Source organism: Asanoa siamensis (assembly GCF_016862555.1).
Classification (GTDB): Bacteria; Actinomycetota; Actinomycetes; order Mycobacteriales; family Micromonosporaceae; genus Asanoa; species Asanoa siamensis.
This window is the reverse complement of the sequence record NZ_BONE01000041.1, coordinates 1-56,922: the sequence shown is the minus strand read 5'-3', so window position 1 is coordinate 56,922 and position 56,922 is coordinate 1. Positions and strand designations below refer to the sequence as shown.

General features: G+C 69.4%; 52 protein-coding genes and 1 pseudogene (1 of these 53 only partly in view). 26 read left to right on the top strand and 27 right to left on the bottom strand.

Features of this window, described 5'->3' with window-relative positions; translation table 11 throughout:
• The 4 genes from Asi02nite_RS24090 to Asi02nite_RS24075 form a co-directional block, all read right to left on the bottom strand.
• Positions 1-366, bottom strand: the 5' portion of a protein-coding gene (locus Asi02nite_RS24090; RefSeq protein WP_239127006.1) for a hypothetical protein. It extends 45 nt beyond the left edge of the window; 366 of the gene's 411 nt are visible here — the first part of the coding sequence; it begins with the start codon at positions 364-366; the stop codon falls past the left edge of the window.
• Positions 367-498: 132 nt separating this feature from the next.
• Positions 499-1,227: a GntR family transcriptional regulator gene (locus Asi02nite_RS24085; RefSeq protein WP_203716172.1), complete on the bottom strand. Its 729-nt coding sequence runs from the start codon at positions 1,225-1,227 to the stop codon at positions 499-501.
• Positions 1,227-1,511, bottom strand: a complete 285-nt coding sequence (locus tag Asi02nite_RS24080) for a hypothetical protein (RefSeq protein ID WP_203716171.1) — start codon at positions 1,509-1,511, stop codon at positions 1,227-1,229. The genes Asi02nite_RS24085 and Asi02nite_RS24080 overlap by 1 nt, the downstream gene beginning before the upstream one ends.
• Positions 1,508-1,783 carry a hypothetical protein gene (locus Asi02nite_RS24075; RefSeq protein ID WP_203716170.1) on the bottom strand — a complete coding sequence of 92 codons (276 nt, stop codon included), beginning with the start codon at positions 1,781-1,783 and terminating at the stop codon, positions 1,508-1,510. The genes Asi02nite_RS24080 and Asi02nite_RS24075 overlap by 4 nt, the downstream gene beginning before the upstream one ends.
• 262 nt (positions 1,784-2,045) lie before the next feature.
• Here Asi02nite_RS24075 and Asi02nite_RS24070 point away from each other — a divergent pair, with 262 nt between their 5' ends.
• Positions 2,046-2,906 (top strand): winged helix-turn-helix domain-containing protein, encoded by an 861-nt coding sequence (locus Asi02nite_RS24070; protein ID WP_203716169.1) that lies wholly within the window; start codon positions 2,046-2,048, stop codon positions 2,904-2,906.
• Positions 2,903-3,580, top strand: a complete 678-nt coding sequence (locus Asi02nite_RS24065; RefSeq protein ID WP_203716168.1) for an HAD family hydrolase — start codon at positions 2,903-2,905, stop codon at positions 3,578-3,580. The genes Asi02nite_RS24070 and Asi02nite_RS24065 overlap by 4 nt, the downstream gene beginning before the upstream one ends.
• 567 nt (positions 3,581-4,147) lie before the next feature.
• Here Asi02nite_RS24065 and Asi02nite_RS24060 read toward each other — a convergent pair.
• The 3 genes from Asi02nite_RS24060 to Asi02nite_RS24050 form a co-directional block, all read right to left on the bottom strand.
• Positions 4,148-5,062 carry a hypothetical protein gene (locus Asi02nite_RS24060; RefSeq protein WP_203716167.1) on the bottom strand — a complete coding sequence of 305 codons (915 nt, stop codon included), beginning with the start codon at positions 5,060-5,062 and terminating at the stop codon, positions 4,148-4,150.
• Positions 5,063-7,065: 2,003 nt separating this feature from the next.
• Positions 7,066-8,178: a TIR domain-containing protein gene (locus Asi02nite_RS24055; protein WP_203716166.1), complete on the bottom strand. Its 1,113-nt coding sequence runs from the start codon at positions 8,176-8,178 to the stop codon at positions 7,066-7,068.
• A 363-nt stretch (positions 8,179-8,541) separates the two neighbouring features.
• Positions 8,542-8,910: an ArsR/SmtB family transcription factor gene (locus tag Asi02nite_RS24050; RefSeq protein ID WP_203716165.1), complete on the bottom strand. Its 369-nt coding sequence runs from the start codon at positions 8,908-8,910 to the stop codon at positions 8,542-8,544.
• A gap of 74 nt (positions 8,911-8,984) precedes the next feature.
• Between Asi02nite_RS24050 and arsM the strand changes: the two genes are divergently transcribed.
• The gene (gene arsM / locus Asi02nite_RS24045; RefSeq protein WP_239127004.1) at positions 8,985-9,773 is read left to right on the top strand and encodes an arsenite methyltransferase; all 789 of its coding nucleotides are present in this window, start codon (positions 8,985-8,987) and stop codon (positions 9,771-9,773) included.
• Positions 9,774-9,882: 109 nt separating this feature from the next.
• On the opposite strand, the gene Asi02nite_RS24040 is transcribed toward arsM, so the two are convergent.
• Entirely contained in the window at positions 9,883-10,080 is a 198-nt protein-coding gene (locus Asi02nite_RS24040) for a low molecular weight phosphatase family protein (RefSeq protein ID WP_203716163.1), read from the bottom strand.
• 798 nt (positions 10,081-10,878) lie between these two features.
• Here Asi02nite_RS24040 and Asi02nite_RS24035 point away from each other — a divergent pair.
• Together Asi02nite_RS24035 and Asi02nite_RS24030 are read left to right on the top strand one after the other, a co-directional pair.
• Complete coding sequence (locus Asi02nite_RS24035; protein WP_203716162.1) at positions 10,879-11,385, top strand: sigma-70 family RNA polymerase sigma factor; 507 nt, start codon at positions 10,879-10,881, stop codon at positions 11,383-11,385.
• A complete protein-coding gene (locus Asi02nite_RS24030) occupies positions 11,378-12,613 on the top strand; it encodes a sialidase family protein (protein WP_203716161.1) in 1,236 nt (411 codons plus the stop codon). Before Asi02nite_RS24035 ends, Asi02nite_RS24030 begins: the two co-directional genes overlap by 8 nt.
• Before the next feature lie 1,256 nt (positions 12,614-13,869).
• Here the strand turns inward: Asi02nite_RS24030 and Asi02nite_RS24025 are convergent.
• From Asi02nite_RS24025 to Asi02nite_RS24010, 5 genes and pseudogenes are all read right to left on the bottom strand, one after another.
• Entirely contained in the window at positions 13,870-17,229 is a 3,360-nt protein-coding gene (locus Asi02nite_RS24025) for a S8 family peptidase (protein WP_203716160.1), read from the bottom strand.
• A gap of 17 nt (positions 17,230-17,246) precedes the next feature.
• Complete coding sequence (locus Asi02nite_RS24020; RefSeq protein WP_203716159.1) at positions 17,247-18,386, bottom strand: CU044_5270 family protein; 1,140 nt, start codon at positions 18,384-18,386, stop codon at positions 17,247-17,249.
• Positions 18,383-18,946 carry an RNA polymerase sigma factor gene (locus Asi02nite_RS24015; RefSeq protein ID WP_203716158.1) on the bottom strand — a complete coding sequence of 188 codons (564 nt, stop codon included), beginning with the start codon at positions 18,944-18,946 and terminating at the stop codon, positions 18,383-18,385. The genes Asi02nite_RS24020 and Asi02nite_RS24015 overlap by 4 nt, the downstream gene beginning before the upstream one ends.
• A gap of 198 nt (positions 18,947-19,144) precedes the next feature.
• Positions 19,145-19,699: pseudogene (locus tag Asi02nite_RS42995) on the bottom strand (aquaporin); the annotation flags it as partial.
• A gap of 1,159 nt (positions 19,700-20,858) precedes the next feature.
• Complete coding sequence (locus Asi02nite_RS24010; RefSeq protein WP_203716157.1) at positions 20,859-21,599, bottom strand: DUF899 family protein; 741 nt, start codon at positions 21,597-21,599, stop codon at positions 20,859-20,861.
• An 87-nt stretch (positions 21,600-21,686) separates the two neighbouring features.
• On the opposite strand from Asi02nite_RS24010, the gene Asi02nite_RS24005 reads away from it, so the two are divergent.
• Positions 21,687-22,289 carry a GyrI-like domain-containing protein gene (locus Asi02nite_RS24005; protein ID WP_373312321.1) on the top strand — a complete coding sequence of 201 codons (603 nt, stop codon included), beginning with the start codon at positions 21,687-21,689 and terminating at the stop codon, positions 22,287-22,289.
• On the opposite strand, the gene Asi02nite_RS24000 is transcribed toward Asi02nite_RS24005, so the two are convergent.
• Positions 22,286-23,467, bottom strand: coding sequence for an epoxide hydrolase family protein (locus Asi02nite_RS24000; protein WP_373312320.1), 1,182 nt, complete (start codon positions 23,465-23,467; stop codon positions 22,286-22,288). The genes Asi02nite_RS24005 and Asi02nite_RS24000 overlap by 4 nt on opposite strands.
• Before the next feature lie 149 nt (positions 23,468-23,616).
• Between Asi02nite_RS24000 and Asi02nite_RS23995 the strand changes: the two genes are divergently transcribed.
• The 3 genes from Asi02nite_RS23995 (at position 23,617) to Asi02nite_RS23985 (ending at position 25,594) form a co-directional block, all read left to right on the top strand.
• Positions 23,617-23,835 carry a putative signal transducing protein gene (locus Asi02nite_RS23995; RefSeq protein ID WP_203716154.1) on the top strand — a complete coding sequence of 73 codons (219 nt, stop codon included), beginning with the start codon at positions 23,617-23,619 and terminating at the stop codon, positions 23,833-23,835.
• A 74-nt stretch (positions 23,836-23,909) separates the two neighbouring features.
• Entirely contained in the window at positions 23,910-24,854 is a 945-nt protein-coding gene (locus tag Asi02nite_RS23990; protein WP_203716153.1) for an ATP-binding cassette domain-containing protein, read from the top strand.
• On the top strand, positions 24,854-25,594 hold the full coding sequence (locus Asi02nite_RS23985; protein WP_203716152.1) for an ABC transporter permease: 741 nt from the start codon (positions 24,854-24,856) through the stop codon (positions 25,592-25,594). The genes Asi02nite_RS23990 and Asi02nite_RS23985 overlap by 1 nt, the downstream gene beginning before the upstream one ends.
• Positions 25,595-25,596: 2 nt before the next feature.
• Here Asi02nite_RS23985 and Asi02nite_RS23980 read toward each other — a convergent pair whose 3' ends face one another.
• From Asi02nite_RS23980 to fxsT (Asi02nite_RS23955), 6 genes are all read right to left on the bottom strand, one after another.
• Entirely contained in the window at positions 25,597-28,713 is a 3,117-nt protein-coding gene (locus Asi02nite_RS23980) for an ATP-binding protein (RefSeq protein WP_203716151.1), read from the bottom strand.
• Positions 28,714-28,762: 49 nt separating this feature from the next.
• On the bottom strand, positions 28,763-29,278 hold the full coding sequence (locus Asi02nite_RS23975) for a hypothetical protein (RefSeq protein ID WP_203716150.1): 516 nt from the start codon (positions 29,276-29,278) through the stop codon (positions 28,763-28,765).
• A 64-nt stretch (positions 29,279-29,342) separates the two neighbouring features.
• Positions 29,343-29,579 (bottom strand): hypothetical protein, encoded by a 237-nt coding sequence (locus tag Asi02nite_RS23970; RefSeq protein WP_203716149.1) that lies wholly within the window; start codon positions 29,577-29,579, stop codon positions 29,343-29,345.
• Positions 29,580-29,597: 18 nt separating this feature from the next.
• Positions 29,598-30,905 (bottom strand): HEXXH motif domain-containing protein, encoded by a 1,308-nt coding sequence (locus tag Asi02nite_RS23965; protein WP_203716148.1) that lies wholly within the window; start codon positions 30,903-30,905, stop codon positions 29,598-29,600.
• Positions 30,902-32,143 carry an FxsB family cyclophane-forming radical SAM/SPASM peptide maturase gene (locus Asi02nite_RS23960; RefSeq protein ID WP_239127002.1) on the bottom strand — a complete coding sequence of 414 codons (1,242 nt, stop codon included), beginning with the start codon at positions 32,141-32,143 and terminating at the stop codon, positions 30,902-30,904. The genes Asi02nite_RS23965 and Asi02nite_RS23960 overlap by 4 nt, the downstream gene beginning before the upstream one ends.
• 74 nt (positions 32,144-32,217) lie before the next feature.
• Positions 32,218-35,076 (bottom strand): FxSxx-COOH system tetratricopeptide repeat protein, encoded by a 2,859-nt coding sequence (fxsT, locus tag Asi02nite_RS23955; RefSeq protein WP_203716147.1) that lies wholly within the window; start codon positions 35,074-35,076, stop codon positions 32,218-32,220.
• A 423-nt stretch (positions 35,077-35,499) separates the two neighbouring features.
• Between fxsT (Asi02nite_RS23955) and fxsA the strand changes: the two genes are divergently transcribed.
• Complete coding sequence (gene fxsA / locus Asi02nite_RS23950) at positions 35,500-35,685, top strand: FxSxx-COOH cyclophane-containing RiPP peptide (protein WP_203716146.1); 186 nt, start codon at positions 35,500-35,502, stop codon at positions 35,683-35,685.
• Positions 35,686-35,704: 19 nt separating this feature from the next.
• Here the strand turns inward: fxsA and fxsT (Asi02nite_RS23945) are convergent, their stop codons facing one another.
• The gene (gene fxsT, locus Asi02nite_RS23945) at positions 35,705-38,260 is read right to left on the bottom strand and encodes an FxSxx-COOH system tetratricopeptide repeat protein (RefSeq protein ID WP_203716145.1); all 2,556 of its coding nucleotides are present in this window, start codon (positions 38,258-38,260) and stop codon (positions 35,705-35,707) included.
• A gap of 521 nt (positions 38,261-38,781) precedes the next feature.
• On the bottom strand, positions 38,782-39,270 hold the full coding sequence (locus tag Asi02nite_RS23940; protein WP_203716144.1) for a hypothetical protein: 489 nt from the start codon (positions 39,268-39,270) through the stop codon (positions 38,782-38,784).
• A gap of 129 nt (positions 39,271-39,399) precedes the next feature.
• On the opposite strand from Asi02nite_RS23940, the gene Asi02nite_RS23935 reads away from it, so the two are divergent.
• Positions 39,400-40,041: a biliverdin-producing heme oxygenase gene (locus Asi02nite_RS23935; protein WP_203716143.1), complete on the top strand. Its 642-nt coding sequence runs from the start codon at positions 39,400-39,402 to the stop codon at positions 40,039-40,041.
• Entirely contained in the window at positions 40,038-40,343 is a 306-nt protein-coding gene (locus Asi02nite_RS23930; protein WP_239127001.1) for a DUF2470 domain-containing protein, read from the top strand. Before Asi02nite_RS23935 ends, Asi02nite_RS23930 begins: the two co-directional genes overlap by 4 nt.
• Here Asi02nite_RS23930 and Asi02nite_RS23925 read toward each other — a convergent pair.
• Positions 40,340-40,957: a class I SAM-dependent methyltransferase gene (locus Asi02nite_RS23925; RefSeq protein WP_203716142.1), complete on the bottom strand. Its 618-nt coding sequence runs from the start codon at positions 40,955-40,957 to the stop codon at positions 40,340-40,342. The two genes, Asi02nite_RS23930 and Asi02nite_RS23925, sit on opposite strands and share 4 nt — an antisense overlap.
• A 104-nt stretch (positions 40,958-41,061) precedes the next feature.
• Here Asi02nite_RS23925 and Asi02nite_RS23920 point away from each other — a divergent pair, with 104 nt between their 5' ends.
• From Asi02nite_RS23920 to Asi02nite_RS23910, 3 genes are all read left to right on the top strand, one after another.
• Positions 41,062-41,400: a hypothetical protein gene (locus tag Asi02nite_RS23920; RefSeq protein WP_203716141.1), complete on the top strand. Its 339-nt coding sequence runs from the start codon at positions 41,062-41,064 to the stop codon at positions 41,398-41,400.
• A gap of 5 nt (positions 41,401-41,405) precedes the next feature.
• The gene (locus Asi02nite_RS23915; protein ID WP_203716140.1) at positions 41,406-41,858 is read left to right on the top strand and encodes a MerR family transcriptional regulator; all 453 of its coding nucleotides are present in this window, start codon (positions 41,406-41,408) and stop codon (positions 41,856-41,858) included.
• Between the two features lie 75 nt (positions 41,859-41,933).
• Positions 41,934-42,887 (top strand): arsenic resistance protein, encoded by a 954-nt coding sequence (locus Asi02nite_RS23910; RefSeq protein ID WP_239127000.1) that lies wholly within the window; start codon positions 41,934-41,936, stop codon positions 42,885-42,887.
• Here Asi02nite_RS23910 and Asi02nite_RS23905 read toward each other — a convergent pair whose 3' ends face one another.
• On the bottom strand, positions 42,888-43,460 hold the full coding sequence (locus Asi02nite_RS23905; protein ID WP_239126999.1) for a DUF1349 domain-containing protein: 573 nt from the start codon (positions 43,458-43,460) through the stop codon (positions 42,888-42,890).
• A gap of 105 nt (positions 43,461-43,565) precedes the next feature.
• Between Asi02nite_RS23905 and Asi02nite_RS23900 the strand changes: the two genes are divergently transcribed.
• The 5 genes from Asi02nite_RS23900 (at position 43,566) to Asi02nite_RS23880 (ending at position 48,758) form a co-directional block, all read left to right on the top strand.
• Positions 43,566-44,444, top strand: coding sequence for an ABC transporter ATP-binding protein (locus Asi02nite_RS23900; protein ID WP_239126998.1), 879 nt, complete (start codon positions 43,566-43,568; stop codon positions 44,442-44,444).
• Between the two features lie 88 nt (positions 44,445-44,532).
• The gene (locus Asi02nite_RS23895; protein WP_203716139.1) at positions 44,533-45,306 is read left to right on the top strand and encodes an ABC transporter permease; all 774 of its coding nucleotides are present in this window, start codon (positions 44,533-44,535) and stop codon (positions 45,304-45,306) included.
• Positions 45,306-46,091, top strand: coding sequence for an ABC transporter permease (locus Asi02nite_RS23890; RefSeq protein ID WP_203716138.1), 786 nt, complete (start codon positions 45,306-45,308; stop codon positions 46,089-46,091). The genes Asi02nite_RS23895 and Asi02nite_RS23890 overlap by 1 nt, the downstream gene beginning before the upstream one ends.
• Positions 46,092-46,233: 142 nt before the next feature.
• Positions 46,234-47,814, top strand: coding sequence for a glucuronyl esterase domain-containing protein (locus tag Asi02nite_RS41785; RefSeq protein ID WP_239126996.1), 1,581 nt, complete (start codon positions 46,234-46,236; stop codon positions 47,812-47,814).
• Between the two features lie 587 nt (positions 47,815-48,401).
• A complete protein-coding gene (locus tag Asi02nite_RS23880; RefSeq protein ID WP_203716137.1) occupies positions 48,402-48,758 on the top strand; it encodes a hypothetical protein in 357 nt (118 codons plus the stop codon).
• A 6-nt stretch (positions 48,759-48,764) separates the two neighbouring features.
• On the opposite strand, the gene Asi02nite_RS23875 is transcribed toward Asi02nite_RS23880, so the two are convergent.
• Both Asi02nite_RS23875 and Asi02nite_RS23870 read right to left on the bottom strand, forming a co-directional pair.
• Positions 48,765-49,250: a hypothetical protein gene (locus Asi02nite_RS23875; RefSeq protein WP_203716136.1), complete on the bottom strand. Its 486-nt coding sequence runs from the start codon at positions 49,248-49,250 to the stop codon at positions 48,765-48,767.
• Positions 49,243-50,514 (bottom strand): molybdopterin-dependent oxidoreductase, encoded by a 1,272-nt coding sequence (locus Asi02nite_RS23870; RefSeq protein ID WP_203716135.1) that lies wholly within the window; start codon positions 50,512-50,514, stop codon positions 49,243-49,245. Before Asi02nite_RS23870 ends, Asi02nite_RS23875 begins: the two co-directional genes overlap by 8 nt.
• Positions 50,515-50,655: 141 nt before the next feature.
• On the opposite strand from Asi02nite_RS23870, the gene Asi02nite_RS23865 reads away from it, so the two are divergent.
• Entirely contained in the window at positions 50,656-51,732 is a 1,077-nt protein-coding gene (locus Asi02nite_RS23865; RefSeq protein WP_203716134.1) for an NAD-dependent epimerase/dehydratase family protein, read from the top strand.
• Here Asi02nite_RS23865 and Asi02nite_RS23860 read toward each other — a convergent pair.
• Positions 51,704-53,035 (bottom strand): hypothetical protein, encoded by a 1,332-nt coding sequence (locus Asi02nite_RS23860; protein ID WP_239126994.1) that lies wholly within the window; start codon positions 53,033-53,035, stop codon positions 51,704-51,706. The genes Asi02nite_RS23865 and Asi02nite_RS23860 overlap by 29 nt on opposite strands.
• A 145-nt stretch (positions 53,036-53,180) precedes the next feature.
• Here Asi02nite_RS23860 and Asi02nite_RS23855 point away from each other — a divergent pair, with 145 nt between their 5' ends.
• From Asi02nite_RS23855 to Asi02nite_RS23835, 5 genes are all read left to right on the top strand, one after another.
• Positions 53,181-53,876 (top strand): glycosyltransferase, encoded by a 696-nt coding sequence (locus Asi02nite_RS23855; RefSeq protein ID WP_203716133.1) that lies wholly within the window; start codon positions 53,181-53,183, stop codon positions 53,874-53,876.
• Positions 53,873-54,514 carry a TIGR04282 family arsenosugar biosynthesis glycosyltransferase gene (locus tag Asi02nite_RS23850; protein ID WP_203716132.1) on the top strand — a complete coding sequence of 214 codons (642 nt, stop codon included), beginning with the start codon at positions 53,873-53,875 and terminating at the stop codon, positions 54,512-54,514. The genes Asi02nite_RS23855 and Asi02nite_RS23850 overlap by 4 nt, the downstream gene beginning before the upstream one ends.
• Positions 54,511-55,146, top strand: a complete 636-nt coding sequence (locus Asi02nite_RS23845; RefSeq protein WP_203716131.1) for a class I SAM-dependent methyltransferase — start codon at positions 54,511-54,513, stop codon at positions 55,144-55,146. Before Asi02nite_RS23850 ends, Asi02nite_RS23845 begins: the two co-directional genes overlap by 4 nt.
• Before the next feature lie 70 nt (positions 55,147-55,216).
• Positions 55,217-55,912 carry a response regulator transcription factor gene (locus Asi02nite_RS23840; protein WP_203716130.1) on the top strand — a complete coding sequence of 232 codons (696 nt, stop codon included), beginning with the start codon at positions 55,217-55,219 and terminating at the stop codon, positions 55,910-55,912.
• Positions 55,905-56,918, top strand: a complete 1,014-nt coding sequence (locus Asi02nite_RS23835) for a sensor histidine kinase (RefSeq protein WP_203716129.1) — start codon at positions 55,905-55,907, stop codon at positions 56,916-56,918. The genes Asi02nite_RS23840 and Asi02nite_RS23835 overlap by 8 nt, the downstream gene beginning before the upstream one ends.
• Positions 56,919-56,922 lie beyond the last annotated feature (4 nt).

Sequence of the window (56,922 nt, the reverse complement as noted above, 5' to 3'; positions counted from 1 at the left end):
CCCGCTCGCCCTGATCGACCAGGCCAGCCGCGCCCGGCAGCGGTGCGCTCCCTTGTCGGAGCCCTTGCACCGCTGCGAGTCCACATAGGGCGTCAGCACCAGGTCGCTGAACTCGACCCGAGGCGGATAGCCCGGGACCGGCGACTCGGGCAGCACCGGCTGCACCGGCGCCGCAATCTTGACCTTGACCTCGGTCGACCGGCCGAACGAGCCCGCCTCGGGGTCGAGGTCCATCACGACGACCTGCCATAGCCGCTCACCGGTCGCCTTGTCGCGCGCCTGGTCGTCGCCCTGGCCGCGCTTGTCGAAGTCCGTGACCGCCTCGACCCGCAGACCGAGAACGCCGTGCGCGAACACATAGTCCATCGGAACTGGGACCTGTAGCGCGTTCGGAACCGACATCTTCGTGGTCTCCCTCCACTTGACTACTTGACTGGTCATGTCAGCCAAGTATGTCGATGGCCAACATGGCTAGTCAAGTGAGGGATTCAAGATTGTTTATGGAAGACGGTGCCCGAACTCCACAATGGTGCGATCCGCCGGCTGCACCGCGTCGACCGCCACCAAGGGCCGTCCGTCGGTGTCGAGGACGACGACGGTGGACGCGATCAGGCACCGACCTCGGTGCACGCCGAGCAGGGATGCCTCACGAGCCGTCGCGGGCCGGGCCATCAGCCGCTCGGTCACGCGCCGCGGACCGAGCCCGGTGCGGGTCAGCCGTGAGAGCAGGTCTTCGCGGATCGGCGCGTTCATGACCAGCACCGCCCGCCGGGCGATGTCGTCGGGAAGGTGAACGACCGCGAAGGCGGGCGGCATGACGCCCGTGTCGGCGAGCATCCGCCGTCTGGCGACGACGCGGGCCGGGGTGCTCAGGCCGAGGATGTCAGCGACCCGGTCGGTGGCTGGGACCGGCGCCGCGCGCACGAGGGTGACGGTGGTCGAGTCCTCGCCGTCGAAGAGCCGCAGTACCCGGGCCGGCGCCGAGGCCCGCTCGGCGTGAGGGCGGCCGAGCACGATGCGGCCCTTGCCCTGCTGGGCTTGCAGCCACCCCTCCAGCCGCAGGAACTCCAGAGCGCGCACAACGGTGGCGCGTGCGGTCCCGAACTCGCGCACGAGATCCGCCTCGCTCGGAAGCAGGGAGCCAGCCGGGTAGCGGCCGGAGATGATCCGGTCCTGCATGGCACCCGCGATGACCGCGTACTTCGGTGGCGTCGACTCGACCGGCATCAGACCACACCCCGCACGGCCGCCGACGCGGCGAAGACGCCGACGTGTACGAGCACCTGGACGCGGCCGAGCGCGGCGCCCTGGTCGACAAGCACGATGCCTTCGAGCCAGACCCAGTCACCGCCGTACCAGAGCGAGATGTCCTCGCGCACACACGTGACCCGAAGCCAGAACGGGCCACCGTGGTACCGGGCCATACTCGCCGGGACGTGGACGGCGCAGCCGACGAGGTCGGCAGCCGGCGCGGGTAGGCGGGCAGGCGTCGACACCGGGTCGCGTCTCACGCCCACACCTGCCGCCAGCGCTGGTCGGTCATCCGCCACGGCGTGCCGTGCGGACGGGTGAACGCCGACGCAAGCCCGAGATCGGCGAGCTGCCGCGCCACACACGGGTAGTAGCTGTACGGACGACAGGCCAGGCACCAGCCGTCCACACCGGGCTGATGCTCCGCAAAAAGCCGCCGCGACACCTGCCACATCAGCCGGTTGACGCACCCGACCGGCGGGTCGATCGGCGGGTCGTTCCGGTCGAAGGGCAGAATCTCCGCCGGTCGCACCATGCACCTCCACCGCACGTGGAAGGCACCGGAGCGGACGGAGCAGTCTCAACGCCCACCCCGGTGCCGACAACGGCCCGCCGCGCACCCGCGCCAAGCGCCAACCCGGATGCAGACACGCGACGGACCTGCCTTGGTGAGTCAAGCTCAACTCACTTGACTAGCTTGGCTAGCCAAATTGACGGTAAAGATGGGCTACCGAGACACAAGACGACCAGCGCAACTATTCCTAACTTGGCTAGTCAGGTTCTAATCTGTGGCCGTGAACCTCACCGCGGCCGACCTCGACGACCTGGAGCCCGACGACCAACGCCCGTCGTCCCAGCAGATCGCCGGAGTGCTCCGCGCGGTCATCCTGACTAAGCGGATCGGGCCAGGCGAGCGGCTACCGTCGCAGCTCGACCTCGCCGAGAGGTACGGCGTCGCCCGCGAGACCATCAAGACCGCGTTGCGCATCCTGCGCGACGAGCGGCTGATCGTCACCCGCCAGGGAACCGGCGCGTTCGTCCGCACCAGCACAGAGAAACCGATCGGACTGCGGCCACACATCGAAGCGGCGTTCGAACGACCACACGTCTCCATCGACTTCGCCGGGTTCTCCGGCGAGACGTTGCACGGCGCTATGACTGAACCGCTCGACAAAATCCGCGCCGGCCGCCTCTCGCCCGAGACCATCACAGTTCGCCTGCTGCTGCCGGACCTGAGCAACCCGGCGTCAGTGCCTGCCGCCGCCAACGACGACGGAGATGACGTCGCGGTGCGACGGCGGGCCGAAGGCATCATGCGACGGCACACCGAGTCGATCGTCGCCGAGGTACACGAACTCGCCGACCTCGGACTCGTCCGCAACGCCACCGCCGACATCCGACGCCACCGCACCGCCACCCTGTTCAAGCTCTACATTCTCAACAACGAACAAGCCTTCTTCGGCTTCTACCCCGTCGTGAAGCACTCCGTCACCATCGACAAGAAACCCACACCGATCTACGACGTCATGGGCAAAGACGTACCGCTCTTCCCATACGCGACGAGCGACGAGGAAGACACCGGCACCCAGTACGTCGAAGCCGCCCGCGGCTGGTTCGACAGCGTCTGGAATACAATCGCTGAGGAGCGCCCGTGAATGCGAGCGCTAACCAGCTCGCACAACTGATCCGTGACCGGTCGCTCCTCCTTCTCGACTTCGACGGACCAGTCTGTTCTGTCTTCGCGGGATACCCGGCGCGTTCGATAGCCTCGGAACTGCGCCAGATGACGGGAGTCAACACAACAGACTTCAATGACGAGAACGACCCACTGCGACTCCTTATGCGTTTGTCGCGAGTGGCGCGGCCAGAGGTGACGCAGATGGTCGCAAACGCTCTCAGGGAAAAGGAAATCTTAGCGATCGAGACCGCCATGCCAACGCCTGGCAGCGCCGAACTAATTCGCGCAGCCCGGGCGAGCGGTAGACAAATAGCGATTGTGAGCAACAACTCAATTGGCGCAATACATGCGTACCTCGCGTCCCACGGGCTTGCCAGCTCCATCGACCACGTTAGTGCCCGATACGACGGAATGAATCCTGCACGTCTTAAGCCAGATGCCGAACTCCTCCGAAGGGCTTTAGCCGCGACTGGCGTGGCGCCCGACCGTGCGATCTTTATCGGCGATTCCCTCTCCGATGTGGCGGCAGGGACGGCCAGCAACATTCACACCATCGGGTATGCGAACCGCCGATCAAAGAAAGACGCACTGCGTGCGGCCGGCGCGGTGAACGTGGTGGAAGATCTTATGCAGATTGTCGTTGCACTTTAAGTTGTGTCCCCGTCCGCTTCAAGAAATAAGAATGCCTGGCTTACGTCAAATTGGAATAGAGTGCCCCTTACTACGTTCGATCACAGCTAGCGAAAGCCCCAGACCGCTCAGCATGAGACCGACCGTGGATGCAACGGCAGAACCGAGCAGGACTACGAGCACGAATGGATTCCCGTCGGGCTTCGTATCGGTGGCCAGGGCCAGCGAAGCGGTGACTAGTAGTACCAGGAGAAAGGCGCCGGTTGCGAGGAGCGACACAATAATGTGTCCACGCGCCCGCGCGAACCTTCGCTCAGCGCCCTGCATCGCGTGACTTGTTCCCGCTCGTGGTCCGAAGGCCGCAAGGATCGCGACGGCTGCCATGACGAATCCCAGCAAGGAACTTGATGATCCTGTGATCGTTGAGTAGACCTGTTGGCGAGCTTGCGGCGTAAGGTCCGCGACGAGTATCGGCTCGGTTGAGCGCGAAGACCAAACGAACAGGATGATCACAGACAGGAGAAATGAACATACGGAGGCCGACCAGTGGTTACGATCTAACCATCTCAGAATCGACACGGATGTCTCCTAATCGCCTTGCATTACCTGAGTCCGAAGTGCTCGCCTGAACAGCTCCTCATCCGTGTAGCGACGGTGGGCACTGTCCAATGCGGAGAAGGTTGCATCTGCGTTAGGAAGTGCTGGTGCATCTTCATCCCGGGGGAGGTCGACTTCAACCTTTAGTCGTTGCTTTAACAGGTTGATAGTCTCGACTTTGCCGACCAGCGGGTCGAAGCCACTAATTATTAGCGCGTCCACAATATCGTGCGCATTCTCGGCGGCTTCGAAGGCAGCGTCTTCAAGCGGGCGCTCTAGGTAAGTGTCGCGCGGGCCATACTTTCCAATGCCAACGCGTACCCGCAGTGATGGCGCTTTTGGCCCGAACGCTCTAGGCATAAATGTCTCAAGCACACCAGCATCTTCTCGGGTTGCGTATTCTGGTTTGGTTATGCCGATCTCCACGCTTCTCAGGCCGCCACGCATCCTAAGCAGCTTCTCGAACATATCCGGGTCATACAACGGATCGAAGGACACGTACTCTCGCAACTTGTTGCGCAAAAAGAACGACAGGCGTCCCGGCCGAGGCGCGTTCTTGTGCAAGTCTTGACCGGCTATGCCGTCCGGCCACAACGTGACATGAGATACGTCGGCAGGATAGTGGCCCTTGAGAACCGGTAACAAGTTCAATTTTCCGCCTGGTTGCCACTGCGCGGGATGCTGATCTTCAGTACGCAGGGCAAGCAACTGCAACCGTGTAGGTCTGTTTTTACCTCCTGGGTCGATCACGTTGACCGCCGTCGTGACCTCCTTGCCCTTGAGGACCAAGAAGTCGGGATCGTTGACGGCCTCTGCGGCAAGATGAGTCGCGGTTTCCGCCGGGCTGAACGCTTCCCGCAGGGGTTCAGAGCGCCACTGGTAGAAGACGAGCGATCGGGCAACCATGCATCTAACGGTATGCGCGCTTTTGCGCAGCGATGTCAGCCCAACGCGTGAATGTTGTGACTGAAGGACGACAGACAGAGCGCTTCGGCTAGGACGTTGGCCATGCGCGCCAGGAGCTCGCACTGAGATGATCCCTTGACTGGTAGCCACAGATAGAACACTAGTTCGAGGGTACGACAATCTCGCACTAAGGCGTTAGTCGATCAAGTACTAGTCGTCGGCAAGATCCATGATGGAGCGACCAGCGAGGCATCTATGCGATGTCGTGGTTGCGCGACGCTGCCCCTGGGTGGGTGGTCCCGCTCATGAAGCGACCCCGGCAGTTCCCGCCTGCCGAATTTGGCTCTCCAGAATCAAGGCGCCGCGCGAGCGCGGCGCGACCGCGCCGGTTCGGCGTCGCGCTCTGGGCCTTCGGCCCGCCGCGCACGCCGGCCGGCCGCACCTAACTCTGGCCGCACGACGCAGGACAATCCGGCGTGCAAATCGATCAGCCTGCCCTGCCAGAGAACGAGCCTGCTCTGGCGGGCTGCAGAGCCTCCGCGTATCCCTCGCCCTCAGTCTGGCCAGTCGGCCGGGACTTCCTCTTCGGTCGAGTAAGTCTCTGGCGCCGGGTGCCCAACGCCCATATGCCACTGGTGTCGTTGGGCTGCGTACTCCGCGCCCGAGGGTATACCCCAGCCCCTGCGAGAATGGGCGCCGCACGAGCAGCGCCACCGCCAGGAAATCCGTGCCTTGGTGCTGACGCCATCAGGCGCGGTGCCGCTGAGCGCTCGCAGAATCTTCCCGAACATGGCTGGCCTCCCGTTGCCCGCGGAGAGTCTATGTCCCGCACGGGTGCCTCCGGCGGGGGCGCTCAGGAGGTCCAGGATGGGCGCCATCCCGTCCGCCGTCGACCCAGGCAAGCCGAGCAGACCGTCGGCGAGGCCGCCAAGCGTCGTCGCGACCGTTGCGGGTTTATCGGGTGTAGGCGGCCCCGCCGACGGCCCGCTCCCCGGAGGGTGGGTCGACGGCGGACGGGATGGCTGTTGGGGGAGGGCACGGTTAGACCGCGTGCCAGTTCCGTGCCAGATACAGAGGGGAACAGCGGGGAATCACGGCGGAGAGGAGCGCGAGTGCGGCGCGCAGCTCGTCGTAGGCGTGACCTCGGCGGCGCAGTTCAGCCGAGACCGCCTCTGGCAGTGTGGGGGTCAGGGGTTCGAGTCCCCTCGGCTCCACAAATGGCCGGTGGATGTTGTTCGCAGGATCGCGAACAAGATCCACCGGCCATTTGTGTCGCATATTCCTATTCCGGGGGCGACCCCCGGACCCCACGGTGTGGTGGCTACTCTCCGCGGTCAAGCCAAGTTTGACGCCGAGCCCCACATCAAACCGACCTGCTGCCAAGAGGCGTGAGCCGAGCTGACGTCGAGGCCCTCGGGCCGGACGTCCGACCCCCAGCGAAGCATCTACAAGGGCAGGTCGAGATGGCGCCGCCCACGAGCCGGTGCCTGCTGCCGGTTCAGAACGCGAGCTCTGAGTCGCCGACTCGCGGTCCGTGGATTGTCGACCCGGCAAGATGCTGAGCGGCTGCCGTCCGGCACTGCGTAAGGCCGCCTCGAATGGACTTTGGCCAAGCCGGTCGCGGTCTCCCGGGCCAACCTGTTCACCCGCACGGTCCAGGACCACCTCGCCGACACTCGACAGGGTTAGCCTCCAGCGAAATCTCGACCTATGGCCGGCGAGCACGTGCAGAGATGGACAGAGTGCTGGCGAATCGCATCGGCGTATGGACCCGCTGCCCTCGGCCGCGGCGGGAAGGCCTTCGGACCACTAGACCGCCCATCAAGGACAGCCATGGGCGGCGCGCAACGGAAGAGACGGCCGCAAGTGGCCCTAACTTCACCCCGAAGGTCGCGACACCGCCGGCAGGCGCAAACCGACTCGGAGACGCGCGGCGCCTCCGACCCGCTTCACAACTCGATATAAAATCCGAACTCGCATACGGACCTCGACCGAGGCGGTTGCTAGGAAGCAGCACCTCGCACTTCATCAATAAGGCGAGACCAGCCGTTTAGCACGGTTACACCGTCGATCACACCCGTCAAGCCCTTTCGCAGTTGCCGCATAGGGGTCTTGACTACCCGCGCCAGGGACTGGACATTATCGATATTCTGAATCAAGTCTCGCAGAGACACTACCGCAGCAGTCCCGGTTTCAGAGACCTCCTCTATTTGGCGATAGAATTGTTCGACTTGCTCGCGTTCCTCGTCACTTTCTGCCTCCCCGTGGATCATCCGTATGATCGCCTGGATGCCGGGGTCGGCCTCAATCGCGGAACGACTGAAAGCTAGCCCGTTTTCTAGGACGCGTTCCGAGATTCCCGATAGAGCATTGGCAAACTCATTCATGACGACCAGCCGACCGCGCATGCCGCCGCCACGCCTGTCGCTCTCCTTCAGTTTCGCCAGATGGTCCCTCGCGATGTTCGCGAGATCAGGGAGATCCTTTCCTAGGTCAGCCATAATTTCGGCCCAGCGAAAGATGTTGTGCTCCGCAATGGCCATTTGATCCAACGAGCCCGGAGAGTCATCTCCGGCCTCATCGATCAATGGCTCGACGGGTCGTTCCGCAACCTCCGCTGCTATAGCAACAAGGCGGTTTGCAACTTTATTCACAGCAGACCGATACTCGGGCGAGGACTCCTCCGCCAACCGAAGCTTTCGCCAGTCTTCCCACTGAATCTGTTGCACGATCCTCGCTACTTCGTCTTGCGTGTCCGGATCAGTTACGGCTGGCGTCTCGGCATAAATGATAGGTAACACGAGTTCGCGCGCGTTGGCGCTGGACGCTCGACCGACAAACTCGACGAACTCTCGCCTGCACTGTTCACTACGTAAGTAAAGAGGGGTAATCAGCGGGACAAAGAAGGCAGTCTGGAGAAGCGCACTGTCTATGACACCGCGCCACTCATTTCCCCATTCGATATTCTCGTTATCAACAAACAGGTTGAGCCGGTCACCCGTTAGCAATTCATATTCGTTCTGGATTGCTTTGGCCAGTCGCCTGATCCGACCGCCTTCCAGTTCATCGTCGCGGTGCACGTAGCTCCAGAAGCCAATTGAATCACTATTCGACATGCGCGAACGGTACGGCGTGTTCGGCCACGGGAAATACCCCGAACGAGTGAAAGTCCGAAAATAAGGACTAGCGGCTGATATTAGAATGACTGGTCGGCGCAACCTTCGACACCGGCAGTACGGTCGTTTGCGCGATCGTGCTATCCCGGAATCTTTGTATGTACTCGGGCATAGCCGTTTCGTGGAGGAGGCCGAGGAAGCTGTATCTGCAAAAGACGTGCCCTGCGGACGGTGAACGATCGGCGTGACATCAATGCGGACCGTCCCCGCCAGCCGCCGCATTTCGACCCTCGTCTCGCTCGTCAGCTAGAAGCCGGACCAGCTGGAGGCCAAGGCTGAGTCCGAGCCTTCCCGTCCGGCCGTCTAGATCGTGGCCGTAAGGGCCGACGTGTCGAGGAGTTGCGAGAGCGGCGTCAAGGCGGCGGGGATCACCCAGTAGTAGACCCAGGTGCCGCGGCGTTCGCAGTCGATTAAGCCCGCCTCGCGGAGGACGCGTAGGTGGTGCGAGATCGTGGGGCCCTTTACCTCGAAGGCGTCTGTCAGGTCGCAGACGCAGACCTCTCCCCCCGCGCGGGCCGCGATCATCGACAAGAGGCGTAGGCGGATCGGGTCGCCTAGGGCCTTGAAGCTTCTGGCCAAGCCCGCCGCCGACTCTTCCGTGAGTGCCTCGTCGACCAGCGGCTTGCAGCAGGTGGCCGATCTCAGGTCGGTGATCTTCAGTTCCGTGCCCACCGCACCATCTTGACAAGTGTCGAAACAGCGTGCAAGCGTTTGTCTTGATGGTTGTCGAATCAGGGAGGGTCGAGATGGCTACGGGGTTCGAGTCGCCGGTGTCCCGGGAGGACGTGCGGGAGCGGTATGCGGCGGCGGCGCTGAAAGTGCTGGGCAAGCAGGGTGGAGGCGGCTGCTGCGGGCCGTCGGCGGCCGATGGCTGTTGCGGATCGTCGGCGGCGCAGGTCGACGGGCCTATCGGTGAGCTCTACTCGGACGCTGAGCGGGCCGAGGTGCCCAGCGCCGCGCTGGAGGCCAGCTTGGGCTGCGGCAACCCGTTGATGGTCGCCGAGCTCGGTGAGGGTGAGACCGTGCTCGACCTTGGTTCGGGTGGCGGCATCGACGTGCTGCTCTCCGCCCGCCGGGTCGGTCCCAGCGGCAAGGCCTACGGCCTCGACATGACCGACGAGATGCTCGACCTCGCCCGGCGCAACGCGGCCGAGGCCGGTGCCGGCAACGTCGAGTTCCTGCGGGGGCACATAGAGGACATCCCGCTGCCGGCCGGCAGCGTCGACGTGGTGATCTCCAATTGTGTGATCAACCTGTCGACCGACAAGCCGGCCGTGTTCGCGTCGATGTTCGGCGTGCTCAAGCCGGGCGGGCGGATCGGAGTGTCCGATGTCGTCGCGGACGACGGGCTCAGCCCGCGCGAGCGCGCCGAGCGCGGCGACTGGGTCGGGTGCATCGCCGGCGCTCTGTCGTTCAGCGAGTACGCGCGGGGGCTGACCGCCGCCGGGTTCGTCGATGTGGAGATCACCCCGACGCATGAGGCCGCGCCGGGGATGCACTCGGCGATCGTCCGTGCCCGCAAGCCGCGGGGCTAGTCACCCGGTCGAGTGCGGTGCCGGCCACGGGCCGAGGGGGCGGCCGGCACCTCCGGGAGGACGCACCGAGCCCACCCCGCCGCGCCCCAGGCGATCGCGCGCCGAGCCTTCAGCCCGTGATCGGGACGCCTAGTTCCGCCGTGTCGACGCGCGCCGGGTCCGGGACCGACCAGTGCAGCGCCGTGGGTGTGGCGAGCCGCTCGTGTGCCTGGTCGCACACCGAGATCACCAGATCACCAGGGCGGACCACCTCGTCGACGTGGACAGGCCGACCCAGGCGCAACCCGTGCCGGCGACCCACCCGCACCGCCCGCGGGTGCACCCGCGGCGCGGGGGACGAGCCGCAGATAGCTGCGCCGCCGGTCGCCCTCCGACCTGGTCCTGACGATCAGACCCGCGGTCTCGAGCACGCCGAGATGGTGCGCCATCAGGTTGGTCGGCAGGCGCAGTGACTGGGCGAGCTCGCCGAGTGACGCGTCGCTGACCGACAGGCCGGTCGACGATCGCCAGGCGTTCCGGGTCGCCGAGCGCCCCGTGGACCTGCTCACGGATCTGCGCACACGGGAAGATCAACGGCTGGACGGGCTGGGCCCGTCATCGATGGCATTGGCTGGCAATTTCCCGGCACCGCGCGAGGGTCAACGGATTCGACACGCTCGGCTCCACTCGATGTTCGTGCAAGTCAGAGACGGAATAAATCGACAATATGTTAATGGGTTCTGATCTTTGATCACATAATGCTCACACGCGCCCCGCACTCACCTCGCCGACGCCACGGAAACCCATCTTGGGGATCCGTTGTGACGCAACGGCTTCGGCCTCATGCAAAGTGCCTTCAGATTCCACCAGGGGGTGGGGCACAACCCGGGTCGACCGAGCGGCGCGAGGCCGCGCCTCTTCGCCAGGTCCCTCTCCTATGCAACCGGTCACCGAGCCGCACCGGGCCAGGTGGCGACACGCACTCACGATCTCGGGCTGGGGATTCGACGAGGGTGGCCGTGGTACCGCCGTATCCACGTCGGAGTTGCCAGGAGAAAAGTGTGCCGAAGCGCAACGGCGGCACCCTGCTCGTTTGTCCTTCCGTTGTGACTGTGGAGCGATGCTGATGGGCGGCTACGAGGAAGAGGTGCGCCAGGTTTACCTGGTGTCTTTCCGGCGGTTGGTCGGCCAGCTGTACGGGGTGACCGGAGACCTGGCTGAGGCTGAGGACGTTGTGCAGGAGGCGTTCGTCCGAGCGGTGGCCAGGCCGCGGCAATTCTCTGAGGTGGCCGACCACGAGGCGTGGCTGCGCACGGTCGCGCTGAACCTGGCGCGTAATCGATTCCGGCGGCGACGAGTGTTTGATCAACTTTTCCGCGCCGGTCGGCTCGCGCCGACGCCGGAGGCTGCGCCGGAAATGACGCTCGACCGCCTCGATCTGGTGGCCGCGCTGCGCGGATTGCCGTACCAGGTACGAGCGGCGCTGGTTCTCTACCACCTGGTCGACCTGTCCATCGACGAGGTCGCAATGACCCTCGGGGCGCGGCCAAACACGGTCAAATCGTGGCTCGCGCGTGGCCGGGCCGCATTGGCGAAGGAGCTAAGTGAATCGGAGGCGATCCCCCATGCTTGAACAGTTTTTCCGTGACATGGCCGACACGGCGCAGGACGCTGCGCGGCAACCGGAGTTTGCGGTCGTGCGCCGCCGCGGCGGCCGTCGTCGGGTTCGTCGCCGCGTCGGCGCGGCCGCTCTCGCGTTCGTGGCCTTCTCCGGCCTCGCGTCTGTCGCTGTGTGGGGCACGGGCAGCGCTACGGACAGCTTCACGACCAGCGCGTCGCCATCCCAGCCACCCCTGATCGACGGCGCCCGAATCCTAAATCTTGAATCGGCGGACGGTCAGCACATCTACATGTCGGTGGAGCGGTGCGTCACGTGCGGGAAGGATCTCGTCGCCACCGATGACGGCGGGAAGACCTGGCGTTCTCTTGGTGACGTCGACGCAACCCGGACCGACGTCACGGTCGTCGGTCCCGAGGTGCTCCTCGCGTACAGCCGCACGCGCGCCCTTGCGGACACGGTCAAAAAACCCGACCAAATCGTCGAGGGAGGCGGCACCCCCGTGGTCAGCCCCCTAGTTAGCGTCGACGGGGGCCGGAACTGGAAGGACGTCACGGTAGACGGCGACTCGGTTGCGAAGGTATCGGCCGGCATGCGGGCGATCGACTGCGACAGCCTCCCGTCGAAGAACTCGTGCGGCATCTATGCCGTCGATCCGGCGACCGGCACGGTGCGGCAAACCCCCAGCCAACCGCCACTCGACCGGGTCGACCTCATCGAGACCCCGGCCACCGCCGGCATCTGGGTACGCGGTGTCGATCCCCACACTGACCGGCCTGCCACTGCGGTGAGCCACGACGGCGGCGCCACCTGGAACGTAGGTCACTTCGACGCCGAGCCGACCAACGCGAAGGGCGTGCAGCCCGACGTGGCGACCACGGACGGCATGCTGGCCTTCGCGATGTTCATCGATGACGGCGCGGTGCGCGTCTACCGCAGCACCGACAGTGGCGAGACGTGGACACGCACCAACAACGGAACCAATATGCCGGATCCACTGTCGGGTCCCTCCTCATTCGTCACGTTCGACGGAACACACGTCGTGACAGCCATCGACGGCGAAAATTTCACGTATTTGGCGAGCGCGGATGGTCGCGAATACGCCCCACTCAACATTCCAGCCCTGCCCGCCCTCGGCCACTCACCGGAGGCCGTCACCAAGACCACCTTCCTGTTCAACGGACTTGACGTCATCTACACGTCCCCCGACGGACGCGTCTGGACGCCTCGCCCCCTCCGCTAGCTCCGGACCTTTGACGCCGGGCGGTTGACCTCTGAATCCCGCCCGGCGTCACCTGCGTCCTCAACGTCATGGCCGCGGCGAGACCGCTCATTCCAGCCCTGCGCTTCACCGTCGTGAACTGCTGGCCGATTCGGCAATCCGTGGTCGGGCGGAAAAAGGCGCCCTTCCTCCACGTCCCAGGGTGGCGGCGGCGCGGTACTCCACCAGGGCTTCGTCGACCAGCGCAGCCAGTGACTCCTCTGCGGGCATGGACGAAGCATGTCAGGACAAGGGCCGCGACGTGGTCAACGCCCTGTCCGCACGCGGTAGCGGAGGTGCAGCAGTCCGGGCGCTTCCGCGGCCTGTGTCCTGTCCAGCTCGATGATCTCTCGGCCGGGAGGTTGTCGAACGGGCGCCGACCCTGTTCGCGCAGGAACGGCACCAGCTGTAGCTGGATCTCGTCGAGCAAGCCGGCGCGCAGCAGCGCTCGCCCGGTCGCGGCCCCGTGCACGAGGGCGTCGCGGTCGCCGGCCGCCGATCGCGCCTGGGCGCCGGGCCCCCAGGATTGCCAGGATCGAGCCCGCGCTGCGGTGGGCGGCAGAGGCACGAACCTACGCCACTCCGGCGACATAACGTGCACTGGCCGGGTCTGCCTAGCCGCTGGTCGGAGGGCCGAACAGCGGCATCCGCGATCGCCCGTTGCGCTGGCGCTTGTCGCGAGGCAGGAGCCGCGCGGGGCTCTCGTGTCGCCGTGCTGCTCGCATGGCGGCCCCACGCAGCCACGATCCCCTCCTAGATTTTGGCTGATTTCGCCTCGTGCACCCGAGTTCGCCGAACAACGCGCCTCTCGAACCGGGGACACCCGCACTCGCGATCTTGATCGTCGGAGAGGGCAGACGTCCACCGTAGGCGGTGATCTGGTCTTCGATGCCGACGACCTGGTCCGCCATGCCCGGGCCTCGGTGTCAGATTCAGGTCCTCCGGCCCCAGCTCATGAAACCGCCGTTGAGCCATCCGCTGGGGACGGCGCGCCTGCTGCGCCCACTGCCGAGCTGAACAACGGTATAGCTCCGCCGAGGCAAGATCATCAGGCTGGTAACCCACCAGTGCCGCCGTAGTCCCGCTGGGTGGGCTGGCAGTCGACCAGGAACAGGCGAGGAGCAGATACGTACGAGAAGATGCATCAGGCGCAGCGCTTCGACGGATGGTGCTGCCTTCTTCGGCCTCTGCGCTGCGGTAACTGGGCGCCGGCTCGGGTGAGCCGGCGCCCCAGTCGTCTATTTGTTGACCAGGTAGGCCCGGGTGACCGTCTGCAGCAGTTTGTTGCCGTCTGTGTCGCGGGCCTTGGTGCGCAGGGAGACCGCCGCACCGGCCGGGTTGTCCACTGTGGCGACCCAGCGGAGCCCGTCGCGGGTTACCGAAGCGGGCCGCCAGCTGTGCCCGTCGTCGTGGGAGACCTCGACCGCGAGGTCGGCGATGACCGGCGCACCAGGTGCGCCGGGCTGCCGATAGATTTGCAGCGGGATCCGGAAGCCGCTGCCCGGGCGGGCGTGATTGCGGTCGTCCAACTCCGGTGTGTAACGCACACCGAGCAACGGCAGGGCCACCTCCTCGGTGCCGTCCACGTGTCCGGACCGGAACGTCCAGGCAGTGTTCACCTCGGTCGACGTCCATACGTCGGGCATGGTGGTGGCCATCTCCAGCCGATACGTTGCCGGCCGGGCCGGCAGAGTGGTACGCAGCGGACCAGCCTGCGGCGACTCGGTGATCAGAGCACCATCCTGGAAGAGCCGGACACTGCCGGGCATCCCCTTGGCGCCCATCCCGATGTGGCCAGGAACGGCATCCACAAACTGGTCGATCGCGGCAGTGAAGACGTCGCCTCTGCGAACGGCGCCGTTCCCGGCAATAGACCCTCCAATCCTACGCTCTCCGAGTTGTGGGCCGAACACTGCCTGATTCCAGACCCTTTGGTAGCTGCGTCCCGCCTGATAGCCGCTGGGCTGACCCTCGTGCAAATGGAAATCGGCTCCCCCGGACCCCCGGTAGCCCGTTGTCACTCCGGTGGTCCACGTCAGGTTCTTGGCAAGGAGGTACTCGGTGCGCCGGAACGGCAGCGGACCATAGAGGACATCGAAGCCACCGGGGAAGGCGACCAGCTCCGGCCGGCCAGTGGTTGGCTGAGCATAATGCCCGGTCTTGAACTCCCTCCCGTCGGCATACGCGACGAACCGCGAGTCGACTGTGGCGAAGTCTTGCTGGCGCGGCTGCAGCTTCAGGCCGGTAAACAGCCGGCCGTGCACGGCTTCGGCGACCCCGTACTCGTACGGGCTGGCGAAGAAGTCCCCGGCCGGGCCTGGCTCGGCGAAACGGGCGTGCACGAAGCTGACCACATCAGCCTGTTCTGCCGGTTCGCCGCCCAGGTCGGCTGTGAACGCTGGTGTTGTTTTGTCGCCCGACGCCGTGTAGAACAGCACTTCCCCTGGTCGGTCCATGTCGCGGCTGGCCACAATGTCCCACGCCTTCAACCGGGCCGATGCGCGCGGCACACCCAGCTCCACCGGCTTGGCACGACGCGCGTCCAACATCAGCGTCTTGTCGCCGGTGACCTCCAGCACGAACTGCATCTGCATGTTCATGTCGGTGGTACCCGTGGTGGTCGTGAAGTCCCCAAGGGTGTAGCGCCCCGGTGGCAGCCGTAGTTTGCTCTTCGACTCTTGGCCGAAGACGACACCACCGCAGGACGGATCGTCACCGCAGTCACCGAGCCGGTCCAACCACGTGACGTAGGAGCCGGGTGCGCCACCGTCCCGGCCGATGTGGGTGAGCTCGACGTCGTAGTGTTCGCTCTCCTTCTCCACAGCGACCGGCGTGGTCACCGTCTCGCCGCCGCCGGTCGCGACCAGCCGGCCCAGGTAACGTCCGGTCGGAACCACGGCAGAGCCGGTGTGCGCGGTGACCGTCACAGTCGCGGTGCCGCCGGCCGGCACGCTCACCTGGGTGCGTTCCACCGTGAACAGCTGGTTCGGCGCCGGCTCGCCACCAGGGCCCGACGCGGTCAGCGCGAGGTCGAGCGCGACATCGGCGGATCCGGTGTTGCGGTAGGTCACCGTCTTGGACAGGTTCTCGCCGGGTTGGTGTGGCCAGCGTTTGACGCCCAAACTGACGCTGGCCGGCGCCGCGGTGACAGACTGGGTGATCGCCGCGGCGACGTCCACTCGGCCCGCGCCCTGATCTAGGACGCCAGCGCCGCGGGTGGTCCGGGCCGAGGCCATCAGGGCCGTCTTCAGCTGCTCGCTGCTCCACTCCGGATGCTGTTGGACCAGCAATGCGGCCGATCCAGCGACGTGGGGCGTGGCCATCGAGGTGCCGGACGCCGCGACGTACCAGTCGTCGACGACCTCACCCATTTCCGTCCCGGATGCTCGGGCCGCGACGATGCCCACACCGGGTGCGGTGAGGTCGGGCTTGAGTCCGGCGTCTCCGACGCGTGGGCCGCGGCTGGAGAACTCGGCGACCTCATCCTCGCGGCTCACCGCGCCGACGGTGAGTGCCGCCTCGGCGCTGCCGGGCGACTCCACGGTGGCCTCGAATGGGCCGGTGTTGCCGGCCGCGACGACGAACAGCGTCCCGTACTGCGCGGATAAGGTGTTCACCGCCTGTTCGATCGGGTCGATGCCGGGGGTGTCCTGACCGCCGAGGCTGATATTGGCGACGTGGGCCTTTTGGGTGACCGAGGCCCACTCCAGTCCGGCGAGGATGGCGTCCTCTGGGCACCCTTCCTGCTGGCACACTTTCGCGTCGAGTAGCCGCGCATCCGGTGCGATGCCCCGGTAACGTCCGCCGGACGCGGCGCCGGTGCCCGCGACGGTCGACGCCACGTGGGTGCCGTGTCCGATTTGGTCGCCGGCCGGGTCGGTGGTGAAGTTCACCGCCGCGTCGACCTTTCCGCTCAGGTCCGGATGCATGGCGTCGATACCGCTGTCAATGACCGCGACCCGGACCTGGCGACCGGTCAACCCGGCCTGCCACGCCGCAGGCGCGCCAATCTGCGCGGCGCTACGGTCCAGAGACAACTGCCGATGACCGTTCAGCCAGACCTTGGCTAGGCCGGCGTGGAGGGCATGACCTCGGACCGCCGTTCTCCACCATTCCGGTGCGTTCTTCTTCGCCACGGACACAGCCGCGCCCTCGATGCTGGAAAGCGGTCGAATCGTGGTGGCCGAGGCGATGGCAGTGCGCGCGGCGCCTTCCTGATACTGCACGATCAGCGGCAGGTCTGCCCGCCGTGCATCGTCGTAGCCCTGTGCCAACAGGCCGGTCACGTCGAACAGCCGCCCATCCAGCCGGCCCGCGGCGATCAGTGCCGCGGCATCGCCCGGCACCACCCGCAACCCGTCTTTCGTGCGGCTGATCCGGAACGGCATCGAGGCCCGGCCCTCGCCCCGGGCGATCCGGGGCGTGCCGTCAAGGGCCAGCTCGACCCTGTCACCCGTGATCAGGGTGACCGAATCGCTCTGCGCGTCGGCCACCGGACGTGGTGTCCCCGCCCGCGCCGAGCCGGGAAGGCTCACCGCCATCCCAATGCCGACTGACAACACCAGCGTTACCCCGGCGGTCGACAGCTTCCTTCTCACGTTTGTCGCCCTTCCGGTCAGTTGGTTGCGTCGACGCGCGGCGGGTTGTCATTGGTGTATGTCTCGGCCATCACCATCTGGTAGGAGGCGAGCTCGCCGGGTGCGATCCAGGAGTTCGGTCCCAGTGGGCGCACCGCGCGCCGCTCCTGACCCAGCGCCCGCCCGTCGTCGGGGTCGATGATCAGCCGCACCTCGAAGCTGCCGATCACCGGACTGTCCTGGATGAAGGCGACCGCCTGGCCCGCCCGCCCCCGTACGTCCCGCACCGCGCCAAGGCCTCGAACCCCGGGCAGGTCGGCGAGCAGGCGGAAGGCGGCGGCGCGGACCGCGTTGGTGGTCGGCATATCGACCAGCAGGGACGCGGTGACGCCGAGAAGCCACTGGCCCCGGTCGGTGGGCATGTCACCGCCTCCGCCGTCGAAGCGGGCCAGCAACGCTTCGCGCAGCGCGGTAGGGTCGGTCGGCAGCTTGCCGACTTCGGCAACTGTCATGCTCTGGTTGCCGATGCCGAAGAGCTGCTGCGGGTCCACCGGGTTGCCGAACGTCTTGCCCGGTGCGATCGACAGTCTGGCCGGCTTCGGACGGGACACCTCGACCACGTTCGGGGCGCCGGCCCGCCGCCAGGCGTCCTCGTCCGCCGCTGTGGCCGGCTTGGCGCCGAGCGACTGAACCATCACCCAGCTGCGGCCCGCACCGGGGCTCGCCAGCCAGTACTGGCTGAGCGTCCGCTCCACCACGGTGTACCCGCCACCGGCGCCGGTGGCCGGTGCGGCCCGGCCAAACTCAGTCTGCAGGTGGAGGTAGCGTCCGCTGACCGCAGGCGCCACCGCGTTGCGCTCGGCCGCCGCGAGGAGCAGCCGGTTCGCGTCGCCATACGCGGCCTGCGGGCCGGTGGTGGCGGCCGTCCGGGGTCCGTCGTGCGGGGCGACGGCGACACCGACCACCGCTACCGCAGCGGCTGCCGCGGTAGCGCCGACCGTGGTGAGCATCGCGCGCCGGGTCCGTCGTTGGCGGGCAGCAGTGTCACTGATGGTGGCCGTCCGGTCCATGATGGCCGCCACCGCCTCGTCGAGCCGTTCGGTGTGGTCGGATGACGGGTCCAGCTGGCCCGGCCGGGACCTGGCCAGCAGGTCCATGATGTCTCTGGTGGGGTTCATCGCTTCGACTCCTTTAACCTCAATGGGCTGCCGCTGGTGCGGGACAAGGTCGGTTCGGTGACGGCAGCTATCCCCGCAGTCAGGCGCTTGCGGGCACGGTGCAGACGAACGAAGTACGTGGCGGTGGAACAGCCGAGGACCCGGGCTGCCTGGCCTGGCGAGAGGCCGTTCCAGGCGATCAGGGTCAGTAGCTCACGGTCCTCTTCGGACAGCCGGGTGAGGGCGGTGAGCACCGCGGCCCGCTCGGCCACCCCATCTGCCACGTCGGCGACGATCTCGTCCGTGGTCTCGAGCCATGCCTGCATCTCAGCGGTGACCGCGTGCCGTCGTACCTCTTCCCGGAAACGCTCGCGTATTACGTTGCGTGCCACAGCGAGCAGCCACGGCAACGGCGCGGCCCGCGGGATCGCCGCGAACCGCCGCCACGCCACCAGGAACACGTCCGCGACCACGTCGTCGGCGAGCTGGCGACCGGCACGCGTCACGGCGTAGGCGTACACCTGCCGGTAGTGCGTTTGATACAGAGTGGTGAACCTGTCGACTTGTTCGGGTTCGGGCACTGGCTATGAGCCTTCCTGTCGGAATCCTCTGTCACCAGGTAATGAGTCGGGCTCACGGTTTCTTACAGGTCGCCGGCTTATGGATGGCTTCGGGACGTGACCAGGATTCGGGCTGACGCGTAACCTACGCACAGCCGTCGGTGGATCCGGGTTCGCGGCCAGCCTCGCCCGCTGCGACGCCGACCACGGGGCGGCGAGCGGGTAGAAGCCGCGCACGGCCGCCACGCCGATCGCCAGCCCGACGATCTGGGCGACCACGAAGCCCGGCACCGAGCCGGGCGCGATGCTGGCGAAGGTGTCCGTGAACACCCGATCGACCGTTTACTGCCGGGTTGGCGAACGACGTCGAGTACGTGAACCAGTACGCCGCACCGACGTAGGCGCGACGGCCGCCGGTGGCGACGACCTCGCCCAGCCGCAGCTGCGTACCACCGCGCTCTGTTGTGGAGAGTGCGACGGCCGGCACATCGAACATCAGGTTTGCCAGCACGCGCCCTGCCACGGCACCGGCCAGCTGTGCCGCGACGTAGACCCCGCGATCGGGCACCGCGAAGGGGGACCGCCGGCCGAGCCACCAGTCCGCGAGCGAGACGACCGGTTGAAGCGCGCGCGCCGGAGATTGGCCCGAAGATAAGGATGAGCATCGCCAGCGCGAACGCGGTCGCGATCGAGTTCGCAAGCAGTTGCAGGCCGACATCGGTGGGCGACCGCCGGCGGCCATGATGCCCGAGCCGACGACCGCAACGCGACCAGGAGGCTCGTGCCGGGCGACTCGGCAAACGCGCGCGCAGCAACAGCCCGAGACCGGGAGGCGCAGTTCCGCCAACAGGGCCCGTACCCGTCGCTCGATCTTGTCGGGTACAGGGTGCCTCGGCGACGCCCTTGCCGGCCGGGTCATCGAGCTCCCAATCCACGTGGCGCTTGCCCGGGAAGACCGGGCAGGTTTCGCCGCAGCCCATGCTGACCACGGCCGGGTTGACCTCGGCGGCGGGTTCCGAGCGACCGGACCACGCGATCGCGCCGTCGCCCGTGACGTCGTCATGAATCAAGGACAGTCCATCGAACACGTCGCGGAACGGACCCATCGGTATGGGTAACATCCGACCGACGGTCACCGACCGGGCGGTTAACTAGCGGAACAGGTGACTCAGTAGGCGGCGCCGGTGTAGACCCCGATCGCCGCCGGCGCGTACCGGGTGCGCTCGGTCCGGACGAGCGCGAAAATAAGCAGGGTCAGCGCACCGGTCGCCACTAGCCGCCGATCAGGACGGTGGTTGCATCGCGCATGGGTGGTCGGCCAGGAGACTGCGTCCAAGTCGAACGTGAAGTCGGCCAGAATCGCAGCGCTGATCGGCCCCTGCGCCTGGCGACGACGTTCCCGGCGCCCCGGTCCCCAACGGGCCAACAGTCGACCAGGATCGGTCTGCAGGGCCGTCTCGTGTTCGTGATCGCCTTCACCCGGCGAACAGCAGATCCCGCACCCGCCATCGCGTGTTGAGACTCGCGGTCCGCGTCGCGTCGAGCGTGATCCGGTTTCGCTTCGCGGTGCGCGCCGCACGCGAGTTGACGCGAGCGGCCGGCTCAGTAGCCGCCGACGCCGCAGGAATCGCGCTGCGCCTGGCCCACAGGGCCAGGCGCCAGCTGGGAGCGGGCGGAGCTGCGGGTGCAGACGAAACCAGCCGGCGCGGCGCGGCGATGCAGGGGAGCGGCGATGCAGGGGAGCGGCCAGCGCGGCGACTGACATCGGGCGTAGACGCACGAAGCTTCGACGCCGGCCGCCTTCGGACCGGGACCGCGCGATGACTCCGGCCTGAGCGAACGCGCCGAGATGATGCGCCGCGAGGTGGCTCGCCACAACCCTCCGTCATTGAGTCAGTGACCGCTGAGTCAACTGCATGGCCTCAACGGCGCCTCAGCCCAGTGCGTCTGAGTGGCCGGCCTCGATGCGGGGCCAGTGGACGATCGGGCGGCCGTTCGAGCGCCAGACCTCCGGGTTTCGGGCGTCGCCCCACGGCTGCGGCCAACCGTCCGGCGAGTCCTCCCAGGCCTCCTGGCGGCCGTAGACCGTCATGTCCCACAAGCCCAGAGTCGGCGCCATGATCTCGACGCCGCGGCCGCCCGTGTAGTAGGTCTCGAACACCCGGGAACCGTCGCGGACGTAGAAGACCAGGTGGTGGCGTTGCCAGTCGCGGCCCTCCAGGAGTTGGGGCGCCGACTCCAAAGCCGAGTACCAGGGCATGTCCAAGCCCAGGAAGTCCCTGTAGCGGATGCTCTCCTCGAACGGGCCCTTGCAGAACGTCGCGTACGTGATGTCGCGCGAGTGCACATAGGACAGCTCACGGACCTGGCTGTTGAAGAACGTGCAGCCCTCGCACTGCTCCGCGGCGGACTTGCCCGGCCACCACGCGTGGAAGTAGGCGATGAGCTGTTTGCGGCCCTCGAAGACGTCGAGGATCGTGACCGGGCCGTCGGGGCCGACGATCTCGATGCTCGCGTCGACCTCGACCATCGGCAGCCGGCGGCGGGCCGCCGCGATCGCGTCTCCCTCGCGCGTGTGCGCCTTCTCCCGCGCGAGCAATGCCGAGCGCGCCGCCATCCAGGTCTCGCGGTCGACCACGGGCGGGAGCGCCGGGGCAGGAGTCTGGTCGTTCATGGCGAAACCTCCAGTGCAACTCGTTGGTTGCTATAAACGTATAGCAACCAGATGGTTGCGTCAACCGTGACCGGCAGAATGACCGGTGTGACCAAGTCCGACATCAAGCGCGACCGCAAGGATCTCTACGCGCCGCGGGCCGGCGCCTTCCATCTCGTCGACGTGCCGGAGTTGGCGTTCCTGATGGTGGACGGCACAGGTGATCCCAACACCAGCGACGCCTATGCCGAAGCCGTGGCCGCGCTGTACGCCGTGAGCTATGCCGTCAAGTTCGCCAGCAAGAGGCTGCTCGACCGCGACTACGTGGTCGCTCCCCTGGAAGGGCTGTGGACCGCCGACGATCCCGCGAAGTTCGTCAGCCGGGTCAAGGACGACTGGGAGTGGACCATGATGATCCACCAGCCCGACTGGATCACCCAGGACATGGTGGACGTGGCCGTCGAGTCGAAGAACCCGACCCGACGACCACGGCTCGAGCGGTACCCGGAAGGCCTGTCGGTCCAGGCCCTGCACGTCGGCTCGTACGACGACGAAGGTCCCCTGCTCCATCGCCTCCATCACGAGTTCATGCCGGGCAACGGCCTCGCCTTCAACGGTCCGCACCACGAGGTCTACCTGAGCGATCCGCGCAAGACGGAGCCGGCGAAGCTGCGGACCGTTCTGCGGCAGCCCGTCGCGCGAAAGACCTAGCGCAGCGAGCGGAACGCCGCCCGCAGCTCCGACGCGAACAGTTCGGGCTCCTCCCACGCCGCGAAGTGGCCGCCGCGGTCGACCTCGTTGAAGTACGACATCGTCGGGTAGACCGCCTCGACCCAGCTGCGCGGGCACGCCCAGATCTCGCCCGGGAACGTCGTGAAGCCCACCGGCACCTGGACGGGTGGCGGAGGCCCCTGGTGGGCCGCCAGGAACCGGCCGAACTCCCAGTACCACCGGGCGGCCGAGGCGCCCGTGCCGGTCAGCCAGTAGAGCGTGATGTTGTCGAGGATGCTGTCGCGGGTGAGCCCGCCCGCCGTCTCGCCGGAGACGAACGCGCGGGACATCTTGTAGTAGCTGTCCGTGTCGTGGTCGAGCATCCACGACGCGAGCCCGATCGGTGAGTCCAAAAGGGAGTAACCGATCGTCTGCGGCCGGGTCGACATCTCCAGGAAGTAGCCGAAGCCGTCCGTCATGAACAGGCCGAGCGCCTCGTGCGCCGCCTTCTCCTGGTCGGTGTCGGCCGGCAGCATGTCCTTGATGCCGATCGCCAGGGCGAGCAGGTTGACGTGGATGCCGAGCAGCCCGTCGGGTCCCTGGCGCCCCATGGCATCCGTGACCGCCGCGCCCACGTCGCCGCCCTGGGCGACGTAACGGGTGTAGCCCAGGCGGCGCATCAGCTCCGCCCACGCCTGCGCGATCGGGCCGTTCTCCCAACCCAGCGCGGTGGGCTCGCCCGAGAACCCGTAGCCGGGCAGCGACGGCAGCACGAGATGGAAGGCGTCCGAGGCCTCTCCCCCGTACGCGGTCGGGTCGGTCAGCGGGCCGATGGAGCCGAGCAGCTCGGCGACCGAGCCCGGCCAGCCGTGCGTCATGATCAGCGGCAGGGCGTCCTCGTGCGGCGACCGTACGTGGATGAAATGGATCTCGACGCCGTCGATCGTCGTCACGAACTGCGGTAGGTCGTTGAGCCGCGCCTCGAACGCGTGCCAGTCGTAGTCGGTCGTCCAGTAGCGGGCGAGTGCCTGCGCCGTCGCCAGCTGCACGCCCTGGGAGCGGTCGTCGACCAGCTCCCGACTGGGCCAGCGCGTGGCCGCGACCCTGTCGTGCAGGTCGGCCAGGGCTTCCTTCGTCGTGTCGAGCCGGAACGGGTAGATTTCGTTGTCGTCAGACAAGGCATTCACCTGCCAGGAGTCGACCGGCGCCGGAGCACCGGCGGGTGGTCGGTCGTCAGCGCGAAACCAGCTGACCGACTGGCAAGAGCCCATTTTCGCACCGACCCGATCGCCGGCGGGCGCAAACGCGAATCACCTACGCTGGTTTGGTGGAAAATGCGCCGGTTACCGTCGCGATCGTCGGCAGCCGCATCGAGGCCGAACTGGCCGTGGGCCTGCTGCGCAGCCACGGCCTGCGGGCCAACTACATCGCGGACGACGCCGGCGGCCTGGAACCGCAACTGCAGCAGGACGGCGTACGGGTGACGGTCGCTCCTGACGACGAAGCCGAGGCGCGGCGGATCCTCGCGGACATCGGCGACGACTGACCCCTGACACCGGCGGGCGGCCGTGTCAGCGGCGTGTCAGGCGGGTGGCGGGGGCGCCACCGATCGTTGTCCGCATGACGAGCTCAGCGATCGAAGCCTCCGGGCTGCGGAAGGCGTACGGCGACAAGGTCGTTCTCGACGGCATCGACCTCGAGGTCGCCGCCGGAACCATCTTCTCCCTCCTGGGCCCCAACGGGGCCGGCAAGACCACCACGGTCAACGTGCTGACCACCCTGATGAAAGCGGACGCGGGCACGGTACGCGTCGCGGGCCACGACGTGGTCACGGAGACCAAGGCGGTCCGCGCGGCCATCGGCGTCACCGGCCAGTTCGCGGCCGTGGACGACCTGCTGACCGGTCGCGAGAACCTGCAGCTGATGGCCGACCTCAAGCGGATGCCCGGTGCGCAGGGCAAGCGGGTCGTCGAGGAGCTGCTGGAGCGGTTCGACCTGACGGAGTCGGCGCAGAAGATGGCGTCCACCTACTCCGGTGGCATGCGCCGGAAGCTTGACCTGGCGATGACCCTGGTCGGCAAGCCGCGGATCATCTTCCTCGACGAGCCGACGACCGGCCTGGACCCGCGCAGCCGGCGGATCATGTGGGACACCATCCGCCAGCTCGTGGGCGAGGGCGTCACCATCTTCCTGACCACGCAGTACCTGGAGGAGGCCGACCGGCTCGCCGGCCGGATCGCGGTCCTCGACCAGGGCCGGCTGGTCGCCCAGGGCACCCCGGCCGAGCTCAAGCGGCAGATCCCCGGCAGCCACGTGCGGCTGCGGTTCGCGGGTGACGCCGAGATCGCCGCCGCGCTGCGGGTGCTGACCGACGCCACCCGCGACGCCGAGGACGACCTCGTGCTGCGGGTGCCCTCCGACGGCGGGGCGCAGTCGGTGCGCACCCTGCTCACCCACCTCGACACCCACGCGGTCGACGTCGAGGAGTTCTCCGTCCACACCCCCGACCTCGACGACGTCTTCCTGGCCCTGACCGGCCGTACCAGCGAAAAGGTGAGCAACTGATGAGCGACGCGACGACCATGCTGAACCGCAACGTCAAGCACACGCTGCGGAACCCGGTGTCCGTGTTCAACGGCGCGATCTTCCCGATCGTCCTGATGCTGATGTTCGTCTACGTGATCGGCGGCGCGTTCGACATAGCCGGCAACTACGTCGACTACATCACGCCCGGCATGATCATCCTGACGATCTGCTACGGCCTGTCCGGGACCGCCCTGTCCGTCAACTCCGACATGACCAGGGGCATCATCAACCGGTTCAAGGTCATGGACATCTCGCGCAGTGCCGTGCTGACCGCGCACGTCGCCGCGAGCATGCTCCGGTCGCTGATCGCCATCGCCGTCCTCGTCGGCGTGGCCCTGATCATGGGGTTCCGGCCGGCGGCGAGCTTCCCGGAGTGGCTCGGCGCGATCGGCCTGCTCGTCCTGGCCACCTTCGCGCTGAGCTGGATCACCGTCGCCCTGGGGCTCGCGGCCAAGGACCCCGAGTCGGCCGGCATGATCTCGGTGCCGCTGGTCATCCTCCCGTTCCTGAGCAGCGCGATCGTCCCGGCCGACACGATGGCGACCGGCGTGAAGCAGTTCGCCGACTACCAGCCGTTCACGCCGATCATCGAAGCCCTCCGGGGCCTGCTGACCGGTGCACCGGCCGGCGGGGACACGATCGCCGCGGTCGCCTGGTGCCTCGGGATCGCCCTGGTCGGGTACGTGTGGTCCCTGTCGACCTTCAAGAAGCGCGCCTGATGTCAGACGGCGAACGTGGCCTCGACCAGCTCGGCCACGTTCGCCCGCGTACCCTCCCGCGTCACCTCGGCGAAGCGCTCTTCGCCGAGGTGACGTCGCGTTTCCCGCTCGATCCGGACGGCGTCGGGGTTGGCCCGGTCGGGCAGCCCGCGCACGCCGACGCTGGCCGCGAGCAGCCGGGCCGCCTGCTCCTGCTGGTCCTGCCGCAGGGCGAGGTCCGCGATCCCGACGAGCACCTGGGCGGTGAGCTGCGGGTGGCCGCCCTCGGTCGTCGCCTGCCAGGCGGCCAGCCGGTGGGACCGGGACTCGCGCAGGTCCGTGGGCAGGTAGCCGAGGACGTCCTGGATGGCGGCCCGGATGTGCGCCGCCTCGGCCACGTCCCCGAGCAGGGTGATGGCGATGCCGAGCTGCCGGCGGGCCTCCGCGGGCTCGTCGACGCGACGCGCGAGGTCCGCCCGGGCCAGCGCCAGCTCGAGCAGCGCGTCGGGCCAGGTGACGCCCTCTGCGCAGCGCTCCGCCTCGGCGAGGGCGGCCGCGCTGGCCTCCCGGTCGCCGTCCTGCCAGTAGAGCAGGGCCTGTTTGGTACGCAGCCCGATGACGTCCTCGATCGCGCCGATCTCGGTGACGGCCGTGGCCGCCTCCTCCAGGTGCGCGCACGCGGCGGCGAACTCACCCCGCTGGGCCAGCTGGCCCGCCAGCTCGCTCAGGGCGATGGAGATCCCGAAGCGCTCGCCGAGGGCCCGGAACTCGGCGAGGGCCAGCTCCAGGTTGGCCTCCGCCTCCGGGCCGCCCTGGCCGTGGATGATCCGCATCTTGCCCATCTGCCAGCGCGCCAGGGCGCGTACCCACGGATCTTCGTTGTCCAGCAACGAGTCGAACGCGGTCATCCCCTCGCCCGGCGCGCGCAGCATGCGTTCCAGCGGGTCGACCAGCCCGAGCAGCGGGTTGCGGTGCGCGCTGCGCTGGTTGAACCGGTGGACCTCGTGGATCCACTCGGCGCCCAGGGTCTCGTCACCGCGGCCGGAGGTCACGAAGAGCACGACCATCGCGTACGCCATGGCGCGGACCTCCTCGGTCACCTCGCCGGGGACGTTGGTGGCCGCGATGAGCTGCTCGATGCCCTCGGCCCGGCGGCCGCCCAGCCACCAGTACCAGCCGGCGGCGCCCGCGAGCCGCATCGCCGCCTGCGCGTCGCCGGCCGCGATCGCGCCCCGCAGCGCCGCGCTGATGTTGTCGTGGTCGGCTGCGAGCGTGGCCAGCCAGGTCACCTGGTCGGCGCGGCGCAGGCGCGGCTCCGCGGTCTCGGTGAGCCGGGTGAAGTAGTCGAGGTGCGCGCGGCGGGCCAGGTCGGACTCCCCCGCCTCGGCGAGCCGGTCCGCCGCGTACTCCTTGATCGTGCTGATCATGCGATAGCGCGGCGCGGCACCGGCCTCGGCGACGAGCAGCGACTTCTCGGCGAGCGAGGTGAGCAGCTCCAGCACCGCGTAGGACTCGACGCCGTCGCCGGCGCAGACGGACTCGGCCGCGTCCAGGCTCGCGCCGCCGGCGAAGACCGACAGTCGGCGCAACACCGTCCGCTCCTCGGCGGTGAGCAGCTCCCAGCTCCAGTCGACCACCGCGCGCAACGTCTTGTGCCGGGGCAACGCGGTGCGGCTGCCGCTGGTCAGCAGGCGGAACCGGTCGTCGAGCCGGCTGGCGAGCTGGTCGACGGTCATCGTGCGCAGCCGGGCGGCGGCCAGCTCGATGGCGAGCGGCATGCCGTCCAGGGCCCGGCAGATCCGGACCATCGTGGCCAGGGTACGGGCGTCGTCACCGAGATCCTGGCGGACGGCGCCCGCCCGGTCCCGCAGCAGCCGCACGGCCGGCGCGGTCTCGACGTCGCCGACGGCCAGTGGCTCGACCTGCCGGAGCGCCTCGCCGGTGATGCCGAGCGGCTCCCGGCTCGTGGCGAGGATCCGCAGCCGCCGGCACTCCCCCAGCACCCGGTCGGCGAACCGGGCCGCGGCCTCGATCACGTGCTCGCAGTTGTCCAGGATCAGCAGCGCCTCGCGCTCGCGGATCGCGGCGATCAGCCCGTCCACCGGGTCGGCGCTCGGCGACGCGCCGAGCAGCGCGTCCCGCAGGCCGAGGGCGGTCAGGGTCGCCTGCGCGACGTCGCCCTCGGTGCTGACGGGGGCCAACTCGACGAGCCAGGCGCCGTCGGGCAGGTCACCGACCAGCGTACGGGCGGTCTCGGTGGCCAGCCGCGTCTTGCCGGAGCCGCCGGGCCCGATCAGCGTGGTCAGGCGGTGCCCGGCGACGAGCCCCCGCACCGCCGCCACGTCGGCCTCGCGCCCGACGAAGCTCGTCAACTCGGCCCGCACGTTGGTCTTCCGGTTCTCCTCGCGGCGCCCGAGCTCGCCGCGGAGCAGCGCGACGTGCAGGGCCGACAGCTCCGGCGAGGGGTCGACACCGAGGGCGTCGGAGAGCGCCTCCCGGGTGCGCTCGTAGGTGAGCACGGCGTCGGCATCGCGGCCGGCCGCGACCAGGGCCCGCATCAGCGCGGCGACGAGCGGTTCGCGCAACGGGTTGGCGGCCACGGCATCGGTCAGCTCCGCGACGACCTCGGCGCCGTGGCCGAGGCTGACCTCCGCCTCGAAGCGGTCCTCCAGCGCGCCGAGCCGCAGCCCGTCGAGCCGGACCACGGCGGCGTCGAACGCCTCGCTGTCGGTGAGGCCGACGTCCTCCATGGCGCCGCCACGCCACAGGCCCAGCGCGTCGCGCAGCAGCCGCAGCCGCGGCAGGCCCTCCTCCTGCCGGGCCTGGGCGAGCAGCCGCTCGAACCGCAGGGCGTCGACGACATCGGGTTCGACGGCGAGGCGGTAGCCGCCGGTGAGCCCTTCGACGGCACCGCCCGGCAACGCCTTCCGCAGCCGGGAGGCAAGGCGTTGAAGGGCGTTGGCGGCGTCGGCGGGCGGGTTCTCACCCCAGATCCAGTCGACGAGAGCGCCTTTGGACACGACGCGGCCGGGTTCGAGGGCGAGCGCGATCAGCAGGGCCCGCAGCCGCGCACCGGGCACGTCAGCCAGGGTGCCATCATCCAGCTCGACCTCGAACGACCCCAACACCCGGACCAACACGCCGCCGATTCTCACACGGCGATCTGTGGTGGCCCCACCTGAGGGCAGGTCAGCGCCGGAAGGACCACCGCCTTCGTCGCAGCGGCACGATCTCGGGCGCCTTGTTGCTCATCCAGCCGCCGGGCGCCGCGTACCACCGGTTGTTGGACGAGTCGATGAACTCCACGCGGGGTTCGCGGCGACCCCGCAGTTCGCGGGCATCGCGTTCCCAGCTCAACTCGCAGGTGCCGCCCGGCGGCACGTCCTGCCCACGGTCGAGGCGATGCGCCGTGCCGAACCCCGCGTCATGCGCCTTGACATGGTAAATCGCCGCCTGGCTGTGGTTGTGTACCCGAACCGTGGCGACGGCCGGCAGCTCCAACTCGTTGCGCGGCCTGTTGAGCCACTCGACGACGACCAACCTGGCCTGGGCGCGTCGCGCGTCTTCCTTTTCCTCGCGCCGTGCCCGGGTCTCGTGCCGCAGGAGCGCGCCGGTGATCACGATGGCGATCGTCGACGTGATCGCGGCGGCGATGCTGCCCCACGCCTGCATCCAGTCGGCCAGATTCGGTGCGTCCGCGACCAACACCTTTGTCAGGGTAGGCGAGGCGGGCGAGCCACCGAGAGACGTCTATCCGACTCCCGGAGTGTTACGGCGTTGGCGTCGTACCGTGCGCCGCGTAATTCTCGCCCTGATCGCCTGCCGTGGCCAGCAGACGGCTCAACACGCTGTCGAGCACCGAGTCACCCGGGCGGAACACTGCTTCGAGCGAGACGCGGCTCAGGTTGGCGACTGCCGGCTCGTGGGCTGCCGTGCCGGAGAGGCTCTCGGAGTGCTCCATATTCATGCCCTTCAAATGGGGCCTGCCACCGACGACGAGCCGCACGGCAGAGAATCCTACCCACTAGATGAGCGTCGCTGAGTTGTCAACGCCAGAGTTATTTTGGCTCCACTTTCCGCGCAATCGAGCCAACAATTCGTCGGCCTCCGCGTCGACGGACGGAGGAACAGGCTCGGCAAGGAAACGGGTAAGGGTGCCGCGAAGCTCGGCCACGAAATCGCGCCCCAGCGGGGTCAGCTCTGTCGACTTTTCCAGCGCGACGAGGCCGGCCTCGGTCTGCCGGCGCACGTTCGCGAACTCCCGCGTCGCCCGCTCCTCGAGGCCGGGTGCCACCCGCAGCGCACGCCACGTGTCGCAGACGCCGAGGAACGCGTAGACGCCCTGGATGAGTCCGGTCGTCGGGCGAGCGTCTTCACGCCACGGAGCGAAGTGTCGTTCCAGGCCACCGGGTGTGTAGAGAGCCGTCAGGTCGAGCAGCGCGCTGAGCTTCGAATGCTGGAACTCGTGGACGAGCGTGACCGCGAAATCCCAGGCGGACCCCGGTCGGGTGAGTCCTGTCGCACCGAACGCGTCCCGGGCCGTGCCACTGCGGGCCTCGCCGTCGCTCTGGGTGATCAACGGCACCAACGAGCGCATCCCGACCGCAAGCTCGGCGGCACGCTCGGGAGCGTACCGGCCGAGCAGGTCCCAGGCCTCCGTCAGCAGCTCCTGCCACTGGTGAACCTCGTATTGGGTCAGCCGATCGGCCGGCGGGGCGTGGTAGCAGTCGCGGAACGCGTTGCCGTCCTCCAGGACCAGGGCGACCTCAGCCTGGCCAGCCTCCGCGGCGAGCCGCCACAGCGGCCACCAGCGCTCGTCGTCGTCGGTGGCGACCGACCGTCCACCGCACGACATTGTGGCGTGACCGCCGGCAACGGTCACGAGCGCGGGTCCGTCCACACCGAGATCCGCGGTGCCAAGGGTCGGCAGTGTCAGACGGCCGGACCGCGTGTGGGTCCGGAGCTCCTCGTCCGCACCGGTCCGTAGCGCCGCCGCCGCGGCCAAGGCGCCGAGTTGCGCCAGGTCATGGCGAAGGGGCACCGGCGACTCGACCTGGCCGAGAACGCGCCGCACGGTCCGGGCGGCCCAGGCGCCGACCAGCGGATCGCCGACGAGGTCGGAAACGGCCTTCGGATCCCGCTTGTCGGCACGGATGAGCACGTCGATCGCGTGCCGGGCATCGTCGCCCTGCCACTCCTCACCGAGGTATCGCAGCAGGAGCAGGCGTTTGCTGCGCTGCGCTGCCGCGAGGTCCGAGATCGCCGCGGTGCCGCCCAACCCGGATCCAAGTCCCTTGAACCGACCGGCCTCCAGACGGTGGAAATCGATCATGCGGAGCTCCTCAGCCGGGCTGACACATCTCGGTGGACCCGATCGATCACGTGCTGGATCAAGGCGAACATGTCGGCGCAGTAGACCGACGGGTTGCGGAAGCCGTCGCCGGCCCGGAACCGGTGGGCGTAATGCCCCCCGCCACAGACCGGGTGGAGCGCGCAGCGACGACAGGTGTCGGCCAGCGCGCGCAGGCCGATCTGCCGTGCGACCACCCCGGGGTGGGAGAGCGCCGCATCGAAGTCATGGGTCAGAACGGACAGACCGGTGGCACAGGCGTCGGGGTAGGTCGACTTGAGAGAGTCGACCAACTCGATGACGCCGTCGCTCTCCACGACCACGACGGCCACCGGGCTGAGGCCGACCTGCTCGGAGCGGCCGCGACCGCCGAGGGACAACGCGATGATGTCCTCGAACAGGCGGACGCTGGTCTCCTGGCGTGGGGCGTCGTACCAGCGGTCGAAGATGGCGATCAACCAGTCAGCGACCGGCTGCTGACCGGATGCGCCGGCCCAGTGCGGAGGTTCTGACCAGTTGGCGTGCGGCAGCAGGAAGTCGATCAGCGGCGGCTGATAGCGCAACAGGGCGGCGTAACAGGCTAACGGGTCCGTGGTCGGGTCGACCGTGCAGAGCAGCCCGGCGAACGCGGATGGATAGGTGCTGCTCAACAGCTGGAGAGCTCGATCCACGGCGGCGAAGCTCCCGCGGCCGTCGGGGAAGCGGCGGTGTCGATCGGTCTCCGCCGGTGCTCCGTCCAGACTGATCCCGACCGAAACACCCTGCTCGACGAATCGGTCGAGCGTCGGCGCGTCGAGCAGGACCCCGTTGCTCTGGATCCGTACGTCCAGCGCGCACGTGTCACGCAGGACCGCGCGGAAGTCCGCGACCAGGGCGGCGAGTGTCTCGCGACCGGCGAGCAGCGGTTCACCACCATGGAGGATGAGCCGCATCCTCGGCAGTTGATGCGCCTCGGCGTGCTCCGCCATGCGCTCGGCGGCCGCACGCCAGACGGCGCGCGCCATCGTCCGGGGGCGGTCGCGCCAGGTCTGGTCCGCCATCGTGTAGACGTAGCAGTAGTCGCAGGCCAGGTTGCAGCGCTGGTGGACCTTGAGCACGACGTCACGGAACGGCGTGGGCCGCCAGCCCGAGGCCCGCAACGCCGGCACGTCCAGCGACTCGTTCGGCCACAGGGCATTGTTGGTGTTGGCCGGCATCCCGATCATCCGCGGTTCTGCCACGGGTCAACACCTCATCGCCGACGGAGTGACAAATCGGCCAATCATGGGCTAAGTCTCCCTACGCGTTCTGGACGCTAAACCGGTGGGGGCTCGATTTCGCATTCCACCGGCCGACCCGCCATGGCGGCCTCCACCACCGGGTGACGCGCGCCCAAGGACCGCCGCAGCCCGTCGATGCTCGCTTCGAGCAGGGCCGGCTGGTCCGAGGGCAACAGCAGGCCGAGGTTGACCCCGCAGGCCAAGGTGTCCGGGTGCCGGTCGCCGCACATACGTTTGGCGTCCTCCAACGTCCGGGCGAGCAGACGACGGGCGATCTCGTGCTCACCGGCCAGCGTCAGGTCGTTGCCGACACCCGTGGCCGCGAGGATCGCGTAGGGATGGTCGGGCCCGAGCACCTGTCGCAGGGCACTCAGGCTCGCCTCGCCCACTCGACGGGCCAGGCGGCGCTCACCCACCGCGCGCAACACGATGGCCTGGTTGGTCGCCGCGGCCAACGTCAGGGGATTGTGCTCGCCGTAGGTGCGGCGATAGCGATCGACGGCGTCGGCGGCGTGGTTCGAAGCCAGGTAGACATCGCCGGCCGCGCGGAGGGTGTTGGCGTAGGTCATCATCGTCGCCAACGTCAACTCGTGGTCCGCCCCCAGGTGCGTCTGGGCGACGACGAAGAGCCGCTGGCCCTCCTCGATCGCCGGACCGTACTGGCCGGTTTTCCGCAGACCCTGCACGATGGTCCGCCAAGCGGCGAGCACCAGCGGGTGCCGGTCTCCGAGCCGAGAACGATACGCCGAACAGGTGGAGCGCTGAAGATCCAGGGCAGCCGCGTAATCACCGATGCCATACAGGTCGCGGGCGAGGTTCGAGACGGATAGCAGCGTCTGCTGGTGGTCCGACGAGAGCAGCTCACGCCGAGTCTTGACGAGCACCTCGTCGATCTCCTGCGCGGCCCGGAAGTCGCCCACCGCGCGGAGGCTGGCCGCCAGGTTGTTGCGGGCAGCAAGGGTTTCCGGGTGGTTGTCGCCACGAGTGCGCCGGTAACCCTCGACGATCTCCCTGTCGCGGCTCAGCGCCTCGGAGTATCTGCCGAACACCCGCTGCAGGACGGCCAGCACATCGGACAACTCGAGTGTGGCTGGATGATCGCGACCGTAGTCCGGATGGTCGATTAGCCGCATCCTGGCCTCCTCGGCCCGGCGGTACGCCTCGCCGTGGCGGCCCAGCGCGAACAGCGCGGCGACCAGCCGACGCAGGCAGGTGACCACCTGGACGTCGTCGGCAGCCCCCGGTGCCCACGCCTCGAGCGCCTCCTCGCTGAGCCGACGGCTGCCCTCGAAGTCGCCGATCTCGGAAAGGTAGGTGGCGTGATCGATGAGTACCTGCCGTGCGTCCCGCTCGATCGCTTCGACCATGCGCGCGGCGCGCAGATGCGGGCCGATCCGTGCGTACATGTCCCAGGTCAACGGCTCCCGGGGGCGACCAGGGTTGGCCGCGGCCAGGAGGAGCCGTGCGTTGGCGTAGGCGCCGGCACGCTCCTCGACGGACATCGCCTCGCGGACGATGGCCTGGATGAGGCGGTGCACCTGGAGTGTCTGCCCGTTGTCGACGACTCTGACCAGGCCGTACCGGCGGAGTTGCCAGATCGTCTCGTCCAGCAGGTCCGGTTGGTCGAGCAGCCGCCCCAGCGGTGGGGGCACCCGGTGGGCACCACTGCGTAACAGGGTGCGCGAGATGGGTTCGGCTCCCACGCACGACAGCAGGCTGAGCAGGGCGGCGGCGGTCGGCGACTCCTCGTTGAGCCGCTCCACCGCCACCACGAAGGCCGTGCCGATGGCGGTGCGGTAGTCGCCGAGGGGCATCGACTCGAGAAACTGCAACGCACGATCGTCCAACTGGCGGAAGTATTCCTCGACCGGCGTGCGGGTGGCCGACTGCATGGCCGCCACCTGCTCGAGTGCGAGCGGCAGGTCGCCCAGGCGTTCTGCGAGCTGGTCGGCCTCGGCGAAGCCGATGTCATGGCCGCGGGCACAGAGCAGCTCGACGCTTTCCGGCCGGGTGAACACGTCGACCTCGACCGGACGGCCGATCGCCAGCCAGGCGGGGTCCCGCGTCGTGATCAGCAGGTGGCCGCCGCCCTGCGGCGCGAGCGAGCGGATCTCGTCCGGCGCACCGGCGTTGTCGTAGACGATCAACCAGCGCGGAACGCCGGTCTCCAGCCGGGCAAGCACGCTCCGGACGGTCTGTGCCATGTCGAAGCTGGACTGCCAGTCGAGCCGTTCGCCCAATGTCGCCAACGCGGGCGTGACCTGGGACGGGTCCTCCGCGGTGATCCACCAGACGAACTCGTAGTCGCGTGCGTACCGGTGCAGAAACTCCAGCGCGAGCTGGCTCTTGCCCACGCCACCCAGGCCGTGCAGGACCAGCGGCTTCCAGGGCTGTTCCCCGAGCTTGGATCTCACCTGTTCGAGCAGTTCGCGACGACCGGTGAAGCCACGGTTCCGCTGCGGTGCCATGCCGATCGATCGCCCACCGTTCGCCCCGACGACGGACTGAGCGGTGGTCGGTGACGGGAAGTCGGAAGTCGCTCTCGCACGCCCCGCGTCGATCACCGACGCCGCGATCGGATCGAACTGTCGTGGCGGCATCGGATCAGCGGTCTGGGAATCGAACTCCGCCGTCCAGAGCACGTGGAACCGACGCACCTCGTCGTCCGGATCCGGGCGGTGGACCGCCATCGCGGCCAGTTGGCGCACCACGCACTCGACCTTGGACCAGCGAACGAGGGCCTCACCACGCAGAATGGAGCCCACCGTTTCGTGGCTCACGGTGTCAGGCATGTGGTTCTGACGACGAATTTCGTTGCTGATGCGACGATAGGAAGGCCGGCCGGCAGCACGGTGAAGTAGGTCAAGTTCGGCCAGGAGATCATGCTGCGGCACCCGCCCACTCTCCTGATCCACACTCGACGGCTCGACCGGGCGGCCTAGCCCACTGCCAACTGACGTCAATTTCTGTCAGGTCAACGATTCTACATTCGCGCACAACCGGGTAACCATCCGCAATCATTGACCGGAGGCCGACAGAATTGATCTACGTTTCTCCACTGTCGCCTTAAAGTGGATCTTTCCCAGCCCATTACGCATAGCTAACTTGCCGTGACGCAAGGCTTGGGGAAGCGACGGATGTCGACGTATCGTGGTCGCAGAGCATGGCGGCGCAGCGGTGCGGGTGCACCGCGGCCGCTCATTGCGTCTCAGCGATGGTTGCGTCGCATCCGGGCCCGCCGCGGCGGATGGCTGCCTTCTGGCGGACCACGTCGCGTGAACCGAATAACCCGCCAGCGCACCGGATGGAGGCATCAGATGCACGAGGCCATGCGACGCAGTCCTGATCAAGACGGGGAGCCGCACCTACCGAACGTCGACGCGCTGCCGTTGGAGTCGGTGCTCACCAGCGACGACTCGGCACTGAACACCGCGCTTCGGCGGCTCGTCCACGAGATGACCGAGCCGGGCGACTACTACGCCGCCCACAGCAGCTCGTCCTGACCAGGACTCCCCGCGCCGGCTAGGTCGGCGGAGGCTCGATGTCGCACTCGATCCGATGCTGCTCCCGGGCGCCTACAACCTCCGGATGCTCCTCACCGAGCACCTCGGCAAGTGCCGCCGTAGCCTGGTCCAGCATGGCGTGACCGGCCGTATCCTCACCAACGGTGATGAGGTCGAGCGCCGCGTTGACGGCACACGCCAACGTGTAGTGGTGCTCCGGACCACGGGTCCCCCGGGAGGTGGCCAGCACCGCTTCCGACAGCCGGCGGGCTTCGGCGCTCTCCCCGGCAGCGGCGAGGTCGTTCGCGAGGCCGCTGGTCGCGCACAGGGTGTAGCCATGGGTCTGACCCAACCTGTCGATCATTTGAGCCTGGCTGCGTTCGTCGAGCTTTCGCGCCCGGTCGTTCTCGTCCAGTGCACGCAGGACGATCGCGAAGTTGACCATCGCCGCCAGGGTCAGGGGATGATCGGCTCCGAAGACGCGGAGGTACCTACTCGTCGCGTTGTCCGCGAAGTCCTTCGCACGTACGAGATCGTCGTTGACCCGCAGGGTGTTGGCCAGGGTCATCGCCGCGGCCAGCGAGTGCTCGTGGTCTTCGCCGTACCTGTTGATGGTGCCGCGGTAATGCTCCTCGGCAACGGCCAAGGCGTCGCTGTAGCGGCCCACCTTCCGGAGGGTGATGGCCAAGGTGCGGGCGGCGAGCAGGACGTTCGGGTGGTGCGAGCCGAGCTGTTCGCGGAAGGGCGGGAAGACGTTGCGCTGCAGTGCGAGCGCTTCCCCGTACCGGCCCATGCCGTAAAGGTCGCGTGCCAGGTTGGTCTGCGCGAACAACAACCGGATGTCATTTTCGCTGACGGTCTGCTGCCAGGTCTGGACCGCTTCGGCGTCGATCTTGTGGGCGCCGGCGAAGTTGTTGAGCATGCGCTCGTTGACGGCGAGGTTGCCCAGCGCCATCAACGTGTCCGGGTCTTCGTCACCGAAGAGTCGGCGTGTGCGGGCAACCGTGTCCTTGTCGAGCTCGAGCGCTTCGCGGAAAAGGCCGGCGACGCGCAGGTTCGGACCCACCTCGGTCGCCGCGTTCAGGGTGTGCTCATGATCCGGGCCGAAGGCGGCACTCGAGCGCAACCGCGCGAAGACCTCGTCAGCCAGGGTGCGGGCGCGCTCGTTGAAACCTGAGAGGCGCAGCGACACGGCCAGTTGGGAGCCGGCGAGCAGCGTGAGCTCACCTTCGGGCCCCAGCAGCGGGGCACCCTCGACCTTGGACCATGACTGGTAGGCCGACTCCGCGAGCTTGCGGGACCCGTCCAGGTCTCCGATGAGCTGCAGGTATCGCACCTGGTCCAGGACGACGCGGCGAGCGTCGAGCAGTTCGGAGTCGACCAGCCCGGCCGGCTCGATGTGCGGGCCGATCTCGGCATGTGTCTGCCAGGTCTCCGCGTTCTTGGCGTAGCCCGGGTTCGCGGAGGCCAGCACCCGGTGGACGTTCGTCCGGCTGCGCTCGGCCGCCTCCTCACCGAGTTGGTCGCGCAACACGAACTGGAAGAGCCGGTGCACCTGAATCTTGCTGTTGGCGTCGGGCTTGGACAGGCCGTAGCGATTCAGTTTCCGGATCGCGCGGTCGAGGCGGGTCTCGTCGCGGAGCGCGCTCTTGAGCGCCGCCGAGACGTCGGCATCGCGCCCTCGGCGCAACAGACCTCCGGAGATCGGCTCGGCGCCCAGAAACGCGAAAAGCTCCAGCAGCTCCGCGGTGGGTGGCGCATCGGCCCGGAGACGTTCGAGAGACAGGCGAACCAGCGCCGCGATCGTGCTCAAGCTCTCGGACTGCTGGTCATGCGCGGTCAACGCGCGCATGTGCTCGTCGAGCTGAGCGAGGTATTCGGGCACCGGAATGCCCGTCTCGGCCTGGCACGAGGCTGCCTGGTCCAAGGCGAGCGGCAGGTCACCGAGCCGTTCGGCCAGTCGTTCCGCGTCTTCCAACGTGACGTCGACGCTGCGCTTGCGAACGAGTTCGATGCTCTCCGGGCGGTCGAAGACGTCGACCTCGATCGGATCCCAGACGTCGGACCAGGTCTGGTTGCGGGACGTGAGGATGACGTGGCCGCCACCGGACGGAATGAGCTTGACCAGATCATCCAGATTGCTGGCATTGTCGTAGATCAATAACCAACGCTGCGTGGACCTGGTCAGTTCATCGAGCACGAGACTGGCGGCCTGCTGCAGGTTGGCGGTTTCCGGAGTGCCGAGGCGTCGGCCCAGCTCACGCAGAGACTGGAGCACGACCGTCTGGTGTTCGGCGGGAATCCACCACACCACGTCATAGCGTTCCGCGAAACGGTAGGCGAACTCCACCGCGAGCTGGGTCTTGCCGACGCCGCCCATGCCATGAAGCGCGTGCGGAAGAACCGACGCCTTGGATTTGCGGTCCAGCGCCTGCCGCAGGGTGAGCAGGAGCATCTCACGACCGGTGAAGGCGGGGTTACGCAGCGGGACGCCCTCCCAGATGCGTAGGGCCTCCTCTTGCCCCGCCGTCCCTCGGCCTGCCGCCAGCGTCGTCGCTGCGCGCGGGTCAGTCACGGCGATCCCCGTCCTTGTCCGTCGTCGGCTGAGGGCATTCCCGCTGCTCAGCCGGGCCGCCTCCCGATGGGTGGTATTGCCGTCCCACCCTGTGAGGCGTATCGTATCACTTGATCCGGTTTGCTACGTAGGACATGGTTTGCGGCGCTGTGACCGGCAGGACGAACGGCGCCCTCCGCGCCGGGCGGCCCGCCGGCGCGTCCATCAGGCCCCGGCGGAAGCCCGGCAATCGTCACGCCCAGGGCATTGCCGTGACGCGGGTGCGATCGAAGACCGCTCAGCCATGCCGTCACGCCGACCTCCCAACAGCGAAATCCACCGTGCCTTGTGGATCACCCACAGGTGGGAACAAGGGCGGTGGCTCCGGGCGCACGAATGCCTTGGCTGAACCATTACCCACGGATTATTTCGGGCTCGGGTGGAAGCGCCAACAGCAGAAAGGTTGAACTGCTGACAGATATCGTCAAGAGCTGGCAAGTTGTCAGAAAGTCTGCTCTGGCTCATCGGAATCTGTGCCCCGGTCAGTGCAGGGCGGCCTTGAGGGCGACCACGACCAGGCCGAGGATGCCGGAGAAGGATGTTGCCGCCCAGCGGGTCCAGCCCGTCAGGCCCGCTCGGCGGGCGGCCAGCCAGCCGAGCACGACCAGCAGGAAGACGGTGTACGCCAGCGCCGCGTCGAGGGCTGCCGCGTGGCTGGCGCCGGCCAGCCGGGCGAAGAACAGGACCAGCAGTGGGGTGACCGACGCCTGGATCATGGCCCAGCCCGAGGTGAGGGCGGCCAGCACCTCGCGGCGGCCGATCGGGCCCTGGCCCGCCAGGCCCAGCAGCTCCGAGTACCGCTCGGCGAGCCAGTAGACCAGCAGCGTGACCAGGACGATCAGCGCGACGCGGCCGGCCGGATAGTTGCCCGCCGCCGCGAGGGTCGAGGCGCAGATGACCGTGCCGTAGATCCCTGCCGGCACCCAGGGCGCCGCGGCCCACTCGAGCGGCGTCGGTCGACCACGGTTCATCGGCACCGATTATCACCCGCGGGGCGCACCATATGCGCAAAGTTTGCGGATCATCCGTTCTGCTGATTCGCTCCCGCCGGGTTTCATCTTAGGCTCGCCTAACTTGGAGGTGATGACGTGGGATTCGCGATGAGACTTCGGGAGCAGACCCGGGCTGATCACGCGTCGGCGCAGGGCACCGCCTACTTCGACGCCCTGCTCGCCGGTCGCCTGGACCGGGCCGGATACGCGGCGCTGGCCGCGCAGCTCTTCTTCGTCTACGAGACGCTCGAGGCGGCCGCCGAGGCGATGCGCGACGACCCGGTCGCCGGCGCGTTCGTCTTCGACGAGTTGCACCGGGTGCCCGCGTTGCGCGCCGACCTGGCCCACCTGCTGGGCGCCGACTGGGAGGCGCGGATCGCGCCGGGTGAGTCCACATCGGAATATCGGGACCGGCTCCGCGAGGCGGCGTTCACCTGGCCGGCGGGTTTCGTCGCCCACCACTACACGCGCTACCTCGGCGACCTGTCCGGCGGGCAGATCATGCGACAGTCGCTGCAGCAGGCGTACGGGCTGACCGACGCCGGCACGAGCTTCTACTCCTTCGCGGGCGTGCGGCCCGGCGCCTTCAAGAAGCACTACCGCGAGTTGCTGGACGAGGCGCCCTGGGACGCCGTCGAGCAGGACCGGTTCGTCGACGAGATCTCGCTGGCCTACCGGCTCAACGTGGCGCTGGTCGACGAGGTCGGCCGGGCCGTCCTGCCGCCGGAATCGGGCGAGGAGGCCGCGTGAACCCCTTCACCCCCGACGTGGTCACGGCCATCATGCGGCACATGAACGGCGACCACGCCGACGACTGCCGGGTGATCTGCCAGGGGCTGGGCCGCCAGCCCGGCGCGACCGCGGCCGCGATGACCGGCATGGACGCGGCCGGCATGGAGTTCGAGGCCACTGTGGATGGTGCGCCCGTGCCGGTCCGGGTCCCGTTCCGGGCCACCCTCACCGAACGCCGGCAGGTCCGCGCCGAGGCGGCCTGGATGTACCGCGAGTCCTGCGCGCTCCTCGGCGTCACCCCGCGGCCCGACGCGAGCTAGGGCTTTCGCGCCAGAATGCGCTCGACGGTGCCGGCCTTGAGTCGCTCGGTCTCCTCCACCACGAGGCCCGCCGCCTCGACGAGGTGGATCTGGCGCCGGGTGAAGTGCTCGCCGGCCAGCGGGATGGTCACGCGCTCGAAGAGCCATTGGGCGCCCCGCAGCGGGTCCACGCTGCTGCCGATGTGGTCGACCAGCAGCAGGATCCCGCCGGGCACGAGGACGCGGGCCATCTCCGCGATCGCCGCGCGCGGGTCGGGGATGCTGCACAGGGCGTACGCGCAGACGACCGTGTCGAACGATCCGTCGCCGAACGGCAGGTGCTCGGCGTCGCCCTCGCGCAGATCGGCCGCGCGGCCGAGGTCGGCGGCGCGGCGGCGGGCGATCGCCAGCATCTCCGGGCTGAGCTCGATGCCGGTGATCGTGACGTCGGGCGCGTAGTGGGCCAGGTTGAGCCCGGTGCCGAGCGCCACCTCGAGCACGCGGCCCCGGGCGCGCCGGCCGAGCCAGGAGCGCCCGTCGCCGAACCAGACCCGCTCGACGAGCGCGATCTGCCGGTCGTAGCTGGACGCGCTCTTGTCCCAGACCCGCCGCTGCTTGGCGGTCGCACCAGTCATGACGCCCCCTGAGTCACTTCGAGTGTACGGACGGGTTGCATTCCGTACCTGGGTACGGGTTTAGCGTTGATGGTGTCGGATCACCCGTCGATCGGAGCGCCGTCATGTCGTTTGTCGCACCAGATGCCTGCACGCTGCCGACCGCCGAGCAGCCGTTGCGCGTTGCGGAGTTCGAGTCCCTGTTCGCGGGCCGCGTCGAGTCCGTCTCCCGAGCCGACAGCCGTCACGCGCGGATCGTCCTGCACGGCAGCCCGGGTCTCGCCGACCGGGTCCGCGACCTGACCGCGCGGGAGAACGAGTGCTGCGCCTTCTTCGGCTTCACGATCACCGCCGATGCCGCGGCGCCGACCGGGTCGGTGACGCTGGCGATCGAGGTGCCGGCGGCGTACGCGGATGTCCTCGACGGTCTGGCGCGGCTGGCCGAGACCGGTCGGGCGGGCTGACCGCCATGGCCGCCGACGGCCTGCGGACCGGCGAGGTCGCCGGCCGTGCAGGGGTCAACGTCGAGACGCTGCGCTACTACGAGCGCCGGGGGCTGCTGACCGCGCCGGCGCGGAGCCTGGGCGGGCACCGCAGCTATCCCCCGGAGACGGTGACGCTGCTGGCGGTGATCAAGGCGGCGCAGCGGCTGGGCTTCACCCTCGACGAGGTCGCCGAACTCCTCGACACGGGGCGCCGGCGGCACCCGACCCCGGACCTGCGGGCCCGCGCACGAGCGAAGCTCGCGGAGATCGACCACAAGATCAACGACCTGCGGGCGATCCGCGGCCAACTCGAAGAGGTCGTCGCGGCCCGATGCGACAGCCTGACCAACTGCACGTGCCCGGCCTGCCCGATGCCCTTCGCGGACCTCGCCGCCCTGGCCGACGACGGTGACCGCGCCGACCCGCCCGACCACTGACCGCGCCGGTAGCTGGGCCGGTGCGAGTGCTGAACGTAGGCTTGGCCGGCAACTCTGTGGGTCCTGGAGGCATGGGTGTCGCTGCCCGCGACGATGGAGCGGCATCAGGTTGCCGGATATCTCGGTGCGATCGCCGCCGGTGTCCTGGTCGGCTGGGCCGCGCCGGGGGTCGGGTCCGGGCTCGAACACGCGATCAACCCCGTCCTGGGCGCGCTGCTGTACGTGACTTTTCTGCAGGTGCCGGCCCGTGATCTGGTGCGGTCGTGGCGGGACGGGCGGTTCCTCGCGGCCGCGCTGGTGGTCAACTTCCTCGTCGTGCCCCTGGTCGTCGCCGCGATGTTCGGGTTTCTTCCCGCCGACCAGGCCGTTCGGCTGGGCGTACTCCTGGTGTTGTTGACGCCCTGTGTCGACTACGTGATCGTGTTCAGCGGCCTGGCGGGCGGCAGCAGCCGGCGACTGCTGGCCGCGACGCCGCTCCTGCTGATCGCGCAGATGCTGCTGCTGCCGCCGTTCCTGCTGCTGTTCCTCGGCTCCGGCCTCGGCGAGACGGTCGACGCGGGCCCGTTCCTCCGGGCGTTCCTCTTCCTGATCGTGATCCCGCTGGCCCTCGCCTGGCTCACGCAGGCCTGGGCGGCGCGCGGCCGGACCGGTGCGGCGGTCGCGGCCGGCGCCGGAACGGCCATGGTGCCGCTGCTGGCCGCGACGCTGTTCGTGGTGGTCGCGTCGCAGGTGCCGAAGCTGACCGGCCAGGTGACCACAGTCCTGCGCGTCGTGCCGTTCTACGTGATCTTCCTGGCCGTGCTGGCCGTCGCCGGGTGGGGCGTGGCCCGCCTGTTCCGCCTGGACACTGGCGCGGCCCGGGCGGTGGTGTTCACCGGTGCGACCCGCAACTCGCTGGTGGTGCTGCCGCTGGCGCTGGCCCTGTCGGACCGGCTCAGCCTCGCGGCGGCCGTCGTCGTCACGCAGACGCTGGTGGAGGTGCTGGGCATGGTCGCGTACGTCCGGCTGGTGCCCCGTCTGGTCCGGTAGCTATTCGAGGCCCTCGCGGGAGATCGGCGGACCCACCCGGAAACCGCGGAACCTGGCCGTCAGACCGGCGCGCTCGGGCGAGCAGCACATGACACCGACGCCGACGGTGGCGGGCAGGTCGAGGTGGCCGAGCCGGAGCAGTTGCCACGCACCGTCGCCGACGCGGCTGTGCACCGCGAGCGCGTCGTCGAACCGGGTCACCCGCAACGAGACGGTCTCCCCCGGCGCGGCCTCGAGGGGCACGACGGAGAGGTCGGAGAACTCGCGCGTGTAGACGGTGCTGACCTGCACCTTGCCCGACGTGACCTCCAGCCCGGTCTTGAGCCAGTTGCGCTCGTCGGCGCGTACCATCAGGCCCGCCTGGTCGAACAGGGTGGTGTGGTCGGCGTACACCTGCGCCTCGGCGGAGAAGTCGCCGGTCGCGGGCCGGTGGAAGAAGTGCCCGTTGTCGGTGGCCCAGCCGTAGAACGTCGTACGCCAGAAATCCGTCTTGTGTGACGTGACCGCGCGGATCTCGTCGCCGTCGACCGACCAGTCTCCGGGCTCGTTCAGCCACACCATGTCGTCCAGCACATCGACGATGTTAACGCATCCACAATGGATCGATAACGGGTAGCGCGAAAGGCGTTCATGTAGCACTGTTGGCCCCGCGCCGGATGACGGACGGGGATGGTGTGCGTGGCTCAACCAGTGATTCAGGTCGACGAGTTGGCTCGGACGTTCCGCTCCCGAAAGGGGCTGTTCCGCCGCACCGGCAAGGAGGTCGAGGCGGTCAAGGGCGTCAGCTTCGCGGTCGAGCGCGGCGAGCTCTTCGGGCTGCTCGGGCCCAACGGCGCCGGCAAGACGACAACCATCAAGATGCTGATCACGCTGCTGATGCCGACCGGTGGGCAGGCACGGGTCCTCGGCCACGACGTCGTCGACGACGCGCGCGACGTACGCCGGAAGGTCGGTTATGTCTTCGGTGGCGACCGCGGTCTCTACGAGCGCCTTTCCGGCCTCGACAACCTGCGTTACTTCGCCGAGCTGTACGGCGTGCCCCCGCGCGAGTCGAAGCAGCGGATCGCCGAGTTGCTGGAGCTCGTCGGGCTCGACGGGCGCGAGAAGGAACGCGTCGAGGGCTACTCGCGCGGCATGCGCCAGCGGCTGCACATCGCCCGCGGGCTGCTGCACCGGCCCGAGGTGCTCTTCCTCGACGAGCCCAGCATCGGCATCGACCCGGTCGGCGCGCGAGAGCTACGGGCGACGGTCAAGAACCTGGTCGACACGGGTACGACCGTGCTGCTCACGACGCACTACATGTTCGAGGCCGACGAGCTGTGCGACCGGATCGCGGTGATCGCCCAAGGCCGGATCGTCGCGCTGGACACCCCGGCCGGGCTCAAGCAGCAGGTGGCCACCGGCAGCGTGCTGGAGGTCGACGTCTTCGGCCTGCCCGACGGGGTGGTCGAGAAGGTCCGCGCCGAGCCCGACGTGCTCGCGGTCGCGGTCGAGGTGCAGGGCCAGGCCGAGGTGCTGACGGTGCACGCGCGGCCGGGCACCGACGTGACGCCGTGATGGGGCACCTGGAGGGCAGCCGCTTCGGCCGCGTGATCACCCGGCAGCCGACGCTCGAGGACGCGTACATCGAGTTGGTGAACGCCGCGTGAGGTCGGTCCGCCTCGTCGCCGTCGCGTGGTCGCTCCAGCTCAAGATGCGCAGCCGGTCGGCCTTCGACGGGCTGCTGTCGCTGCTCTGGCCAGCGTTCTTCGCCACGACGATCTTCATGATGTTCCGCCAGGGCGGCGCTTCCGGGCCGGCCCTGCTGTCGGCCGCCGTCGGGTCCAGCGCGATGGGCATCTGGTCGGCGGTGAGCACGACGGCCGCGTTCGCGCTGCAGATGGAGCGGCGGCAGGGCACGTTGGAGTTGTTCGTGCTGGCGCCGCAGCCGTTCGCGCTGCTGCTGGTGCCGTTGACGCTGTCGATGGCGACGATCGGCGCGTACAGCATGGTCGCGACGTTGTTGTGGGGTCGCTTCGCCTTCGGCATCCACATCTCCATCGCCGACCCGCTCGGGTTCGTCGTCGCGGTCGTGGTCACCGTGTTCGCGATCGGGATGCTGGGCATGCTGATCGCGATCTCCTCGATCCGCTACCGGTCGGCCTGGGCGCTGGGCTCGGCGATCGAGATGCCGGTCTGGCTGATCTGCGGGTTCCTGGTGGCGATCGACGACCTGCCGGCCTGGGTGCGACCGCTGTCGGCGGTGCTGGCGCCGACCTGGGGCGTGTCCGCGATGCGGGCTGCCGCCGCCGGGCACAGCCCGTGGGCCGACCTGGGCCGGTGCGTGCTGGCGGCGGCCGCGTACGGCGCGATCGCGACGGTGGTCTCGCGCTGGATGGTCCGTTCCGCCCGCGCCCACGCGACGTTGGCGCTGAGCTGATGAACAGTCTGCGGATCTTCTTCGTCGGCGGGCTCACCAGCTACCGCGCGCTGTTCAACTGGTTGACGCCCTGGATCCTGGTGCCGACGTTCCTTCTGACGCCCCTGTTCCAGATCTTCCTGTTCGTCTACATCGGACGCACGGCGGGCGTCAGCGACGACCGGTTCTTCCTCATCGGCAACGCGGTGGTCAACGCGGCCGTGCCGTGCCTGTTCGCGATGGGCAACACCATCGGCGGCGAGCGCAACTTCGGCACGCTGCCGCTGCTGATCGCGTCGCCGGCCAGGCGGGTCCCACTGTTCCTCGGGCGCGCACTGCCGGTCATCCTCAACGGCTTCCTGGTGGCGGTGTTCGCGCTCCTGGTCGGGGCGCTCGTGTTGCGGGTCGACATCCCGCCGGCGACCTGGGGCGGCATCGCTGTCGCGATCGCCGTGTGCTCGGTCTCGTGTACGGGACTGGGGCTGCTCGGAGCGGCGATCGCGCTGCGGGTCCGGGAGACCGCCGTCCTGTCGAACATCGCACTGGGCATCCTGATCGTCTTCGCCGGCGTGAACGTGCCCGTCGACGCGATGCCGGGATGGATGCAGGCCGTGTCGGGGTGGCTGCCGATGACGCACGGGATCGAGGCGATCCACGCGCTCGCCTCCGGCCGGTCGGTCGGCTCGGTCGGCGGGGCGCTGCTGACCGAGGTGGGGTTGGGCGCGTGTTACGCGCTGCTGGGGCTGGCGGTGTTGCGCTGGCTCGAATGGGAGAGCCGGGTGCGGGCGACGCTGGACACGGCCTGACGTCTCTCCGGGGGTCGGCCGCCGAAAGTTTCCGGAACACATTGACGCGTGACGTTGGGTCGGTCGATCCTGGGTGCCTGTCGTCGGCATCCGTGGTTGTCGATCCGTTGGGTGTCGGCCCCGTTCCGGAAGGAGAGCGCCGGTGCGCACCCGTTGGCTTGTCGTCGTCCTGGCCGCGCTGCTCGCGGCCATCGGTGCGGTGGTCGCGCTGGGCGCCTCACCCGCCGCCGCGGCCGTGGAGGACGAGGGTGCCGGGTGCCCGGTGCCCGGCTCGGTCTCGCTCACCGCCACCTCGCGACTTCCGGATCCCTTCCGGACGGTGGACGGCGCCCGCATCACGTCGAAGTCCGACTGGCGGTGCCGACGGGCGGAGATCAAGGAGTTGGCGGAGCGTTACGTGTACGGCGACAAGCCCAGCAAGCCGGCGAGCGTGACGGGCACGGTGTCGAGCAGCGGGATCACGGTCAACGTGACGCACAACGGTCGTACCGCCTCGTTCTCGGCGGGTGTGCAGTTGCCGACCACCGGCGGGACCGGGCCGTTCCCGGCCGTGATCGTGGTGGGTGGTTTCGGTGCCGACACCGCCACCATCCGGGCCGCCGGTGCGGCGGTGATCAGCTATGACCCGCTGGCCGTGGGCCGGGAGGGGACGCCGCGCAACAACAAGCAGGGCGCGTTCTACACCGTTTACGGTGCGACGAGCAGCACGGGCCTGCTGGCCGCGTGGGCGTGGGGCGCGAGCCGGATCATCGACGTGATCGAGCAGTCGGGCGGGTCGGTCTTGCGGGCGGACGCGCTGGGTGTGACGGGATGTTCCCGGTACGGGAAGGGGGCGTTCGCGGTCGGTGCGTTCGACCAGCGGATCGCGCTGACGATGCCGATCGAGTCGGGCAGCGCCGGGGTGCCGATCCTGCGCGGCATTCCGGGCGAGTCGGGGGCACAGCCGTTGAGCAGCGCGTACGGCGAGCAGCCGTGGCTGGGCGACGCGTTCAGCGCCTTCACCGGGAACCCGAACACGTTGCCGATTGACATGCACTCGGTGGTGGGGATGGTGGCACCGCGCGGTTTGTTCATCATGGAGAACCCGGCGGTGGACTGGCTGGCGGCGCGGTCGGGCAGCGTCGCGGCGCTGGGTGGGGCGGAGGTCTACAAGGCGTTGGGCGCGGGGGCGAACATCTCGTACTGGTCGGACGTCCGGGACGGGACGCATTGCGCGTCACGGGCGGAATGGCGTACGCCGTTGCAGCAGCACATCCAGAAGTTCCTGCTGAAAACCGGAAACGCGGCGGGCGTGTTCCGGATCTCGAGCCGCAAGGCGGGAAATCTGGCGGATTGGCGTGATTGGCAGACGCCGACTTTGACGGACGGGCCGCCGACGACCGACCCGACGGGTGGGCCGACGGGTGGGCCGACGACTCCGCCGCCGGCGGGTGGGGGTTGCACGGCGACGGTGTCGGTCAACCAGTGGACGGGCGGGTTCGTGGCGACGGTCCGGGTGACGGCGGGTGCGGCGCCGATCAACGGGTGGACGGTCGGGGTGACGCTCGGAGCGGGCGCGACGATCACGAGCGCCTGGAACGTCAACCGCAGCGGCAACACGGGCGCGGTCCAACTCACCAACGTGGCGTACAACGGATCTGTCGCGGCTGGACAGTCGACGGAGGTCGGCTTCCAGGGCACGGGGACGGGGACTGGGCTCTCACCGACCTGCACGGCTAGATAGCCCGCGCTATGCCCGCTGGCCCGCCCATTGCCTTGGGCGGGCCAGCCGTAGGTTATCCACAGGCATCAGCGCCGGCTGACACTCAAACTCTAAAATTTGTCTATGTCCAAGGGGCGTCGCGGATCGCTGATCCGCGCCGCCCTCAAATTGCTACGCATGCAACGACGACGGCTGCGCGGTCGCACGTCCGAACCAGGGCTGCACAGTCGACGTAGACCCAAGGGTCCGCTTCCCGGGCCTCGGTTGTCGCCGATGAATCGGCGTACCGCGCGCTCGGTTGGCGAGCGATACGGGGTCGACCTCGCCGATGTCCGGATCCGTGTCCGCATGAAGGAGGCTGGTTACTTCGGCTTCACCAACGACCGACAGCACGTCGTTCTCGCCCGAGACGCGTTCGCCAACGAAGAAGAGATGGCCCGTACGCTCTTCCACGAGCGCCACCACGTCGGGCAGTTGCGAGCCGGGACACCATACCCCCGCTCGGACCTCGAGGCTGCGGCTATGGAGCGGGAGACCTATGCCGCGGAACGGCGTTGGTGGGACAGCCACCCGTTGAATCCAGCCAACAGAGCGTCCGGGGGACCGTCATGAGGGACGAACAGTCGGGCACGTTCCGGCAGTGGGTCGAGGCCTACACGGCGCTCTACACGGCCCTGCCCGGTTCAGCCGACGTCGCCTGCCCCCACTGCGGGCAGCATCGGCTACGACTGGTCTTCACCGGGTGGGATCGGGTCGGCTTCGCATCACTCTGGTGCGACGCCTGCCATTGGGGCATCTGGCTGTCGCGGGCGCGCATCCCCGAGGGCGCGACCGTCCTGGACCCCGAACTGTCGGAGACAGAGCGCCGCGCGATCGTGCCCAACTACCGGATCATCCCGCCCGACGAGGACTGGGACGCGGACGACGAGGAAGACGACGAAGAGGAGGACGAGGAACGACCCTGACCAAACTCACGCGGACGACTCCCGGTCGAGGCGGCGGAGGCGGGGCCAGCGGGCCGCGAGGATTGCCGCGCTCAGGACGAAGAGCGCGCCCGACACCGCGAGCCAGCGGGCCGCGTAGGACACGCGGGGTTGGCCCGTGGCCGCCTCGTAGGTGGCCTTGCCCAGGTCGAGGATGCCCGGCAGGAAGACCAGGAACAGCAGCGCCGCCCCCAGCGCCGGCACGCGGACGTGGTTCAGCACCGCCCTGCCAAGGGCGGACCGCGCGCCCGTGGCGCGCCGCAGGAGGCGGTCCGCCGCCGCGTACAAAGGGAACAGGATGAGGTCGTGGGCGATGGCCGCACCGACGAACCAGAGGACCATTCGCCACACCGTGGCCTCGCCGGCGACCAGGAAGACCGCCCAGCCCGCGAGGGTGAAGCAGAGCAACAGCACCAGCGCGTGCGGGGCGCCCGCTCCGTAGGCCGCGCGGAGGCGGGCGAACCGCTCAATCATCGGTGCGGAAGTCGATGCTCGCCACCCACTTCGTGCAGTGCACGCCGGGCAGCGCCGGGACGATGATCCGGGCCGGGTAGCCGTGGTCGGCCGACAGGTCCGCGCCGTTCACCCGCAGCGCCAGCAGTGCGTCCCGGTCGGCTACCTGGTTGGCCTGCAGGGTCGCCTGCCGGAACAACCCCGTGCGTTCCAGCGACACGACGTGCGCCGAGGCCGGTGCCGGCACCCCGGCCAGGGCCGCGAGGTCCGCCAGCCGGACGCCCGTCCAGGTCTGCTGCGTCGACCAACCCTCGACACAGGCGATCGGCAGGCGGGCCGTGTGTTGCGGCATCGCCAGCAGTGCGGCGCGATCGAAACGCACCGTCCGGCCGCCGCCGGTCAACGTCAACCGCCACGCCGGCCCCGTCAACGCCGGCTGGATGCCGGCCGCGGCGAAGCTGCGGTTCACCTGGAAGCCGTTCGGCCCCTCCCCCGGGTTGCGGCCCCTCGGCAGCAGCAGCGCGGTCCGGCGCAGCGGACCGTCCAGGCTCTGCCCAACGGTCAACAGGGCCAGCAGCAGCGAACCGCCACCCACCAGCGCCAGCACTCCCCGGCGGCTCAGCGTGACCGGACCCGGCCGGAGCGGCGCGAGGTCCGGGTCAGGAAGGGACCGGCGCAGCGCCGCCACCGCCCGGGGCAGCTTGATCACCACGTGGGCCACGAACGCGCCGATGAAGACCCAGGCGCCGAAGTAGTGCGCGGTGTAGAAGTCGAAACCGAAGAGGTACGCGTACTGGATGTTGAGCACCCCGGTGGCGATCTCGAACAGGATCCCGCCGACGAGCAGGAGCAGCGAGACGCGCTCCAGCACCTGCGCCACCGACCGGGCCGGCGGCCAGGTGAACAGCTTCGGGATCACCGACCAGAGCTTGGCCAGCACCACCGGGATCAGCACGATCCCGAGCCCGACGTGCAGGCCCTGGGTCAGCCGGAACAGCCAGGACGGCCGCGTCGGCCAGTCGAACGGCGGCAGTCGCAACCAGGCCACGTCCAGCGGGAACGCCTGGCGGAACTGCGGGCCGTAGGCCGCGTAGTCGAGCAGCCCGGTGACGATCACCAGCGGCAGTGTGCCGAGCAGCACGAGGCCGAGTACGGACGTGAGCCGGACGCCGCGCACCGGGCTGCGCCAGCCGCGCCGGACGGCGCCCTCCCCCGGCGGCGGATGTTCCGCCAGCTTGCGCCAGAGCGTGCGCGGCGCGCCGTACTCCGGCGCGTTCGTACCCATGTCCGCAGGCTATGCGCGGTCGGGCCGCTCCGACCGGAATTGCGGCATTACCGAACCCTTACCGGGGGTACGCCTTGTGAAGTCCTTACAGGTTGCCCGATCCCGCCTGCCGCGGCGACCACCTTCCCTACGCTGAACGGAATGCGGGTACTGGTCACCGGCGCGGCCGGGTTCGTCGGGTCCCAGATCGCGGATCTGCTCGTCGGCGACGGGCACGAGGTGGTCGCGCTGGACGCGCTGCTGCCGCAGGCGCACGGCGCCGAACCCCCGACCGCTGACCTGGTACGCGGCGACGTGCGCGACGGGAATCTGCTGGACCGGCTGCTGCCCGGCGTCGACGCGGTCTGCCACCAGGCGGCGATGGTCGGGCACGGCCTCGACCCGCAGGACGCCCCGGACTACGCCGCGCACAACGACCTCGGCACGGCGGTGCTGCTCGCCGCGATGCACCGCGCCGGGGTGCGCCGCCTCGTGCTGGCGAGTTCCATGGTGGTCTACGGCGAAGGCCGCTACCGGTGCGTGACGCACGGCCTGACCCGGCCCGCACCACGCGCGGAGGCCGATCTGGCCGCCGGCCGCTTCGACCCGGCCTGCGCCCGCTGCGGCGGGACCCTCACCCCTGAACTCGTCCCCGAGGACGCGCCGCTCGAACCGCGCAGCACCTACGCGGCCACCAAGCTGGCGCAGGAACACCTCGCCGCGGCCTGGGCCCGGCAGACCGGCGGCGGCGTGTGGGCCCTGCGCTACCACAACGTGTACGGCCCGCGGATGCCGCGCGACACCCCGTACGCCGGTGTCGCCGCGATCTTCCGGTCCGCCCTCGCCGCGGGCACCGCACCGCGGGTGTTCGAGGACGGCGACCAGCGCCGGGACTTCGTCCACGTCACCGACGTCGCCCGAGCCAACCTGCTGGCGCTGGGGGCCTCGCCCGCCGAGCCCTTCGTCCCGGTCAACGTCTGCTCCGGCGAGCCCCACACGGTCGGCGACCTGGCCCGCACGCTCGCGGCCGCGATGGCCGGCCCCGAACCGGTCGTGGTGGGCGGCGCCCGGGCAGCCGACGTGCGCCACGTCGTCGCCGACCCGCGGCGGGCGACGGAACTGCTCGGCTTCACCGCCCGGGTCGGCTTCGCGGCGGGTGTCGCGGCGTTCGCCACCGACCCACTGCGCGCCCCGGCAACGCTGGCTCAGGTCAGGACACCGTCCAGAGGAGATGGTTGACCGCCAGCGCGGTGAGCGCCTGAGCGGCCAGCCACCACCGGCGGCTGTGCGGCGGCAGCAGCGCGGTGGCGGCCAGCAGCCAGACCGCGAACGGCAGCCAGATCCGCTCGACCTCGGCCTTGCTCATGCCCGAGAGGTCCGCGAACACGACCGCCACCGCGGCGGCCACCGGGAGCACGACGTGCGGCGCCCGGCGGACGGGCGACAGTGCCCGCCGCAGGGCCGGGCCGACCGCCGGGCCCGCCGAGACCAGCAACGCGGCCAGGTTCGCCCAGACCCAGTACGCGTAGGGACGCTCCGCCGCCCAGCCCTGGTAGTAGCGGTCGACGACCCGGTCGTACCCTTCCCACCAGGCGAAGCCGGCCAGCGTGAACGCGGCCACGACGGCGATGACGCCGGCCAGCGCCGCGAGCAGGGCCGCGCCTCGCCGGGCGGGCCGCAGCGCGATCGCCGCGAGGGCGAGCGGACCGACTAGGACGAACCCGTAGGACAGGTAGAGCGCGCCCCCGAGCAGCAGGCCCCCGAGAGTCGCGAGCGCCGGACCCCGGGCGACCAGCAGCGCGACACCGGCGGCGACCACGGCCGCGAAGATGCCGTCCGCGGAGGCACCGACCCAGACCGCGCCGGGCACCAGCACCAGGAACGGCACGACCGCGCGGGCGGCGTCCGGCGCCCCGAGCGCGCGCAGCGTCAGCGCCACGGACACCGCCACCGTGGCACCGACGAGGACGCAGACCAGCCCGGCGGCCGCGCCGCCGCCCAGGCCGACCCGGTCGAGCAGCACGAAGATCAACAGCGCGCCCGGCGGGTGTCCGGCGGTGTGGGTCGACCACGACCCGGGCTGGAAGTCGAGGATCCGGTCGCTGAAGCCGGCCAGCAGCGCGCCGATGTCCGTCACCCCGGGCACTTCGGTGAGGTACTCCGCCTGCGGGGTGAGCCGTTCCGCGAGACCGGCCGACCAGCCATCCACCATGGACAGCGCGAGTGTCCAGGACACCGCCGTGAGCCAGGCGGCAACGAGCAGCGGTCCCCAGCGGGCGGTGCGCGCCCACGGCACACCCCAGCCGATGACCGCGGCCGCGACGAGCACGGCGGCCGGGGTGCCCCAACCGACGTGCGGCTGCCAGGTGGCGAACAGCGGCGCGGCGTCGGCGTGCAGGCCCACGCCACGCCGGTTGAGCACGAGCCCGACGAGCACTGCGGCACCGAACAGCACGACCTCGACACCGAGCACGACGAGGTCGGCGCGGGACGCCCGGCGGGCCCGGGTGCGGTCCGGGGCGGCTTCGATGACGGCTCGCATGTCTATCGGACGGTACGGCCGGGTCCGGCTCGGCGGGCCGAAACCGGGATCACGTCACCGATCGGTAAGAACCACGGCCCGCGGTAAGGGTTCGGTAATCGGCTTTCGCCGTCGGCCCCGCGCGGTGCGCCCTAGCGTCGGAGGCATGGCTGATCTGTCCAACGCCGACGGTGCCGCGGTCGACGTCGTGCTGCCCTGTCTCGACGAGGCGGCCGCGCTGCCGGGTGTGCTGCGCGCGCTGCCGCCCGGCTACCGGGCGATCGTGGTGGACAACGGTTCCCGCGACGGTTCACCGGCGGTCGCCGCGCGGCACGGGGCGCGGGTGGTGCACGAACCCCGGCGTGGCTACGGCGCGGCGGTGCACGCCGGCCTCGCCGCCGCGACGGCGGAGGTCGTGTGCGTGCTGGACGCCGACGGCTCGTTCGATCCGGGCGAGTTGCCCGCGCTGGTCGCCGCGGTGGCGGCCGGCACGGCGGACCTCGCGGTCGGCCGGCGGCGACCGGTGGGCCGCGGGGTCTGGCCGTGGCACGCGCGGGCCGGGACCGCGTTCGTGGCCGCCCTGCTGCGGCGCCGGGGCGTACCCCTGCACGACCTGAGCCCGATCCGGGCCGGGCGCCGGGAGGCGTTGCTCGCGCTGGGCGTCCGCGACCGCGCCTTCGGTTATCCCCTCGAACTGCTGATCCGGGCGGCCGCGGCCGGCTGGCGGATCCACGAGATCGACGTGACGTACGCGCCGCGCGCCGCCGGGACCCGGTCGAAGGTGTCGGGCTCGGTCCGGGGGACGCTGCGCGCGACCCGCGACTTCGCGGCCGTCCTGCGTACCGTCGGTGTGCCGCGATGACCGTCCTGCTGGTCATGGCCAAGGCTCCCGTGCCGGGCGCGGTCAAGACGCGGCTGTGCCCACCTGCCACCCCGCCCGAGGCGGCCCGGGTCGCCGCGGCCGCGCTGCTTGACACCCTGGAGACGGTGCGCGCCGTGCCGGGCGTGATCCCGGTGCTCGCCTGCGCCGGCACCTGGCGGAGCGACGCGCTCGCCGGCTGGACGGTGCTGCCGCAGCGCGGTGCCGGGCTGGGCGAGCGGCTCGCCAACGCGCACCGGGACGCGGCGCAGGCGTATCCCGGCCGGCCGGTGCTGCAGATCGGCATGGACACACCACAGGTCGGCCCGGATCGGCTGGCGGCCGCGGCCGCACGGCTCGACGGCGCCGACGCGGTGCTCGGCCGCGCCGCGGACGGTGGCTGGTGGGCCCTCGGCCTGCACGACGCCCGGCACGCCGCCGTGCTGCGCGCCGTGCCGATGTCCACACCCGACACCGGTCGGCTCACCCTGGCCGCGCTGGCCGGACGCGGGCTCCGGGTGGCGCCGCTGCCGGTGCTGCGCGACGTCGACGAGTGGCCGGACGCGCTGGCGGTGGCGGCCGAGGTGCCGGGCAGCCGGTTCGAGCGGGCCGTCGGACTCGTGCCCAGCGGCCGCGGATGACGGCAGCCACGGGATTCGCCGCCGCCCTGCGCGGCGCTGACGCCGGCGAACACTGGCTCGTGCACGGCGACGGCCGGCGCAGCCGCCTGGCGGTGCGCCGCTGGCACGGGCCGCCCGAGGCGGCGACCGCCGAGGTCGTCCGCCGATGTGCCGGCCCGACCCTCGACCTCGGCTGCGGCCCGGGGCGGCTGACGGTCGCGCTGGGCCGCGCCGGGGTCCCGGCCGCCGGGGTCGACGTGTCCGCCGAGGCCGTCGCCACCGCCCGGGCCCGCGGCGCGATCGCGTTGCACCGCGACCTGTTCGACCCCCTGCCCGCCGAGGGTCGGTGGGCCCACGCGGTGCTCCTGGACGGCAACATCGGCATCGGCGGCGACCCGGCCGCGCTGCTGCGCCGCTGCCGCGCGTTGCTCGACCCTGCCGGGACGGTCCTGCTCGAGCTGGAGCCACCGGGACCGGGACTCTGGCGGGGATCCGCCCGGGTGGCGTCCGGGCCGCGATTCGGGCCGGCGTTCCCGTGGGCGCGGCTCGACGTCGGCGCCGCCCCGGGTGTCGCGGCCGCCGCCGGCCTGGTCGTGCGGGATCTCGTGCGGCGCGGTGGCCGCTGGTTCGGCGAGCTGGGCCGCCGTCCGTAAGAAGCTGGCAAGGAGTCGCTCGCCCTCACGTGGTTACGCTGGCCAGGACCGCGAGGACGGGAGGCCGGGTGTGGCACAGCGGATTCTCGTCGTCGACGACGACCGGACCGTCAGCGACGTGATCTGCCGATACCTCGAACACGCAGGGTACGCGGTCGGTCACGTCGGTGACGGCGGCGCGGCGCTCGACGCCGTCCGCCGCGATCTACCCGACCTCGTCGTGCTCGACCTCATGCTGCCCACCCTCAGCGGTCTCGAGGTCTGCCGGGCGCTGCGGACCGAGCCCGCCGGGGTGCCGATCGTGATGCTGACCGCCCGCGGCGACGAGGCCGACCGGGTGCTCGGACTCGAACTCGGGGCGGACGACTACCTGACCAAGCCGTTCTCGCCCCGCGAACTCGTGCTGCGGGTCGGTTCCGTGCTCCGCCGCGCCGGCGCCGGCCCGGTGCCCGCCGCGAGCCAGGAGCTGCGGGACGGCGGCCTCGAGGTGCTGACCGGGCCCCGGCTGGCCCGGCTGGACGGGGCCGAGCTGACCCTGACGCTGCGCGAGTTCGACCTGCTGGCCCACCTGATGCGCCACCCGGCCCGGGCGTTCACCCGTGCCGAGCTGCTCGAACAGGTCTGGGGCTGGACGTTCGGCGACCAGTCGACGGTCACCGTGCACGTACGCCGGCTGCGCGAGAAGATCGAGAAGGACCCGGCCGAGCCACGGCGGATCGTGACCGTGTGGGGCGTCGGCTACCGCTACGAGCGCGCCGATGGGTGACCTCGCCCTGATCTTCGTGATCGCGCTCGCGGCGGCGCTCGTCGTGGGTGTCGCCGGCGCGCTGGTGCTGCGCCTGCTCGGCCGGCGCTCGATCCAGGTGCACCTGGCCGTCCTGCTCTGCGCCGCGGTGCTGGCGGTGGTGGGCGGCGTGGTCGCGGTCGCCGAGGCGATGTTCCTGTCGGCCCACGACCTCGAGGTCGTGCTGATCACCGTCGCCGCCGCGGCCGCCGTCAGCCTCGGGGTGGGCGGCTGGTTCGGGCGCCGGCTGGCCCGCGCCGCGGTCTGGGCTGACCAGGCCCGGGCCCGGGAGCGGCTGCTGGAGAAGGGCCGGCGGGACCTGGTGGCCTGGGTCTCGCACGACCTGCGTACGCCGCTGGCCGGTCTGCGGGCGATGGCCGAGGCGCTGGAGGACCGGGTGGTCGACGACCCCGCCACCGTCGCCGAGTACCACCGCCGCATCCGGGTCGAGACCGATCGGATGTCCCGGCTGGTCGACGACCTGTTCGAGCTGTCCCGGATCAACGCCGGGGCGCTGCGCCTGTCACCCACCGCGGTGCGGCTCGGCGAGGTCGTGTCCGACGCGCTGGCGACGGCGGCACCGGTCGCCACCGCCCGCCGGATCAAGCTGATCGCGCCGGAGTCGGGCTGGCCGACGGTGACGGCGAGCGAACCGGAGCTGACCAGGGTGGTGGGCAACCTGCTGCGCAACGCGGTGCGCTACACCCCGGACGACGGGACGGTCCGGATCGAGGCCGGGCGCGAGGCGGACGCCGCCTGGCTGGCCGTGGCCGACACCTGCGGCGGGATCGCGCCCGCCGACCTGCCCCGCGTCTTCGACGTGGCCTTCCGCGGCGAGTCGGCCCGCACCCCGGACCAGCCCGGCGACGGACCGTCGGGCGGCCTGGGCCTCGCGATCGTGCACGGCCTCGTCCAGGCGCACGGCGGCTCGGTCGACGTGCACAACACCACCGACGGCTGCCGCTTCGTGGTCCGCCTGCCCGCCTAGGTCC

Excerpts from the sequence above, each read along its gene's own strand:
- fxsA (WP_203716146.1), top strand. The coding sequence starts at position 35,500 with ATGCACGAGGCCATGCGACGCAGTCCTGATCAAGACGGGGAGCCGCAC.
- Asi02nite_RS23855 (WP_203716133.1), top strand. The coding sequence starts at position 53,181 with ATGGCTGATCTGTCCAACGCCGACGGTGCCGCGGTCGACGTCGTGCTG.
- Asi02nite_RS23875 (WP_203716136.1), bottom strand. The coding sequence starts at position 49,250 with ATGATTGAGCGGTTCGCCCGCCTCCGCGCGGCCTACGGAGCGGGCGCC.
- Asi02nite_RS23860 (WP_239126994.1), bottom strand. The coding sequence starts at position 53,035 with ATGCGAGCCGTCATCGAAGCCGCCCCGGACCGCACCCGGGCCCGCCGG.
- Asi02nite_RS23890 (WP_203716138.1), top strand. The coding sequence starts at position 45,306 with ATGAACAGTCTGCGGATCTTCTTCGTCGGCGGGCTCACCAGCTACCGC.
- Asi02nite_RS23925 (WP_203716142.1), bottom strand. The coding sequence starts at position 40,957 with ATGACTGGTGCGACCGCCAAGCAGCGGCGGGTCTGGGACAAGAGCGCG.
- Asi02nite_RS23940 (WP_203716144.1), bottom strand. The coding sequence starts at position 39,270 with ATGAACCGTGGTCGACCGACGCCGCTCGAGTGGGCCGCGGCGCCCTGG.
- Asi02nite_RS23990 (WP_203716153.1), top strand. The coding sequence starts at position 23,910 with ATGACGAGCTCAGCGATCGAAGCCTCCGGGCTGCGGAAGGCGTACGGC.
- Asi02nite_RS24035 (WP_203716162.1), top strand. The coding sequence starts at position 10,879 with ATGGGCGGCTACGAGGAAGAGGTGCGCCAGGTTTACCTGGTGTCTTTC.
- Asi02nite_RS23915 (WP_203716140.1), top strand. The coding sequence starts at position 41,406 with ATGGCCGCCGACGGCCTGCGGACCGGCGAGGTCGCCGGCCGTGCAGGG.
- Asi02nite_RS23880 (WP_203716137.1), top strand. The coding sequence starts at position 48,402 with ATGAGGGACGAACAGTCGGGCACGTTCCGGCAGTGGGTCGAGGCCTAC.
- Asi02nite_RS23870 (WP_203716135.1), bottom strand. The coding sequence starts at position 50,514 with ATGGGTACGAACGCGCCGGAGTACGGCGCGCCGCGCACGCTCTGGCGC.
- Asi02nite_RS24020 (WP_203716159.1), bottom strand. The coding sequence starts at position 18,386 with ATGAACCCCACCAGAGACATCATGGACCTGCTGGCCAGGTCCCGGCCG.
- Asi02nite_RS23965 (WP_203716148.1), bottom strand. The coding sequence starts at position 30,905 with ATGATCGATTTCCACCGTCTGGAGGCCGGTCGGTTCAAGGGACTTGGA.
- Asi02nite_RS23865 (WP_203716134.1), top strand. The coding sequence starts at position 50,656 with ATGCGGGTACTGGTCACCGGCGCGGCCGGGTTCGTCGGGTCCCAGATC.
- Asi02nite_RS23985 (WP_203716152.1), top strand. The coding sequence starts at position 24,854 with ATGAGCGACGCGACGACCATGCTGAACCGCAACGTCAAGCACACGCTG.
- arsM (WP_239127004.1), top strand. The coding sequence starts at position 8,985 with ATGGCTACGGGGTTCGAGTCGCCGGTGTCCCGGGAGGACGTGCGGGAG.
- Asi02nite_RS24060 (WP_203716167.1), bottom strand. The coding sequence starts at position 5,062 with ATGGTTGCCCGATCGCTCGTCTTCTACCAGTGGCGCTCTGAACCCCTG.
- Asi02nite_RS24055 (WP_203716166.1), bottom strand. The coding sequence starts at position 8,178 with ATGTCGAATAGTGATTCAATTGGCTTCTGGAGCTACGTGCACCGCGAC.
- Asi02nite_RS23935 (WP_203716143.1), top strand. The coding sequence starts at position 39,400 with ATGAGACTTCGGGAGCAGACCCGGGCTGATCACGCGTCGGCGCAGGGC.
- Asi02nite_RS23920 (WP_203716141.1), top strand. The coding sequence starts at position 41,062 with ATGTCGTTTGTCGCACCAGATGCCTGCACGCTGCCGACCGCCGAGCAG.
- Asi02nite_RS24085 (WP_203716172.1), bottom strand. The coding sequence starts at position 1,227 with ATGCCGGTCGAGTCGACGCCACCGAAGTACGCGGTCATCGCGGGTGCC.
- Asi02nite_RS23850 (WP_203716132.1), top strand. The coding sequence starts at position 53,873 with ATGACCGTCCTGCTGGTCATGGCCAAGGCTCCCGTGCCGGGCGCGGTC.
- Asi02nite_RS23845 (WP_203716131.1), top strand. The coding sequence starts at position 54,511 with ATGACGGCAGCCACGGGATTCGCCGCCGCCCTGCGCGGCGCTGACGCC.
- Asi02nite_RS24030 (WP_203716161.1), top strand. The coding sequence starts at position 11,378 with ATGCTTGAACAGTTTTTCCGTGACATGGCCGACACGGCGCAGGACGCT.
- Asi02nite_RS24010 (WP_203716157.1), bottom strand. The coding sequence starts at position 21,599 with ATGAACGACCAGACTCCTGCCCCGGCGCTCCCGCCCGTGGTCGACCGC.
- Asi02nite_RS23835 (WP_203716129.1), top strand. The coding sequence starts at position 55,905 with ATGGGTGACCTCGCCCTGATCTTCGTGATCGCGCTCGCGGCGGCGCTC.